At 65.5% G+C, this 45,732-nt stretch carries 46 protein-coding genes, 2 tRNA genes, 1 pseudogene and 1 riboswitch; of the genes and pseudogenes, 24 read left to right on the forward strand and 25 right to left on the reverse strand.

Features of this window, described 5'->3' with window-relative positions:
- Window positions 1-27 precede the first annotated feature (27 nt).
- Together G3574_RS19435 and G3574_RS19440 are read right to left on the reverse strand one after the other, a co-directional pair.
- Complete coding sequence (locus G3574_RS19435) at window positions 28-1,212, reverse strand: isovaleryl-CoA dehydrogenase (protein WP_163966941.1); 1,185 nt, start codon at window positions 1,210-1,212, stop codon at window positions 28-30.
- 97 nt (window positions 1,213-1,309) lie between these two features.
- Window positions 1,310-1,798, reverse strand: a complete 489-nt coding sequence (locus G3574_RS19440) for a MerR family transcriptional regulator (protein WP_163966945.1) — start codon at window positions 1,796-1,798, stop codon at window positions 1,310-1,312.
- A 141-nt stretch (window positions 1,799-1,939) separates the two neighbouring features.
- Here G3574_RS19440 and G3574_RS19445 point away from each other — a divergent pair, with 141 nt between their 5' ends.
- The 3 genes from G3574_RS19445 to G3574_RS19455 all read left to right on the forward strand — a co-directional run bounded on the left by G3574_RS19445 (window position 1,940) and on the right by G3574_RS19455 (window position 3,974).
- Window positions 1,940-3,010, forward strand: coding sequence for an MBL fold metallo-hydrolase (locus tag G3574_RS19445; RefSeq protein WP_163966947.1), 1,071 nt, complete (start codon window positions 1,940-1,942; stop codon window positions 3,008-3,010).
- A gap of 7 nt (window positions 3,011-3,017) precedes the next feature.
- Entirely contained in the window at window positions 3,018-3,338 is a 321-nt protein-coding gene (locus G3574_RS19450; RefSeq protein WP_163966950.1) for an antibiotic biosynthesis monooxygenase family protein, read from the forward strand.
- Window positions 3,339-3,569: 231 nt separating this feature from the next.
- Window positions 3,570-3,974: a hypothetical protein gene (locus G3574_RS19455; RefSeq protein WP_163966952.1), complete on the forward strand. Its 405-nt coding sequence runs from the start codon at window positions 3,570-3,572 to the stop codon at window positions 3,972-3,974.
- 50 nt (window positions 3,975-4,024) lie between these two features.
- On the opposite strand, the gene G3574_RS19460 is transcribed toward G3574_RS19455, so the two are convergent.
- The 6 genes from G3574_RS19460 to G3574_RS19485 form a co-directional block, all read right to left on the reverse strand.
- Window positions 4,025-4,873, reverse strand: coding sequence for a helical backbone metal receptor (locus G3574_RS19460; protein WP_163966956.1), 849 nt, complete (start codon window positions 4,871-4,873; stop codon window positions 4,025-4,027).
- Complete coding sequence (locus G3574_RS19465) at window positions 4,870-5,667, reverse strand: SDR family oxidoreductase (protein WP_163966958.1); 798 nt, start codon at window positions 5,665-5,667, stop codon at window positions 4,870-4,872. The genes G3574_RS19460 and G3574_RS19465 overlap by 4 nt, the downstream gene beginning before the upstream one ends.
- 123 nt (window positions 5,668-5,790) lie before the next feature.
- Entirely contained in the window at window positions 5,791-6,486 is a 696-nt protein-coding gene (locus tag G3574_RS19470; RefSeq protein WP_163966961.1) for a thiol:disulfide interchange protein DsbA/DsbL, read from the reverse strand.
- Window positions 6,487-6,500: 14 nt separating this feature from the next.
- Entirely contained in the window at window positions 6,501-7,172 is a 672-nt protein-coding gene (locus tag G3574_RS19475) for an SPOR domain-containing protein (RefSeq protein WP_163966964.1), read from the reverse strand.
- 6 nt (window positions 7,173-7,178) lie between these two features.
- The gene (argS, locus tag G3574_RS19480; protein ID WP_163966968.1) at window positions 7,179-8,906 is read right to left on the reverse strand and encodes an arginine--tRNA ligase; all 1,728 of its coding nucleotides are present in this window, start codon (window positions 8,904-8,906) and stop codon (window positions 7,179-7,181) included.
- A gap of 114 nt (window positions 8,907-9,020) precedes the next feature.
- Entirely contained in the window at window positions 9,021-9,422 is a 402-nt protein-coding gene (locus G3574_RS19485; RefSeq protein WP_163966970.1) for a gamma-glutamylcyclotransferase family protein, read from the reverse strand.
- Window positions 9,423-9,662: 240 nt separating this feature from the next.
- Here G3574_RS19485 and G3574_RS19490 point away from each other — a divergent pair, with 240 nt between their 5' ends.
- Window positions 9,663-11,312: a sensor histidine kinase gene (locus tag G3574_RS19490; protein ID WP_163966973.1), complete on the forward strand. Its 1,650-nt coding sequence runs from the start codon at window positions 9,663-9,665 to the stop codon at window positions 11,310-11,312.
- 1 nt (window position 11,313) lies between these two features.
- On the opposite strand, the gene G3574_RS19495 is transcribed toward G3574_RS19490, so the two are convergent.
- Both G3574_RS19495 and G3574_RS19500 read right to left on the reverse strand, forming a co-directional pair.
- Complete coding sequence (locus tag G3574_RS19495) at window positions 11,314-12,573, reverse strand: GGDEF domain-containing protein (protein ID WP_163966976.1); 1,260 nt, start codon at window positions 12,571-12,573, stop codon at window positions 11,314-11,316.
- 130 nt (window positions 12,574-12,703) lie between these two features.
- On the reverse strand, window positions 12,704-14,935 hold the full coding sequence (locus tag G3574_RS19500) for a S8 family peptidase (protein ID WP_163966980.1): 2,232 nt from the start codon (window positions 14,933-14,935) through the stop codon (window positions 12,704-12,706).
- Window positions 14,936-15,223: 288 nt separating this feature from the next.
- Between G3574_RS19500 and G3574_RS19505 the strand changes: the two genes are divergently transcribed.
- On the forward strand, window positions 15,224-17,902 hold the full coding sequence (locus G3574_RS19505) for a bifunctional acetate--CoA ligase family protein/GNAT family N-acetyltransferase (RefSeq protein ID WP_163966982.1): 2,679 nt from the start codon (window positions 15,224-15,226) through the stop codon (window positions 17,900-17,902).
- Between the two features lie 43 nt (window positions 17,903-17,945).
- Here G3574_RS19505 and G3574_RS19510 read toward each other — a convergent pair whose 3' ends face one another.
- The 3 genes from G3574_RS19510 to G3574_RS19520 all read right to left on the reverse strand — a co-directional run bounded on the left by G3574_RS19510 (window position 17,946) and on the right by G3574_RS19520 (window position 20,048).
- Window positions 17,946-18,590: an MBL fold metallo-hydrolase gene (locus G3574_RS19510; protein ID WP_163966984.1), complete on the reverse strand. Its 645-nt coding sequence runs from the start codon at window positions 18,588-18,590 to the stop codon at window positions 17,946-17,948.
- A gap of 123 nt (window positions 18,591-18,713) precedes the next feature.
- Window positions 18,714-19,049 carry a hypothetical protein gene (locus tag G3574_RS19515; RefSeq protein WP_163966986.1) on the reverse strand — a complete coding sequence of 112 codons (336 nt, stop codon included), beginning with the start codon at window positions 19,047-19,049 and terminating at the stop codon, window positions 18,714-18,716.
- A gap of 53 nt (window positions 19,050-19,102) precedes the next feature.
- Window positions 19,103-19,194: riboswitch (cyclic di-GMP riboswitch) on the reverse strand.
- A 101-nt stretch (window positions 19,195-19,295) separates the two neighbouring features.
- Entirely contained in the window at window positions 19,296-20,048 is a 753-nt protein-coding gene (locus G3574_RS19520; RefSeq protein WP_328804820.1) for a metallophosphoesterase family protein, read from the reverse strand.
- Between the two features lie 152 nt (window positions 20,049-20,200).
- On the opposite strand from G3574_RS19520, the gene G3574_RS19525 reads away from it, so the two are divergent.
- Complete coding sequence (locus tag G3574_RS19525) at window positions 20,201-21,028, forward strand: nucleotidyltransferase domain-containing protein (RefSeq protein WP_163966990.1); 828 nt, start codon at window positions 20,201-20,203, stop codon at window positions 21,026-21,028.
- 24 nt (window positions 21,029-21,052) lie between these two features.
- Here the strand turns inward: G3574_RS19525 and G3574_RS19530 are convergent, their stop codons facing one another.
- Both G3574_RS19530 and G3574_RS19535 read right to left on the reverse strand, forming a co-directional pair.
- Window positions 21,053-21,994 carry an MYG1 family protein gene (locus G3574_RS19530; protein WP_163966992.1) on the reverse strand — a complete coding sequence of 314 codons (942 nt, stop codon included), beginning with the start codon at window positions 21,992-21,994 and terminating at the stop codon, window positions 21,053-21,055.
- 79 nt (window positions 21,995-22,073) lie between these two features.
- A complete protein-coding gene (locus G3574_RS19535) occupies window positions 22,074-22,487 on the reverse strand; it encodes a hypothetical protein (RefSeq protein ID WP_163966993.1) in 414 nt (137 codons plus the stop codon).
- A 280-nt stretch (window positions 22,488-22,767) separates the two neighbouring features.
- On the opposite strand from G3574_RS19535, the gene G3574_RS19540 reads away from it, so the two are divergent.
- Complete coding sequence (locus G3574_RS19540) at window positions 22,768-25,611, forward strand: adenosylcobalamin-dependent ribonucleoside-diphosphate reductase (RefSeq protein ID WP_163966996.1); 2,844 nt, start codon at window positions 22,768-22,770, stop codon at window positions 25,609-25,611.
- Window positions 25,612-25,620: 9 nt separating this feature from the next.
- Here G3574_RS19540 and G3574_RS19545 read toward each other — a convergent pair whose 3' ends face one another.
- Entirely contained in the window at window positions 25,621-26,454 is an 834-nt protein-coding gene (locus G3574_RS19545; RefSeq protein ID WP_163966998.1) for an aldo/keto reductase, read from the reverse strand.
- Window positions 26,455-26,658: 204 nt separating this feature from the next.
- On the opposite strand from G3574_RS19545, the gene G3574_RS19550 reads away from it, so the two are divergent.
- The 3 genes from G3574_RS19550 to G3574_RS19560 are packed head-to-tail and all read left to right on the forward strand — an operon-like array spanning window position 26,659 to window position 29,733.
- Entirely contained in the window at window positions 26,659-27,729 is a 1,071-nt protein-coding gene (locus G3574_RS19550) for an HlyD family secretion protein (RefSeq protein WP_163967000.1), read from the forward strand.
- A gap of 7 nt (window positions 27,730-27,736) precedes the next feature.
- Window positions 27,737-28,186, forward strand: coding sequence for a universal stress protein (locus G3574_RS19555; protein WP_163967003.1), 450 nt, complete (start codon window positions 27,737-27,739; stop codon window positions 28,184-28,186).
- Between the two features lie 20 nt (window positions 28,187-28,206).
- The gene (locus tag G3574_RS19560) at window positions 28,207-29,733 is read left to right on the forward strand and encodes a DHA2 family efflux MFS transporter permease subunit (RefSeq protein WP_163967005.1); all 1,527 of its coding nucleotides are present in this window, start codon (window positions 28,207-28,209) and stop codon (window positions 29,731-29,733) included.
- A gap of 47 nt (window positions 29,734-29,780) precedes the next feature.
- On the opposite strand, the gene G3574_RS19565 is transcribed toward G3574_RS19560, so the two are convergent.
- Window positions 29,781-29,857 (reverse strand) — tRNA-Arg (locus tag G3574_RS19565).
- 105 nt (window positions 29,858-29,962) lie between these two features.
- Here G3574_RS19565 and G3574_RS19570 point away from each other — a divergent pair.
- Window positions 29,963-30,937, forward strand: a complete 975-nt coding sequence (locus G3574_RS19570) for a GlxA family transcriptional regulator (protein ID WP_163967006.1) — start codon at window positions 29,963-29,965, stop codon at window positions 30,935-30,937.
- Window positions 30,938-30,950: 13 nt separating this feature from the next.
- Here G3574_RS19570 and G3574_RS19575 read toward each other — a convergent pair whose 3' ends face one another.
- Together G3574_RS19575 and G3574_RS19580 are read right to left on the reverse strand one after the other, a co-directional pair.
- Entirely contained in the window at window positions 30,951-31,604 is a 654-nt protein-coding gene (locus G3574_RS19575; protein ID WP_163967008.1) for a lytic transglycosylase domain-containing protein, read from the reverse strand.
- Between the two features lie 138 nt (window positions 31,605-31,742).
- Window positions 31,743-31,967: a hypothetical protein gene (locus tag G3574_RS19580; RefSeq protein WP_163967009.1), complete on the reverse strand. Its 225-nt coding sequence runs from the start codon at window positions 31,965-31,967 to the stop codon at window positions 31,743-31,745.
- 187 nt (window positions 31,968-32,154) lie between these two features.
- On the opposite strand from G3574_RS19580, the gene G3574_RS19585 reads away from it, so the two are divergent.
- Complete coding sequence (locus G3574_RS19585) at window positions 32,155-32,397, forward strand: hypothetical protein (protein ID WP_163967011.1); 243 nt, start codon at window positions 32,155-32,157, stop codon at window positions 32,395-32,397.
- Here the strand turns inward: G3574_RS19585 and G3574_RS19590 are convergent, their stop codons facing one another.
- The 3 genes from G3574_RS19590 to G3574_RS19600 form a co-directional block, all read right to left on the reverse strand.
- The gene (locus G3574_RS19590) at window positions 32,398-33,321 is read right to left on the reverse strand and encodes an NAD(P)/FAD-dependent oxidoreductase (RefSeq protein ID WP_163967013.1); all 924 of its coding nucleotides are present in this window, start codon (window positions 33,319-33,321) and stop codon (window positions 32,398-32,400) included. It abuts the gene before it with no gap.
- A gap of 4 nt (window positions 33,322-33,325) precedes the next feature.
- Window positions 33,326-33,778: a hypothetical protein gene (locus G3574_RS19595; protein ID WP_205609851.1), complete on the reverse strand. Its 453-nt coding sequence runs from the start codon at window positions 33,776-33,778 to the stop codon at window positions 33,326-33,328.
- A gap of 388 nt (window positions 33,779-34,166) precedes the next feature.
- The gene (locus G3574_RS19600; RefSeq protein ID WP_163967032.1) at window positions 34,167-34,457 is read right to left on the reverse strand and encodes a hypothetical protein; all 291 of its coding nucleotides are present in this window, start codon (window positions 34,455-34,457) and stop codon (window positions 34,167-34,169) included.
- Here G3574_RS19600 and G3574_RS19605 point away from each other — a divergent pair.
- The 3 genes from G3574_RS19605 (at window position 34,456) to G3574_RS19615 (ending at window position 37,185) form a co-directional block, all read left to right on the forward strand.
- A complete protein-coding gene (locus tag G3574_RS19605) occupies window positions 34,456-34,869 on the forward strand; it encodes a hypothetical protein (RefSeq protein WP_163967034.1) in 414 nt (137 codons plus the stop codon). The two genes, G3574_RS19600 and G3574_RS19605, sit on opposite strands and share 2 nt — an antisense overlap.
- 158 nt (window positions 34,870-35,027) lie before the next feature.
- Complete coding sequence (gene dinB / locus G3574_RS19610; RefSeq protein WP_163967044.1) at window positions 35,028-36,185, forward strand: DNA polymerase IV; 1,158 nt, start codon at window positions 35,028-35,030, stop codon at window positions 36,183-36,185.
- A gap of 88 nt (window positions 36,186-36,273) precedes the next feature.
- Entirely contained in the window at window positions 36,274-37,185 is a 912-nt protein-coding gene (locus G3574_RS19615) for a recombination-associated protein RdgC (RefSeq protein ID WP_163967046.1), read from the forward strand.
- A 234-nt stretch (window positions 37,186-37,419) separates the two neighbouring features.
- Here G3574_RS19615 and G3574_RS19620 read toward each other — a convergent pair.
- Window positions 37,420-37,496, reverse strand: a tRNA-Asp gene (locus G3574_RS19620).
- A 130-nt stretch (window positions 37,497-37,626) separates the two neighbouring features.
- Entirely contained in the window at window positions 37,627-38,136 is a 510-nt protein-coding gene (locus G3574_RS19625) for a DUF6622 family protein (RefSeq protein ID WP_163967048.1), read from the reverse strand.
- Window positions 38,137-38,311: 175 nt separating this feature from the next.
- Between G3574_RS19625 and pip the strand changes: the two genes are divergently transcribed.
- The 3 genes from pip (at window position 38,312) to G3574_RS19640 (ending at window position 42,085) form a co-directional block, all read left to right on the forward strand.
- A complete protein-coding gene (gene pip / locus G3574_RS19630; protein ID WP_163967050.1) occupies window positions 38,312-39,253 on the forward strand; it encodes a prolyl aminopeptidase in 942 nt (313 codons plus the stop codon).
- Between the two features lie 57 nt (window positions 39,254-39,310).
- A complete protein-coding gene (locus tag G3574_RS19635) occupies window positions 39,311-41,371 on the forward strand; it encodes an NADPH-dependent 2,4-dienoyl-CoA reductase (RefSeq protein WP_163967052.1) in 2,061 nt (686 codons plus the stop codon).
- 192 nt (window positions 41,372-41,563) lie between these two features.
- Complete coding sequence (locus G3574_RS19640; protein ID WP_163967054.1) at window positions 41,564-42,085, forward strand: energy transducer TonB family protein; 522 nt, start codon at window positions 41,564-41,566, stop codon at window positions 42,083-42,085.
- A 47-nt stretch (window positions 42,086-42,132) separates the two neighbouring features.
- Here G3574_RS19640 and G3574_RS19645 read toward each other — a convergent pair whose 3' ends face one another.
- Window positions 42,133-42,504, reverse strand: a complete 372-nt coding sequence (locus tag G3574_RS19645; protein ID WP_163967056.1) for an MAPEG family protein — start codon at window positions 42,502-42,504, stop codon at window positions 42,133-42,135.
- Window positions 42,505-42,823: 319 nt separating this feature from the next.
- Here G3574_RS19645 and G3574_RS19650 point away from each other — a divergent pair, with 319 nt between their 5' ends.
- The 6 genes and pseudogenes from G3574_RS19650 to G3574_RS29000 all read left to right on the forward strand — a co-directional run.
- The gene (locus tag G3574_RS19650) at window positions 42,824-43,402 is read left to right on the forward strand and encodes a hypothetical protein (RefSeq protein ID WP_163967058.1); all 579 of its coding nucleotides are present in this window, start codon (window positions 42,824-42,826) and stop codon (window positions 43,400-43,402) included.
- 136 nt (window positions 43,403-43,538) lie between these two features.
- The gene (locus tag G3574_RS19655) at window positions 43,539-44,090 is read left to right on the forward strand and encodes a hypothetical protein (protein ID WP_163967061.1); all 552 of its coding nucleotides are present in this window, start codon (window positions 43,539-43,541) and stop codon (window positions 44,088-44,090) included.
- Window positions 44,091-44,339: 249 nt separating this feature from the next.
- Window positions 44,340-44,642, forward strand: a complete 303-nt coding sequence (locus G3574_RS19660) for a DUF883 family protein (RefSeq protein WP_163967063.1) — start codon at window positions 44,340-44,342, stop codon at window positions 44,640-44,642.
- A 29-nt stretch (window positions 44,643-44,671) separates the two neighbouring features.
- Window positions 44,672-45,061: a phage holin family protein gene (locus G3574_RS19665; RefSeq protein ID WP_163967065.1), complete on the forward strand. Its 390-nt coding sequence runs from the start codon at window positions 44,672-44,674 to the stop codon at window positions 45,059-45,061.
- Between the two features lie 95 nt (window positions 45,062-45,156).
- Entirely contained in the window at window positions 45,157-45,486 is a 330-nt protein-coding gene (locus G3574_RS19670; protein WP_163967067.1) for a hypothetical protein, read from the forward strand.
- 92 nt (window positions 45,487-45,578) lie between these two features.
- Window positions 45,579-45,732, forward strand: a pseudogene (locus G3574_RS29000) (OmpA family protein); the annotation flags it as partial.

Genomic DNA, 45,732 nt, shown 5'->3' on the forward strand with positions numbered 1-45,732 from the left:
GACGTCGCGGCGAATGGTTCGAAAACTTTACTTCGTTTCGGCGAACAGCTCGCGTCCGATCAGCATGCGGCGGATTTCGCTGGTGCCCGCGCCGATTTCGTAGAGCTTCGCATCGCGCCAGAGACGTCCCACCGGGTATTCGTTGATGTAGCCATTGCCGCCCAGCGCCTGGATGGCTTCGCCTGCCATCCAGGTCGCCTTTTCCGCGGAATACAGGATCGCGCCGGCGGCATCCTTGCGCAGCGCGCGCACCTGCTCGGGCGAGGTAGCGCGGTCGCAGGCCTGGCCGACCGCGTAAACGTAGGCCTTGCAGGCCATCATGGTCGAGTACATGTCCGCCAGCTTGCCTTGCATGAGCTGGAATTCGCCGATCGGCTGGCCGAACTGCTTGCGGTCGTGAACATAGGGCACCACCGCGTCCATGCAGGCCTGCATGATGCCCAGCGGACCGCCCGAGAGCACGGTGCGCTCGAAGTCCAGGCCCGACATCAGCACGTTCACGCCCTTGCCCAGGCCGCCCAGCACGTTCTCGGCCGGCACCTCGCAATCCTCGAACACCAGTTCGCCAGTGTGCGAACCGCGCATGCCGAGCTTGTCGAGCTTCTGCGCGATGGAGAAGCCCTTGAAGCCTTTCTCGATGAGGAAGGCGGTCATGCCGCGCGGGCCGGCCTCGATGTCGTTCTTGGCGTAGACCACCAGCGTGTCGGCATCGGGGCCGTTGGTGATCCACATCTTGGTGCCGTTGAGCACCCAGCGGTCGCCCTTCCAGTCGGCGCGCAGCTTCATGCTGACCACGTCGGACCCGGCATTCGGCTCGGACATGGCGAGCGCGCCGACGTGTTCGCCGGAAATGAGCTTGGGCAGGTACTTGCGTTTCTGTTCCTCTGTGCCGTTGCGCTTGATCTGGTTGACGCAGAGGTTGGAGTGCGCGCCGTAGGACAGGCCGACCGAGGCCGAGGCGCGCGAGATTTCTTCCATGGCAACGATGTGGGCGAGATAGCCCATGTCGGTGCCGCCGTATTCCTCGCTGACGGTGACGCCGAGGATGCCCAGGTCGCCCATCTTCTTCCACAGGTCCATGGGGAACTGGTCGGTGCGGTCGATTTCCGCGGCGCGCGGCGCGATCTCGGCGGCGGCAAACTGCTGCACGGCTTCGCGCAGCGCGGCGATGTCATCGCCATGGTCAAACGTCAGTCCGGGCAAGTGGAGCATGTCATCCTCGCATGATGGAATTATTGGTGGAATGATACTTCGCTTTGACGTTTACGTAAACGTAAAGCAGGCACGGTAAAAATACGGCATCCGGGGCTCAGGCGGCGCTGCGGACGCGGCGGGGCGCGCGCTTGCCGTCCGTGGCCTCGCCATCACTCCCGTCGTTGCCTTCGCCGCCCTCATTGCGGCCGCCGTTCTTGTCGGGCTTGCCGCCGGCGAGCAGCCTACGGCATTCGTCCTCGTGGGCGGCGATTTCCGCCAGGGTCACTTCCAGGTCTTCGCGCTGCCTTTCCAGCGCTTCCCGATGCTGGGCGAGCACGGTCTGGAAGCGCTTGAGCTGGGCCGCCGTGTCCTTGGGCGACTCGTACATGTCGACCAGCGCCTTGATTTCCTGCAGCGAGAGCCCGAGGCGCTTGCCGCGCAGGGTGAGCTTGAGGCGGGTGCGTTCGCGGCCGCTGTAGACCCGGGTGCGTCCGCCCGCGCCCTCGCGCTTGGGGCTGAGCAGGCCCTGGTCCTCGTAGAACCGGATCGCGCGCGGCGTGATGTCGAATTCCCTGGCCAGTTCGGTGATGGTGTAGGTCGGCATGGTGGCGTCGGCAACCTTCGGCGTTTGTGATTAGAATGGCTAACTGTAATTCCAGTTTACGTTAACGTAAAGTACCCGCCGCATTCCGGCCGCGCCGGCGCAACATTCCGCAGTTACCAGAAGGCATTTTCTACCGTCACCATGAACCCGCTCGAATCCCAACTGAACTACGCCTTCGGCGACTACCTCCCTCCACTCGGCCAGGTCCACGAGGTGGCTCCCGGCGTGAAGTGGCTGCGCATGGGGCTGCCCTTCGCCCTCGACCACATCAATCTCTGGCTGCTGGAAGACGAGCAGGATGGCCGCGGCGGCTGGACCATCGTGGATTGCGGCATCGCGTCCGACGCCACCCGCGCCGCCTGGGAACAGATCTTCGAACAGGCCCTGGAAGGCAAGCCGGTGCTGCGGGTGATGGTCACGCACTGCCATCCCGACCATGTCGGGCTCGCCGACTGGCTGTGCGCGCGCTGGAACGCGCCGCTCTGGATGACGACCGGCGAATACGGCTTCGCGCGCATGATGTCGGCCGCGCTGCCCGGCGTGGATGGCACCGCGTCCCTGCCGCATTTCCAGCGTCATGGCATGGTCGATGCCGACATGCTGGAGCAGCTGCGCAGCCGCAAGAGTTATTACTCCACGCTGGTGCCGGCGGTGCCGGCGTGTTACCGCCGCATGCAGGATGGCCAGCGGATCCGGGTAGGACGGCATGCGTGGCAGGTGATCACCGGCTTCGGCCACGCGCCGGAACATGCGGCGCTGTATTGCGACGACCTCCGGCTGCTGATTTCGGGAGACATGGTGCTGCCGCGGATTTCCACCAACGTATCGGTGTTCGCGGTCGAACCCGAAGCCAATCCGGTCCAGCTCTACCTCGATTCCCTTCAGAAATTCGTGCCGCTTCCCGCCGACACGCTGGTGCTTCCTTCGCACGGCAAGCCATTCCGCGGACTGCAGGTAAGGATCGTCCAGCTGACGGAACACCATCGAGAGCGCCTCGCCGAGGTGGTCGCGGCGTGCAGCGAACCGCAATCCGCGACGGATATCGTTCCCGTCATGTTTCGCCGCAAGCTCGACGCGCACCAGCTGACCTTCGCGCTCGGCGAAGCGCTGGCCCACCTGCACAAGCTCTGGTTCGACGGCGTGCTTGACCGCAGCGTCGGCGAGGACGGCATCATCCGCTTTCGCACCCGCCCCCTCTCCTCTCCCGCCTGATCCTGCCATGATCGCCTCCACGCCGCGCCCACCCTACTACGCCGTGATCTTCACTTCCCTGCGCACCGATGTCGACGCGGGGTATGGCGAGATGGCGGAGCGCATGATCGCGCTTGCACGCGAACAAGCGGGCTTCCTCGGCGTGGAATCCGCCCGCGACGGCCTGGGCATCACCGTTTCCTACTGGTCGTCGCTGGAAGCCATCCGCGCCTGGAAAGCCCATGCCGAGCATCTCGTCGCGCAGGAGCGTGGCCGCGCCGAATGGTACACGGCGTTCAAGACGCGCATCGCCCTGGTCGAACGCGACTACGGCTTCGGCGAACTCTAATTGCCATCGCATCCGTCTTGCGTATGCAGTTTTCTGTGCTATTCCTGATACATTGAACAGTTAGCTCTTGAGTGTCACTCAGCGTTGGCTCGTCATCCGACGGCCCATGCCTTGTCCGAAACTATAAAGCTCAGATAAGGTTAGTTAAATTTGCTTGACAGTTTAGGTCACGATCGGTTGTCATTCCTATATGACTGACTGTTAAAGCACGACATGGAATAGTTCCCGCTCATGAGTCCAACTATTGAACGAGAAAGCTTCAGCGAACGCCTGCAGCAATCACTGCGAAACGCCGACTATTCTCCCGAGAGTCCGACGCAGCTCGCCCGCGAGTTCAACATCCGCTTCGATGGACGCCCCATTACGGTGCATGCCGCCCGCAAGTGGCTCGTCGGCGAAGCCATCCCCACCCAGGAAAAATTGCGTACGCTGGCCCATTGGCTTGGCGTTCCCGCTGAATGGCTGCGCTTTGGCGGCGCGGATTCCGTCAATGGCGACAGCGCGGCCGGCCCGGCACGCTTCGAGTCCGCCGACGTCAAGCTGGTCGCCGACCTCCAGCGGCTCGACGAGCACCACCAGGCGATCGCCCGTGAATTCATCCGCATGCTGGTGAGGCTGAACCGCCAGAAGGAATAGGACCGACCTGCGCTGATTCCCGTCTCTCATGGCCGGGAATCGGTGACGACTCAATCCTGCCCGAGGTGCGGGTCCCGGTAAGCGATGCTTCCTCCCATCTTCCCCGCCTCCATCAACACCATCATCTCTCTCAGATAACGCAGCCCGCGAATCGCCCGGCTTCCGTACCACGACATCATTTCTCCATCCACCAGGTCAACCGGTTTTCCAATCTGCCGCTCCAGCGCATCGGCATGCTCTTCGGTGAAACGGTAAGGCTCGGTGGAGAGCAGCACCCGGTCGATTTCCGAGACGAGCCGGTCCGACCACTCGAAGCGCGGATAACGTGCGTCGGAAGTTGGCGTCCAGGCCCGCCATCCCGCCAGGGCCATCATGTTGGCGATATACGTGTCGTGCGACACGGTCATCCAGGGGTCTTTCCAGATGCAGTACAACATGGTGCCGGGCGCGCCTTTCGAAATTGCTTCCAGCGCCGCGTATTCGCGCTCGAAGGCCTCGCACAGGATCTCGGCCTGTTCCTCCGCGCCGAACACCCCTCCCAGCAAACGGTAGAGCGCCAGGTTGTCGCGCGGACCGAGCGGATGCGTCACCACCACATGCGGAATGAAGGCGGCCAGGGCGTCGACGTCGGGCTTGTTGTTCTCGTCGATGTTCACGACAAGGTGGGTCGGCGCCAGGCGGCGGATCTTCTCGATGTTGACATCCTTCGTCCCGCCCACCTTGGGGATGGACGCCACCGCTTCCGCCGGATGAATGCAGAAGCCGGTGCGGCCGACGAGGCGGGCCGCCAGCCCGAGGTCGCACAGCAATTCGGTGATCGAAGGCACGAGGCAGACGATGCGCGCTTCCTCCTGCACGACCGGAACGTGCTCGGTACCGATGGCATCGACCAGCCTCATGATCCGCGCGCCTTGTGCGGCGCCCTGGCAAAGGCAAAGTCGTACAGCCAGTTGGGAAGCAGGCGCAGCAGGCGAGCGACCACACCCATCTGCCAGGGAATGAAGCGCATGCTGGCGCCGCCGGTGATGACATCGACCGCGCGCCGTGCGAAGCGGTCCACCGGCATCAGGAAGGGCATGGGATAGCGGTTCGACCGGGTCATGGGAGTGTCGATGTAACCCGGCGCGATGGTGACGACCCGAATGCCGCTGCCGCGCATTTCCACGCGCAAGGATTCGCAATAGCTGATGACGGCCGCCTTGGAGGCGCTATAGGCTTCCGAGCCCGGCAAGCCGCGCATGCCGGCCACGCTCGCGATGCCGACCAGCCGGCAATCGGGATTACCCGCCGCGGCCTGTTCCTTCATGCGGGCGACGAAGGGCTGGAAGGTGGCTGCCGTGGCAATCAGGTTGGTTGCCACCACCCGCTCAAACACGGGCAGATCTTCCGCATGCTCGGTGAGCGTCCCGCGGGACACGCCGGCATTGGCGATCACGACGTCGACGCCGCCGTTCCGTTCCATGAAGTCCCGGGCCGCGGCGGCCAGCGCGCCGTGATCCGTCACATCCACGGCATAGATGCAGTGCCGCTCGGGATGAGGCAGGCCGGCCGCAAGCCGGGCCAGCATGTCGCCGCGACGCGCCACGAGACCCAGGACGGCACCCTGCTCCGCGTAGCGTCTGGCCAGCGCTTCGCCGATGCCGCTGGATGCGCCGGTAATGAACACCCGCTTGAAGGAAGGACTCTCGGTCATGGCATGCCTCGTTGAATGGCGTGAAGCATAACATCGCTTCCGGAACGAGGCGCATGGACAAACAGCCCGTCCTCTTGCGAGAGACGGGCTGTCATGATGGTCTGGCTGGCGATGCGGCGGGATTTACTTGCCCTTGGCCGGCGCGGCCTCACCCTTCATTTCCTTGGCGGCCTTGGCGACGAGCCAGTCCATCACCTGGAAGGTTCCCTGTGCGAGCGCGGATTCCGGCACGTTGCCCATGCTGGCGGAAACAATGGACGGCGAGGTCATGTAGCGTCCTTCGACGGCCAGCAGGGGAACGCCATCGATGTTGTAGGCATTCTGCAGCTGCTTGGCGCGCTGCGCCTTGGTCTGGACGGTGAATGAATTGTAGGTCTCGAGGAATTTCTGCTTGTCCACGCCCTGTTTGGTCAGGAAGTCGACGATCTGCGACTCGCTGTCCAGCGGCTGGCGCTGGGCATGAATCGTGTTGAAGATCTTGCGATGCAGTTCTTCGCCCTTGCCCATCGCTTCCAGCGCATAGAACATCTTTTGCTGGGGCACCATGGAATCGCGGAAGGCGACCGGCACGCGGCGGAAGTTGATCTTGTCGCCCTGCTTCTTGACCCAGGCTTCGAGTTCGGGATCGAGCGCGAAGCAGTGCGGGCAGGAATACCAGAAGAATTCCGTGACTTCGACCTTCTTGCCGGAATCGGTCTGTTGCGGCTTGTCGAGGGTACGGTAATCGACGCCGTTCTGAGGATTGGCGGGTGCTGCGCCTGCGACCAGGGCAACGAAACCGAGGCTGAGTGCAGCCAGGACATGTTTCAGAAAACGCATGGGGTTCCTTTGTTTCATTTTGCGACGCGCACCACTGCCGCGTCGATGCTGTTGTCGGACAATTTGCCGCGTACCTTGTTCATGGCATCCATCTGGCCGAACGGGCCGACGCGTACCCTGTAGAGCAGGCCGCTATCGGACTGACGCTCGGAAACCTTGGCTTCCACGCCGATCAGAGCCAGCTTGGCGCGCATGCCCTCGGCATCGCCCTGATCGCGGAAGGCGCCGGCCTGCAGATAGTAATTCCATTTTTCGTCGTCTGCTTTGGCCGGATCCTTTTGCGCTTCCTTGGTATCGCCGATCTTCACCTCGGCGGCCTTGGGTTCGGCCTTCTTCAGCTTGTCGGCGCTGCCGGGTTCGGCGGTGGCCGGGATGCGCGCCTCTTCCTTGGGATCGGCCTTCTTCTCCGGCTGGGGCGCAGCGGTATTGACCGGCGGTTCGGCTTCCTTGCCCCGGCCGAGATCCTTGGCGGCATCCTTCGCCGCGGCCTTGTTGCCGTACAAGGGCTTGTTCGGATCGCTGATCTGGTTCGGGGTGGGATCGAGCCTGGTCTGCTTGCCCGACTTGTCGGTGAAAGGCATGGGCGTCTTGGTGATCATCATGGCAACCGCCAGCGCGATGCCCAGACCAATGACCAGACCGATGATGATGCCGATGACTGTACCGCCTTGCTGCCTTGTCTTCATGTTTTCCTACATACGAACGGGCGCGGAAACGCCGATCAGCGCCAAACCATTGCGCAATACCTGGCGCGTTGCCGACATCAACGCCAGCCGCGCCATTTTCGTGGACGCATCGTCGACCAGCACCCGCTCGGCGTTGTAATAGCTGTGCAGTTCGCCGGCCAGATCGCGCAGGTAGAACGCTACCTGATGCGGGCCGAGTTCGTCGAGCGCTTTCTGCAACATTTCCGGATACTCCGCCAGGCGCGCGAGCAGCGCCGCCTCGCGCGGCGAAGTCAGGGGCGACAGGTCGACATCCTTGAGCGTTGTTTCGACGCCACCCCATTGCGCGAACACCGAGCAGATGCGCGCATGGGCGTACTGCACGTAGTAGACCGGGTTTTCGTCCGACTGCGACAAGGCCAGGTCGACGTCGAAGGTGAATTCGGTGTCGGCCTTCCGCGAAATGAGGAAGAAGCGCACCGCGTCGCGGCCGCGCGTCAGGTCGCGCTGGCCATTCTCGTCGACGGCGTCGCCGGCGGACCATTCGATCAGGTCGCGCACCGTGACGTAGGAGCCGGCGCGCTTGGAGATCTTCACTTCCTCGCCATTGCGCATGACGGTGACCATCTTGTGCAGCACGTAGTCGGGATAGCCCTGGGGAATGCCGAGGCCGACCGCCTGCAGGCCGGCGCGCACCCGCGCGATGGTGCCGTGGTGGTCGCTGCCCTGCACGTTGATGACCTTGCCGAAGCCGCGCTGCCACTTGGTGATGTGATAGGCGACGTCAGGCACGAAGTAGGTGTAGGTGCCGTCGGACTTGCGCATCACGCGGTCCTTGTCGTCGCCGTATTCGGTGGTGCGCAGCCAGAGCGCGCCATCCTGCTCGTAGGTCTTGCCGGCCTTGACCAGGGCCTCGACCGCGGCATCGACCTTGCCGTCGGTGTAGAGCGAGGATTCGAGATAGTAGTTGTCGAAGCGGACGCCGAAGGCTTGCAGGTCGAGATCCTGCTCATGGCGCAGGTAGGTCACGGCGAAGCGGCGGATGGAATCGAGATCGTTGGCGTCGCCGCTGGCGCTGACCGGCGAGCCGTCGCTCGCGGACACGGTCTTTCCCGCGAGGAAATCGGCGGCGATGTCGGCGATGTAGTCGCCGTTGTAGGCGGCTTCGGGCCATTCGGCATCGCCCGGCTTGAAGCCGCGGGCGCGCGCCTGCACCGATAGCGCGAGGTTGCCGATCTGGACGCCGGCATCGTTGTAGTAGAACTCGCGGGTGACGTCGTAGCCCTGCGCCTGCAGCAGCGAAGACAGGGCATCGCCGAGCGCGCCCTGCCGGCCGTGGCCAACGTGCAGCGGCCCGGTCGGGTTGGCCGACACGAATTCCACCATCACCTTCCTGCCCTTGCCGACCTCGCCTCGGCCGAAGGCGTCGCCCTGTTCGGCGATCGCATGCACGACCGCCTGCTTGGCGGCGGCGGTGACGCGCAGGTTGATGAAGCCCGGTCCGGCGATCTCCGCCGTCTCGATCAGCTGGCCCTTGTTGGCGAGCAGCGCGGCGACGAGCTGCTGCGCGAGTTCGCGCGGATTCTTCTTGAGCGGCTTGGCCAGCTGCATGGCGATGTTGCAGGCGATGTCGCCGTGCGAGGGATCGCGCGGGCGTTCCAGGACGACCTGCGGCTGCAGTCCGGTGTCGGCCACGATGGGCGCGAGGGCCGCCTGGAACAGGTCGGCGATCTGTTGTTTTTGTGTTGCGAGCATGGATTGACGAAGCGGCAACCGGAAGGCTGCCCTTGCTTGAATGTGATGCCGCATTATACCGGCTCGACCGGCCGGATACGTTTTTCACCGGCATCCCGCGGCGGGCCGGCGGCGTCAGCTTCCCAGCTTGTCGACGCAGTAGGTGCCGAGGAAGCGCGCCATCTCGAAGCGCTCGGGCACCCACGGATCCGCGCTCAGCCTGTCCGGCATCAGGTACAGGTAGGTCTGGGCCTCGACGGGACGGCCGCCGGCCGCAACCTGCACCGCCACCCGCCGGTATTCCACGCCCTCGAAGGCATCGAGGGCCGCCACATCGGCATCGGACACGCCGCGGTAAAGCATTCCGGCCACTTCGCTGCCGGGCGAGGCGATCATGCCGGGGTAGGTCTCGCCCAGGATGGCATGGCGGACATGGCCGGACAGCACTGCCGGTTCGGCCTCGTAACTGCCGCGCACCACCCGTTCCCAGACGGGCGAAAACATCAGTGATCCGTAGGTGAAGACATGCATGCTCATGGGTTCTCCAGGCGGGAGAAGGCAATTCCCCGCCGTGCAAGGGTTGAAGGATGGCGGCAGGCGCGCCTGGCGGCGCGAAAACGGGCCAGTACGCCAGCCAATGTAGCGCGCCGGGGCATCGTTGGCTTAACGCCACGGCCTCAATGCTGCGACGCAACAGACTTGATATTAATCAAAGATTTACAACTCTGCATGACGGTAGTATGGTTTTCTTGACCATAGGTTTGCGTGAAAAAGTCCATGTCCTTGCCTGCCAGCCAAAGACGCTTTTCCGCTTCACTCGCCGCCATGCTGATCCTCGGCGCAGGACTGGCATTGAGCAGCGTCGCCGCGCTGCGCCTGCATGCCGCGGAGCAGGACAGGGCAGACCTGGACTTCCGTCAGGAGACGGAAAAATACGCACAGGCGCTCGCGGAAAACGTCAGGGACGTGGAAGTGGCCCTCACCACCCTTGGCCGTTTCCTCGGCATCGCCCCCGGCATGGACGCCAGGGCGTTCAACTCCCTGGCCCGTCCCATGCTCGCCGAACTGCCCGGAACGGAAATGATGACCTATGCGGCACCGGGATCTGCCGGAGGCAGCCGTACGCTGTCCACCGAAGACGTACCGCCAGCGGTGCAACCCTTGCTGCAGGAGACGGCGCAGCGGGCGATGCTGCGCGGACAACCGGCCACCGCATACATGCGCGCCGGCGCCGAAGGCGAAGCAGGCGCCGGAGTGATGATCATTGCCGCGCCCCTGCCGCAGGGTCCGCCGGGCGGCTACACCGCTGCCACGCTGCGCATCGATGCGCTGGCGCGGCGGACCATCAGGAGTTCCCGCCTGGGCGATGCCGCCAAGGTCGCGATCATCGACGTCCGGCCCGGACAGCCGGAAACCCTGCTGTTTGCCAGCGACAAGCCTGCAGGCACCGGCGGCGACGGCAAGGACGGCATTCTCGCAAGAGGCAAGGGTGTCGTTTCCTGGCCGGTCGCGATGGCCGACGGCATCTGGCGCGTCGACATGGCGAAGACGGCGTCCGGCACGCCCTTCCTGACCGCCTTCCTGGTTCTCGTTGCCGGCTCCTCGCTCTCCGTGTTGTGCGCGGTCTACGTGTTGCGGCTGGGAGACTGGAGCCGGTCGCTGGCGCGGGCGAACCTGATGCTGGAAAGCGACGTGCAGGCGCGCGTGCTTTCCGAAGCCGCGCTCAAGCAATCGCAGCGCGAACTGCGTGACCTGGCCAACTACCAGGAGCGTGTCAAGGAAGACGAACGCAAGCGCATCGCACGCGAAATCCACGACGATCTCGGCCAGAACCTGATGGTGCTGCGCCTAGACGTGTCGGGCCTGCTGCAGCCCGGCGCGGAAGATCCCCAGGTCAACGAACGCCTGCACCTCGTGCTGAAGCAGATCGACATCACCATCCGCTCGGTGCGGAGCATCATCAACAACCTGCGCCCCAGCGTGCTGGATCTCGGCCTGCTGGCCGCGATCGAATGGCAGGTCAAGGAGATGAATGCCCGGCATGGCGTGCAGTTCATGCTTCAGGCGGAACGGGAGGACATCGGCGACATGCTCAACGATGAACAGGCGACCTCGACCTTCCGCATCGTGCAGGAGGCCATGTCGAACGTGGTGAGGCATGCGAACGCGCGCCATGCCTGGATCAGGCTGAGCGCCGGCGGCGGCGGGCTGCGGATCGTGATCGAGGACGATGGCACCGGCCGCTACCCGGGGGACCAGCGAAAACCGCGTTCCTTCGGCCTCATCGGCATCAAGGAGCGGGTGGCGGCGATGGGCGGCGACGTCGAGATCAGCGGCATGCACGGCCAGGGCACCATCCTGATCCTAACCTTGCCGCGCGCGGAAAACCTGGAACGCAAGCCGTCGTCGCCGGCGCTCAATACCTGAATCAGGCAGCGACGATGCCGTTGACCCGGTTGCGGCCCTCGGCCTTGGCGCGGTAGAGCGCGCCGTCTGCGGCGGCCAGCAGGTCGGCCTCGCGCATGCCGGCGGTGGGCACCATCGCGGCCACGCCGAAACTGGCCGTGACCACGGCGGCGACCGGCGAATGGGCATGCGGGATCTGCAGCTGCAGCACCGCGATGCGCATCCTCTCGGCGATCTTCCCGGCTTCCTCCAGCGCGGTTTCCGGCAGCAGCACGACGAATTCCTCGCCGCCGAAGCGGGCCACCAGGTCCGAGGAACGGCGCGGCACCGACGACAGCGCCTCGGCCACCTTGCGCAGGCAGGTGTCGCCGGCAGGATGCCCGTAGTTGTCGTTGAACGGCTTGAAGCAATCCACGTCGACGATCACCAGCGCCAGGGGAGCGAGGTCGCGGCGCGCACGGCCCCATTCCAGGGCGAAGCGGCGGTCGAACTCGCGCCGGTTGTAGAGCTGGGTCAGGGTATCCTGCACCGACAGGCGTTCGAGCTTGGCGACCGCCTCGCTGAGCTGGGCATTGCGCTCTTCCTCGCGGCAATGCGCGAGATAGGCCCGCCGGCGGTCCTGGTCCATGCGCACGCAGGCGAACAGGCTGATCGATACCGCCGCGAAGAAAAACATCCAGTTGCTCAGGGCAATCGGCGCGCTCATGCCGCGCATGGCGTGCAGGGAAAAAGCGTACAGCACGCCGAGGATCACCGACGTGGCAACCGCGCTGCGCAGGCGCTGATTGAGGATGATGTTGCCGAACAGGACGACGAGCGTGATGCCGGTCTGGTAGTGCACCGCGTTCGGATGACTGCTCAGGGCGGCAATGACGGGCAGGCTGGCGCCTGTGATGATGGTACAGAGTGCAAGCGCCAGTTCGCGCGCCCCGGCCGACTTGAAGTGGCGGTAAAAGACCGTGCTGACGAGCATCACGGGAACGACGATGATGAAGCGGATTGCCCATGCCATCAGGTAAACGTCGGGCACCATCACCTGGTCGCTCAGCGCGAAGGCGCCGTAGATGATGATCGCGGCGATGCCTGTCCGTTCGATCCGGCGCCTGCGCAGGCGCTCCACTTCGCGCTGGAAGTCGTCCTCCATGGGCGTGGAAAATTTTCCGGACTGCCGCCAGAACTGTTTCTCCTGGCTGGCACCGGAAGGCGGCGCGGAAAGCGTGACGGATTCGTTCAACATGACGGAAATGACTTGCTGATTGGCAACCAGCTTATCCCTTGCCATGGTCAGTGTCCAGCACTGCGCGCGGTGCGGGCACCCGGCTTCCGCGGCGGGAACGAAAAACCACAAGGCGCCGGCCATGGACGTGCGCGGGGACATGCCGATGCGGCGACGCACCACCGCGCCGGGCGGCTCAGAACGGCGCCAGGTAGCGCAAGGCGAGCAGCTTTTCCGCGGCGGCATCCGCCAGGTGGTTGGGTTCGTGGCGAAGCATCAGCGTCATGCCGACCGATGCGGCGGCCCGCAGCGGAACGAGGTAATTCAATTCGCCGCGCAGCTCGCGGCCGGACGGCACCATCGAGAAGCGCATCTTTTCCCGCGTCGGCGATCCCTGGTCGTCGAGCCCGGTGTAGGCGTCCATCGTCATCATGCCGGCGTAGGTGCGCATCGGCTGGGAAACCGAAAGGCTCAGGCGGTCATGCGGACGGAAGCGTCCGGCGGCGATCAGCGCGAGGGAAAAGGCATTCGTCCGGGTCGTGCCGACGCCGGTGATCAGGCCGGCATCGCTGGCAACACCGGGCGTGGCGGCATACGACGCCTGCCCTGCCAGCGCGATTCCGCTCGCGATGCGCACCGCGCCGGAAAGCTGCAGGGCCTGGGTGTACGCGCTGTTGGCAAGGACCAGCGGCCCGCTTGCATAGGATCCGAGGTAACCGCTCGCCTCCTGGATGCGCGCGAACGACAGCGCCAGCGCCGCATGGCCATCGTCGCGCGACAATTCGACCAGGGACGAACGCGCCCGCAATTGCCGTCCCGTGCCGGGCGGCATCCAGATGTCCGGCGCGTCAAGCGTCCGGTCGGCGCCGGTCGACAGGACGCCGAACTTGATGCCGAAGTCGTCGGCCCGGCGCGCAAAACCGGCATGCGCGGCGCCCGGCACGAGCGCGAAATACGGATGCGCCAGCGCGGTCACGCTGCCCAGCGCCAGCCCCTGCTGCGGCAGCAGTCCGCCCGCGCCGAAATAGTTTCCGGCGGTGCTGCCCATGCCGAACGCGAACGACCTGTCCGGTCGCTGTGCCACGTATGACAAGGCCGCGATGCCGCCGCGTCCTTCCTCGTGGCCGAAGAGGCTGCCCGCCCTGGCAGGCGCACGCGCGTAGGCGACAGCCAGCTCGCCCCCGCCCGGCAGGACATGTTCGGCGACGTCGATGCGGCGGTCCATGCCGCCGAACACCTGCTCGAGCGACAGGCCGGCCGGCGGCAGCACCGAGCGGCCCAGGTCGACCTGGTAGTCGCGCTGGAAGCCGTCCAGGCCGACCACCCGCAGCTGGCCGGTGGTGGCGAGGCCCAGCAACCTGGTCGTTGCCGACGACACCTGGGTGGTGCCGGACAACACGCTGATGGTGCGGCCGTTGAGCGTGGTCGTGGTGAGCGTGCCGATCGGCTGCAGGGCTTTCTCGATGTTGAGCAGGCCACGGCCATAGATCGGATCGATGCCGGGGACGCCGAGGTCGGTCGCGGTCACGAACAGGATGTTGGCGATCTGGGCCGCGCTCAAGGCCGGCCATTGCTGCTTGAGCAGCGCCGCCGCGCCGGACACCACCGGGGCCGCCATGGACGTGCCGCTCATTGTGGCGTATTGCCCATTCATCCAGGTGGAGAGCACATTCACGCCGGGCGCAACCAGGAACCAGCCGGCAGTGTCGCCGGCGCGGTTGGAAAAGGAGGCGATGCGGTTCGACGCATCCACGGCGCCGACGGCAATGATCTGGTTGCCGGCCCAGGACTCGCGGGCGAAGCGGGCGGGCCAGCCGGGATTGGCCGCGCCCGAATTCCCCGCCGCGGCAACGATCAGCATGCCGGCCTGGGCCGCTTCCTTCATGGCCGCCGGCGAATAGGCGTTTTCCGCTCCCAGGCTAACGTTGACGATAGGCGCCTTGCCGATGGCGAAGCGCAGGCCGCGGTCCAGCGCCTGCGACGATCCGCGTCCGTCGTCGCCCAGCACCTTGACCGGCAGGATGCTGGCGCCAAAGGCCACGCCCATGGTGCCCATGCCGTTGTGCTGCGCGGCCACGATGCCGGCGACATGCGTGCCATGCCCGACATGGTCGGTCACGTCGCTGCCGCCATCGAGAGCATTGAAGCCGGGCAGGATCTTTCCGGGATCCGAGAATTCCCGATGCGCGGGCGTGATGCCGGCATCCAGCACGCCAACCGTCACGCCGGCGCCGGACAGCTTGTGCGCGTAGGCGTATCCGGCGTTGATCTTACCGAGCACCGCGGCGGAATTCAGGTAATCGATGTCCGTTACCCCGCCCGCGAGAACCTGGGTGACCGTGGTCTGCGCCTGCGCGCCCGGCAGCACATGCGCGCCGGCGAATGCCAGGACCAGCATGGTGCGACGGGAAATGGCAGGTGGAAGCATGAGTGGTGCGGCGAAAGAAGGATGAACGTGAAGCCGGTACGCCATGCCCTATTGCATGACGTTTCCATTTTGCATTCCATGCTTCCCCGTGGAAATGCATTCGCGCTTTCCTCGGCGTTTTCAGTCGCCGCTGCACAACACCATGACGATTCTTCAATGCAAGCGTGGCAACCTTCCTTGTGCTTTCGCTATCCAAGTGACGCGCTTGCGGCGAAATTTGATTTAACGCACGGAAATTCGCGGCGGGCTTGCATACCATCCGGCTGCTTCCCCATCCTGATTGCCATCATGCAAAAGCACTACCTTCATCCTCTCTTCATGCCCAGCCAGATCGCGGTGTTCGCCGGCAATCCGGACCAGCCGGAAGAACAGTCGCACCTCGCGCGCCTGGTTTGCGAGCAGCTCAGGCAAGGCAAGTTCGGCGGGCACATCGCCTACCTCGACATCGGCATGCGCGGCACCTTGAGCGACCTCGCGCACTCGCGCGTGGACCTGGCGATCATCGCGCTGAAAAACGATGAACTGGTGCCCGCGCTGGAAATCGCTGGCCGCATGCAAAGCAAGGCGGCGCTGATCGTGTCGAGCGGCGTGGATGGCAATCTTGCCAAGGAGCTGCATACGATCGCGCGCCGGCATGGCATGTATCTGCTCGGTCCGAACAGCATGGGTTTCCAGCGGCCGCGCCAGCTGCTCAATGCCGGCGCCCTCGGGCCGCTCGCGCAGGCGGGCTCGCTGGCGCTGGTGTCGCAATCCGGCGCGCTGACCACCTCCATCCTCGACTGGGCCGGCAAGAATGGCGTCGGCTTTTCCAGCGTGATCTCGCTCGGGCCGAATACGGCGGTCGACATCGCGCAGGCGCTCGACTTCCTCGCCGACGACCGCCAGACGCAAAGCATCGTGGTCTACCTCGAAGGCATCCGCAACGCGCGCCGCTTCATGAGTTCCTTGCGCGCCGCCGCCAATGCCAAGCCGGTGATCATCCTCAAGGCGGGGCGCAAGCCCGCCGGCTCGACCGCGGCGCTGACCCACTCCGGCGCCATCGTCGGCAGCGACGACGTGTTCGACGCCGCCTTGCAGCGGGCCGGCGCGGTGCGGGTACGATCCTTCGTCCAGCTGTTCTCGGCCGCGAAATGCCTGTCGGCGCGTTACCTGCCGGTCGGGAAACGCCTCGCCGTGGTGACCAACGGCGGCGGGCCCGGCGTGCTGGCCGCGGACTGGGCCAACGAGCTGGGACTCACCCTGGCGATCCTGCCGAAGGAAGCCGCCGAGCAACTCAAGCCGAGCCTGGCGCCGCTGGCGAACATCGACGGCCTGATCGACCTGTCGGAAGATGCGGACGCGGCGCAGTACCGCGCCGCCATCGAGGCCTGCGTTGCCAGCCGGGTGGTCGACGGCGTGCTGGTGATCCTCTCGCCCAAGCCCGGGCTCGACAGCGAAGCGATCGCCCGCACGCTGGCCGAACTGCAGCCCGCGATGAGCAAGCCCCTGATCACCTGCTGGATGGGCGACGAACGGGTGGTGGAGGGCCGCCGCATCCTCAATACCGCGTCGATTCCCTCCTTCCGCACGCCGGAAGCCGCGGTCGATGCCTTCAACAACATCTCTTCCTTCCACCAGAACCAGCAATTGCTGCACCAGACGCCGCCGCCGCTCTCGCCGCTGGCCAAGCCCGACCTGGAAGGCGCGCGCATCCTGGTCGAGAGCGTGCTGGCGGAACGGCGCAAGGTGCTGACCGAGATGGAGTCGAAGGCCCTGCTGTCGTCCTTCCACATCCCGGTCACGAAGACCATCCTGGCACGTTCGCCGAACGAGGCGATCCTGGTGGCCAACCAGCTTGGCTATCCGGTGGCGCTGAAGATCGATTCGCCGGACATCACGCACAAGAGCGACGTGCAGGGCGTGGCGCTGAACCTGCAGAACGCCTCGGCGGTGCGCGATACCTGGCAGGACATGATGGCGACCGTCAAGCGGCTGCGTCCGGATGCGCGCATCAACGGCGTGACGATCCAGAACATGTCCGGCAAGCCCCAGGGCCGCGAGCTCTACATCGGCGTCTCGACCGACGAGCCTTTCGGTCCGGTGATTTCCTTCGGCGCGGGCGGCACCATGATCGAGCTGATCGCCGACCGGGCGATCGAACTGCCGCCGCTGAACCAGTTCCTCGCGCAGCGCCTGATCGAGCGTGCGCGCGCCGCGGATACGCTCGGCGTCTGGCGCGGCGCGCCGCCGGCCAGGCGGGAAGCGCTGGAGCACGTCCTGCTGCGGGTATCGGAAATGGTGTGCGCCCTGCCCCACCTGCGCGAGATGGACATCAACCCGGTCATCGTCGATGGCAACGGCGCGCTGGTGGTGGATGCGCGTATCGTGATCGATCATCCGCCCGGCGGCGCGAGCGACTACAACCACCTCGCGATCCTGCCTTACCCCAGCGACGCGGAACAGGAATTCCCGCTGCGCGACAACGACTCCTACCTGATCCGTCCCATCCATCCGGACGACGCCAGCATGCTGCAGGACTTCGTGCGCAACATGTCGCCGGAGAGCCGGTATTTCCGTTTCGTCTCGACGATGCGGGAACTGTCGGAAAGGATGCTGTCCCGCTTCACGCTGATCGACTACGACCGCGAGATGGCGCTGGTGGCGGTGCACCGCCGGCGCGAACCGCAGGAAGACGGCGGCTTCGCGGAGAAGGAGCGGATCATCGGCGTGTCGCGCTATGTCACCAACCCCGACATGAGCACCTGCGAGTTCTCGCTCGCGGTCTCCGACGATTTCAAGGGCCAGGGCATCGGCTCGCGCATGATGATGTCCATCATGGACGTCGCGCGGACGAAAGGCCTGTCACAGATCGAGGGACTGGTCCTGTCGAACAACGTGACCATGCTCAAGCTGATGAAGGGCCTGGGATTCGACACCAAGCGCTACGACGAAGACCCCGACTTCCGCCTTTGCGTAAAGGTGCTTTAGCGTATTGCCCGCGCCGCGGGCGGCAAGGATGGGATGGCTGGCCTCAGCCGAAGCGCTTGTCCGCGACGAAAGGGTTGGTCTTTCTTTCGTCGCCGAACGTGGAGGTCGGGCCATGCCCGGGAACGAAGGCCACGTCGTCCCCGAGCGGCCACAGCTTGCCGCGGATGGCGTTGACCAGCGCGTCATGGTCGCCGCGGGGAAAATCCGTGCGGCCGATCGATCCCTGGAACAGCACGTCGCCGACGAGCGCCAGCCTCACGCCGCGATGGAAGAACACCACGTGTCCCGGCGTGTGGCCGGGGCAATGCAGCACCTCGAGTTCCTGCTTGCCGAAACCGACGATGTCGCCATCGTTCAGCCAGCGGTCGGGCACGAAGGGCTCGGCGGGCGGAAAGCCCATGCGCCGCGTGGCTTCCGGCAGTTGATCGATCCAGAACGCGTCGTCGGCATGCGGTCCTTCGATCGGCACGCTGAATTCCTTGCGCATGTCATCCGCGGCCGAGCAGTGATCGAGATGGCCATGCGTCAGGAAAACCTTCTCCAGGGTCACGCCAAGCTGCTGCAGGGCCGAGCGCAACCGCGGCAGGTCGCCGCCGGGATCCACAACGGCCGCGCGCATGGTGTCTTCGCACACCAGGATGCTGCAATTCTGCTGGTAGGGGGTAACGGGAACGATGGCGCACTTCATGTGACGATGCAGGGAAGAAAGCGGGAAAGCGTTCGAGCTTACCACATGGTCCGCCGCAAGCCGCGGAGCGGATTCATGCAGCGGAAGAGACGGCAAACGCCGGCTTCCGGCTTGCCCACTCCCTCATCGTTGCCCGAAATAACGGCCGCCCGACGCCTGGTGCTGGCGTTCCGCAATGGACCAGAGCTTCTGGCTGGCGCGGTTGCGGTCGTCGAAGGCACGCCGTCTTCGCTCGGTCAGTTCCGCCTCGGCATCCATGGTCTTGACGGCGCTCGACAGTTGTTCGCGAAAACGGGAGCGGAACGCTTCCGACTTGAAGCAATGGTTGGAATCCTTGCTGACGACCAGGGTCATGCCGTCCTCGGCGCTGACGAATCCGCACTCGGCCCAGGCGGAGGGCGGCAGGAAAAGAAAGATGAGAAAGACGAGAAGGGTACAGTGGGCGATGGTCTTGTTCATGGTCAGTCCTCGAAACGCAAGGCGAACCATCGCCGAAGCATGACTTTGCTTCAGAAGGCGGCCCCGCTGCCATGGAAATCCGAAGGATTCCTTTAGGCCGGAAGCTTTGCGTCCCAGACTTTCGACTGGTTTGCCCTGCTAGTTATATCGAACAATATAGCACCTTCCGGAAACTTTAGTTGACCGCCATCAATTCCATCATTTCCGGTCGAGCACGCGCCTCTGCCCGAACCCGCTACGTCAGAATTACACGGCCACTTCTTCGGTTTTTGGAATTTCTATAATCCGGAACGGCGGCCTGTCGGGGTAGGTCCTCTGCAGCAAGGGCTTGGCGACGTTGTAGACCGGAACGCCATTCACCGTCTTCCCTTCGGGGAAGCCACGGTGCGCATGGCCATGGAACACGGCATCGACGGGATACCGGATCAGCGGATCTTCCAGCCGGCTGCAGCCGAGGAAGGGAAAGATTTCCTGGGGTTCGCCGGCCACCGTCGCGGCGATCGGCGAGTAATGCATGATCACGATGCGCTTCGGCGTGCGCAGCTTGGCCAGCGCCGATTCGAGCTTCAGGGCTTCCTGGATCGACTCGTTGACGAAAGACTTGATGGCATGCTCGCCCCAGGGCCCGAGCGCGCCGCGGCCGAAGCCGCCGGCGAAGCCCTTCACGCCCGCGATTCCCACGCCGTGGATCTCGCAGGCCTCGCCATCCAGCACGCGCACGCCGGCCTCGCACAGGATGCGCGAGACTTCCTGCGGCTGCTCGGATTCGAAGTCATGGTTGCCGAGCACGGCAACGATGGGAATGCGGGCAGCGCTGAGTTCCTCGGCCAGGATTTCCGTCTCTTCAGACAGGCCGTAGTCGGTCAGGTCGCCGCACAGCAGCAAGGCATCGGCCGATTCCGCCGCCTGGGAAAAGAAGGACCTGAGGCTGCCCTTGGAGTCTTTCTTGCAATGAAGGTCGCCGACCGCAGCGAACCGTATCTTGTCGTTGGAAACCACTCTGTCCTCCTGGAATGCGTGTCTTCGGGTTGGTCGGACGCGCCGACCTGATGAAGATAATGACAATCGATCCGTGGCATAAGTTTTGCTGATTCCCTTCGTCATTCATCACGTCGCCCGACGATTCTTCCGGGCACTCTGGAGCCGACGACATGCTTGAGCCGATTGCAACAGCGTTGAATGTTGGAACCGCGGAGCGCGACCCCGCCGTGTTTTACCGCCACGTGCTGCACATCCTGAATGGTTCGCGCATCCCTTACCTGGTCGGGGGCGCCTGGGCATTCAACCAGCACACGACCATCAACCGTTCCACCAAGGACCTCGACCTGTTCATCCGCCGACGGGACTTCGATGCCATCGCCGACCTCATGCGCGAATCGGGCTATGACGCCGAGCTGACCTTTCCGCACTGGCTCGGAAAGATCCATTGCGGCGGCATCTACATCGACCTGATCTTCAGTTCCGGCAACGCGATCGCGGAAGTCGACGACGCATGGTTCGAGCACGCCCGGGAGGCGGAAGTGCTTGGCATGCCGGTGCGGATTTCGCCGGTCGAGGAAATGATCTGGTCCAAGGCATTCATCATGGAACGGGAACGCTACGACGGTGCCGACGTGCTGCACCTGCTGCGCGAATGCGGTCCGCGGCTCGACTGGGGGCGGCTGTTCCGGCGCTTCGAATCGCACTGGCGGGTATTGCTTTCGCACCTGGTGCTGTTTGGGTTCGCCTATCCGGGCGACCGCCATATCGTGCCGGTGGCGGTCATGGATGAACTCGTCGAGCGGCTGCGCAAGGAAACCCACAGCGACGCGCCCGCGCAGGGCGTCTGCCTCGGCACCCTGCTCTCGCGCGAACAGTTCCTGAGCGACGTGGAAAGGCAGGGCCTGCGCGATGGCCGGGTGAAGCCGCTGGGGAACATGACGCCGGAAGACACGCAGTCATGGACCGAGGCCATCAAGGACGACCACGAGCCGCAGTAATCACGAGCAGCCAGTCGCCGGGCGCTAGTCGAGCGCCTGGCGCGCCATCCTCAGCGCGCCCTCGAAGGAGACGGCCGCGGCGATGAACAGGTTGTTGTGGCAGAACACCGCGTCCTCCACGCCGGTGACCGCCGCGAGGTCCGCGCCCTGCAGGCCGGCCCAGGAAGCGGGCAGGTCCTTGCGCGCCTCGAAGCTTTCCGACGACTTGGGGATGGTGTGCAGCAGGTGGCGCTGCTCGGCGGGACTGTAGCTGAGCACAAACACCACCTTCGGCATCTCGTTGCGCACCACGGCCGCCCACGGCAGGGCCGCGTTCTTCAGGAACAGCAGGCGGCCCTTTTCCAGCCGCTCGGAGGCGCGTACTTCGTCGAGGGCCAGCATGCTGCCGACACGGTAACGCACCTGGTTGACCAGCACGTCGGCGATGACGTCCATCGCGCGGCGGAAGCGCTGCATGCGCATGGCTTCCATGGCCTCGGCGCCGGCGTCCGGCGCCAGTCCCTTTTCGTCCAGCCAGGTCGGGTTGAAGCCGGAGATCACCGCCGACAGGCCGTAGCCGCCGGGCGCGTTGCGGGCCGCGCCGGTGTCGGCCATGTCGAGGTACTGGACCAGGTCGTTGTCGATGGCATAGGCCATCTCCTGGGCTTCCTTGTCGCCGAGCGCGTGGCCGCACAGCGTGCGCGCGATGTGCCGCACGCAGCGTGCGCCATGCTCGCGCCAGACCAGCCCGGCGCTGGCATAGACCACGCCGGACGGCCGCGCGCCGGAAAAGCCTTTCTGATGGTGGTCGAAGCGTCCGCTTGCCGGGTCCCAGATGCCGCCCACGTCCACCGCGAAATCGGCCTGGCGGATGCGTTCCGGGTCGCGTGTGCGCACCAGCTCGCAACCGGGATGAAGAAGGTCGAGCACGACGACGGCCCAGACGTCGTCGGCGTGGAATTTTCCGGAATGCGTGGCAATGATCATGCGGCGTGGATGGCGGAACGATGAAGTAGATGGCAGCGCCGCATTATTCCACACGTTCCGCCGATGCTGCGAAGAGCGCTCAGACCGATGGCGGCACCGCGCGGTTGATGGACTTCCTCAGCGCTTCCTTTTCCTCGCCGTCCGGTTGCAGCATGGCATCGCCCATGGCCTCCGCCGGATTGGCGCCGACGCCGGAAGCATTGATCTCCGGCGGCATCTGTCCGACGCGGCGCGCATCGTCGGACTGCATGTCGGTGCTGACCTCCTCGGCAACCCGGAAGCGTCCTTCGTCGCCGTCCGACAGGTTGTAGTCGGACTGGGTGCCCTGGTCCTGCCTGGCGGCATCCTGGAGGCCGCTCGCATCTTCCGAACCGGAATCCGCCGAGGTGACCGGCGAGCTGGGATCCTCGGTGCCGTCCCAGCCTTCCGAACCCGCGCCGTAGCTTGACGTTTTCTGCGGCTTGCCGGGATGTGACTGCTGCGGTGTTGCCATGGTCGATCTCCTTGTGTAAAGCCGCGGAGCCATTCTCCGCCATGCGATGTCTCATTCCATTGAGAGCGCGGGACGGCCGACAAGTTGCGCGCGGCGGCAGGAACGCGCCGGCACGCCGGGAATGAATGGCCTGCCGGCAATGCTTGACCTGGGTTAAGGAAAACCGGCCTCGCCGCTGGCTAGAATGAGCTCCGACCTTCGCCGCCGGATGCCGTTCCCCTGCATCCTGGCTTTCCCAGTTTCCTTGTCCCTGATTTCGCCTTTTTCCGCCGGGTGCCTTATGCATAAACTTGACAGTGCCGCGACCACGCTCTCCGAACCGCAAGACATTTCGACCGAGGTCCTGATCGAAAAATACGCCAAGGGCGGCGAAACGTCCGCGGCGCAGGTCTTCGCGCGGGTCGCCCAGGCGCTGGCGGAAGTCGAGCCGGCAAAGTCGCGCAAGAAGCACCAGGAAGAATTCCTGTGGGCCATGGAACATGGCTTCATCCCGGCGGGACGGGTGGCCAGCGCGGCCGGCACGGGCTTGCAGACCACGCTCATCAATTGCTTCGTGCAGCCGGTCGGGGATTCCATCACCGAGAACGTTGACGGCAAGCCCGGCATCTATACCGCGCTGGCGCAGGCCGCCGAAACCATGCGGCGCGGCGGCGGCGTCGGCTACAATTTTTCCGCCATCCGTCCCAAGGGCGCGCGCGTGAAGGGCACCGGCAGCAGCGCCTCGGGCCCGATCTCCTACATGAAGGTGTTCGACCGCTCCTGCGAAACCGTGGAATCCGCCGGCGCGCGGCGGGGCGCGCAGATGGCGGTGCTCAACGTCGATCATCCCGACATCTTCGACTTCATCACCATCAAGCAGGAGCGCGGCCAGCTCAACAACTTCAATGTCTCGGTCGGCGTGACCGACGACTTCATGCGCGCGGTGGAAGCGGACGCGGAATTCGAACTGGCCCACGTCAGCGAGCCCAATGCCACGCTGAGGGCCGCCGGTGCCTACCAGCGCGGCGACGGCAAGTGGGTCTACCGCAAGGTCAAGGCGCGCGAGGTCTGGGACCTCGTCATGAAAAGCACCTACAACGCGGCCGAGCCGGGCGTGCTCTACCTGGACCGCATCAACAGCGAGAACAACCTCGCCTATTGCGAAGTGATCGATGCCACCAACCCGTGCGGCGAACAGCCCCTGCCGGACTACGGCTGCTGCTGCCTCGGCAGCATCAACCTCGGCGCCTGCGTGGAAGCGCCCTTCAGCGCCGAGGCGCGCTTCGACTTCGCGCTGCTGGCGCGGGTCACGCGCATTGCCGTGCGCATGCTCGACAACGTGCTCACCGCAACCCGATGGCCGCTCCCGGAGCAGGCCCGCGAGGCGGAGGCCAAGCGGCGGCTCGGCCTGGGCTTCACCGGACTGGGCGATGCGCTCATCATGCTCGGCGTGCGCTACAACGCCGCCGACGGCCGCGCGCTGGCCACCGAGATTTCACGCACCATGCGCGACGCGGCTTATGAAAGCTCCGTCGCCCTGGCGCGCGAACGCGGCGCCTTCCCGCTGTTCGACGCCGGCAAATATCTCGTTTCCGGATTCGCCTCGCGCCTGCCGCAAGCCCTGCGCGAACAGATCCGCGAGCACGGCATCCGCAATTCCCACCTGACCTCGATCGCCCCGACCGGCACGATCTCCCTGGCCTTTGCCGACAATGCCTCGAACGGCATCGAGCCGGCCTTCTCCTGGTTCTACAACCGCACCAAGCGCATGCCCGACGGCAGCAAGAAGGACTACACCGTCGAAGACCACGCCTACCGCGTCTACCGGGCGCTCGGCCACGACACGCAGAAGCTGCCGGAAGCCTTCGTATCGGCGCTGGAAATCTCCGCGACCGATCACATGCTGATGGTGGCGGCGGTCGCCCCCTTCATCGACGCCGCGATCTCCAAGACGGTGAACGTGCCGGAAAACTATCCCTACGCGGATTTCCAGGACCTGTACATGCAAGCCTGGCGCCAGGGATTGAAGGGCATCACCACCTACCGTCCCAACAGCGTGCTCGGCGCGGTGCTGTCGATTCCCGCGGCCGACAGCGCGCCGACTCCCATGACCCTGCCGGAACAGGACAAGCGGCTGGTGCTCAAGGAGATCGCGACCGCGCCGGTGCTGGCGTCGCTGCGCTGGCCCTCGCGGCCCAAGCTGCCCGCCGGCGCGTCGGCCTGGATCAGCGAAATGATCGAAACCCCGCAGGGCGATTTCGCGGTGGCGGTCAGCGACCAGGGCGGCGTGCCCTTCGAAGTCTGGGTTCTCGGCGGACAGCCGCCGCGCGGCCTCGATGCGATCGCCAAGACCCTGTCGACCGACATGCGCGCGAACGACCGCGGCTGGCTGCGCAAGCGCCTCGCGATGCTGGGCAATGCCTACGGCGACCCGGTAGAGATGCCGATGCCGCCGCATGGCCGGCCGGTGCCGGTGCCGAGCGCGACCGCGGCGTTCGCCAAGCTCGTCGAGTGGCGCTACCGCCAGCTTGGGGCTCTCGAGCCGCATGAGGGCGACAAGTCGCCGGTGCTGGACGCGCTGTTCGCGCCGCACGAACCCAAGACCGGCTCGGACGGCACGCTGGCCTGGGTGGCGGACGTGTTCAACCCCTCCACCGATGACGACTTCGTGCTGATGCTCAAGGAACTGCAGATGCCCGATGGCACCCGCCGGCCCTACAGCATGTGGTTGACCGGCGGCCATCCGCACACGCTTGACGGCCTGTGCAAGCTGCTGAGCCACGACATGCGCGTGGTCGATCCGGCCTGGATCGGCATGAAGCTGCGCAAGCTGCTGAACTACGCCGAGCCGCGCGGCGACTTCCTGGCGCGCGTGCCGGGCAGCGAGAAGCAGGCAAGCTATCCGTCGACCGTCGCCTACATCGCGCGGCTGGTGATCCACCGTTATGCCATGCTGGGCATCATGACCGAGGAAGGCATGGCGATCAAGGCGATGGGCGTGGTGATGGATGAGCCGGCGCGGCCGGCGAAGGGCGCGCCGAGCATGCACGGCAAGTTGTGCCGGGAGTGCGGCAATGCCAGCGTGATCAGGAAGGACGGCTGCGACTTCTGCACCTCGTGCGGCGCGATCGGGATGTGCGGCTGAGTCTGTCCTTCAGATCATTTCCAGGGGCTGCCTGCGCGTCGGCGCAGGCCAGGCGCGGTCGAGTTCGGCGAAGTCTTCCGCGGACAATTGCAGGGAAAGCGCGCCGTGGTTCTCGCGCACGTGCTCCGCGCTGCCCGCCTTCGGGATCGCGATCACGCCGCCCTGCCGCCATGTCCAGGCCAGCGCGACCTGCGCCGGGGTTGCCCCATGCCGTTCCGCGACCTTGCGCAGCGCCGGCTGGCGCAGCAGGCGTCCCTGCTCGATGGGTGAATAGGCCATCACCGGGATGCCCCTGTCCCGGCACCAGGGCAGCAGGTCGAACTCGATGCCGCGCCGGGTGAGGTTGTACAGCACCTGGTTGGTGGAAACCTCTCCGCCTGCCTCGAGCGACACGAGTTCCGCCATGTCGCCGGGATCGAAATTGCTGACGCCCCAGTGCCGGATCTTGCCGTCGCGCTGCAGTTGCGCGAAGGCCTCAAGCGTTTCCTCCAGCGGATAGTTGCCGCGCCAATGCAGGAGGTATAGGTCGAGCCGGTCGGTGCGGAGGCGGCGCAGGCTGTCTTCGCACGCCTTCACCGTGCCGCGTCGGGACGCATTCGACGGCAAGACCTTGCTGACCAGAAAAGCCTCGTCGCGCCTGCCGGCAAGGGCTTCACCCACCAGGTTTTCGCTGTTGCCGTCGCCGTACATCTCGGCGGTGTCGAGGAGCGTCATGCCGAGGTCCATCCCGGCTTGCAGCGCGGCGATTTCCTGTGCGCGCCGGTCTCGCCGGTCGCCAATGTTCCAGGTGCCCTGGCCGAGTGCCGGCACCGTTTCTCCGGAAGGTAATGTCACGGTCTGCATGCTTGCTCCTCATTCCTCGTGTCAATGCGGCTGTCGCCGTGCGGTTCAACGATTGTAGATACGGCCATCAAGCCTATTGTTTCCTGCGATGTTAATTCATGAGCGACCTCATCCAAGCGTGCGTCGCCTGACATAACGTGCATGAAGGATGAAACAAATCGGGCCGGCCTCTTGTCTCAAAGTTGACGACAAAGAAACGAAACCATGGCAGCCGTACTTCCAGACCAGCCGGCGCGCCCCGAGAACGCGCGCCAGCGCCCCTTTTCCCGCAAGCCGGTGCGCTGGCTGCTGCTCGCCCTCATCATCGCCATCGCCGCCTTCTTCGGCTTCCGCTACTGGGCCGACAGTCGGGCTTATGCCTCGACGGAAAACGCCTACGTCAACACCGACCGCGCGGAAATCGCGGCGCTCGTGTCGGGCCCGGTCCTGAAGATCCATGCCGCCGAAAACCAGGTCGTGAAGGCAGGACAACCCCTTTTCGACATCGACCCGCGATCGTACGAGGTTGCCCTCGAAAAGGCCCGCGCCCAGCTGCAGCTCGCCACGCAGTCCGTGTCGCAGCAGAACGCGGCGATCGCCGCCGCCGAGGCCCAGGTGGCGCAGCGCGAGGCGGAACTGCGCAATGCGCAAGCGAACTTCCAGCGTACCGAGCGCCTCAAGAAACAGGGCTTCCTGTCGGAACAGGGAGGCGAAGCCGCTGCTACCCAGGTCGCCACCGCGACGGCCACGCTGCACGCGGCGCAAGCCAACCTCGAACAGGCCCGCAGCGCCCTGGGCCAGACCGGCAGCGACAATGCCAACGTGCAGGTGGCGCAGGCGGCGATCGAACAGGCCGAACTCGATCTCAAGCGCACCCACGTCGCCGCGCCGGCAGACGGCGTGGTTACCAACATGAACCTGCGCCCCGGTGAAATCGTCCAGCCCGGGGTGCCGCTGTTCGTGGTCGTCAACAACGACCATTACTGGGTGGACGCCAACTTCAAGGAAACCGAGACCCAGCAGATCCGCCCGGGCGAGCAGGCCAGCGTCGAGGTGGACATGTATCCCGGCAAGACCTTCCATGGCGTGGTGGAAAGCCTGAGCAGCGGCAGCGGCACGGCGTTTTCCCTGCTGCCGCCTCAGAACGCGACGGGCAACTGGGTGAAGGTGACGCAGCGTGTCCCGGTGCGGGTGCGCATCACCGACCCGGACCCGCGCTATCCGTTGCGGGTCGGCACCACCGCGAGCGTGAAGGTGAGCCTGCGCAGCGGTGAATCCGCCACCTCGGGCCGGTGAGTCCATCATGTACCGTTCCATCCTCCTGTGCTACGACGGCTCGGTCGAGGGCCGCAATGCGCTGCGCGAAGGCGCCGAAGTGGCGCAGGCCATGCAGGCGCAGACCACCTTGCTGGCAATTTTGAGGCCCGGTCTGCATCCGGTGGTTCCGGAGGGCTATACCGAATCCTGGTTCACGCACCAGGATGCAGCCGCCCGCGCCGTGCTGGAAGAAGGCGTGGGGTGGCTGCGGGAACGCGGCATCGCCGCCGAGGGCCGCATCGCAGTCGGCAATGCCGTCGAGGAAATCGTTGCCGCCGCCCACGCCCTGGCGCCCGACCTGATCGTGGTGGCGCACCAGCAGCGCAGCCGTCTGGCGCGCTGGTGGAGCGACGGCGAGGACGCCACCCTGCTCGACCGCTTGACCTGCAGCGTGCTGGTGGCGGTGATTCCGCCCGCGCAACGCGGCATTCCCTGAATCCGCCGAGCAGGACGCCGATGCCCGCCGCCCAACGCAGCTCCCGCCTCTTCATCACCCTGGCCGTGATGTCGGCCACACTCATCCAGGTCCTCGACACCACCATCGTCAACGTCGCCCTGCCGCACATGCAGGGCGAGCTTGGCGCCACTTCCGATCAGATCAGCTGGGTTCTGACCAGCTACCTCGTCTCGTCGGCCATTTTCATGCCGCTGACCGGATACTTCTCTGACGTGCTGGGGCGCAAACGATATCTTCTGGTCTGCATCGCCGGCTTCGTGGCGGCGTCGGCGCTGTGCGGCGTGGCGATGAACGTCGGGCAGATCGTCGCCTTCCGCCTGCTGCAGGGCGTCTTCGGCGCGGCCCTGGTGCCGCTGTCGCAGGCCATCATGGGCGACGCCTATCCGCCCGACGAGCGCGGCAAGGCCATGGCGATCTGGGGCCTGGGCGTGATGGTCGGCCCGGTGCTGGGGCCGACGCTGGGCGGCTGGCTAACCGAGATCGCGAGCTGGCGCTGGACCTTCTACATCAACGTGCCGGTGGGCGCGCTGTCGTGGTTCCTGGCGTCGCAGTTCGTGCCGGAGACCGAGCGCCGCGAACGCCGCATGGACTGGACCGGCCTGTCCTTGCTCGCGGTCGGCATCGCCGGCCTGCAATACGCGCTGGACCGCGGCAACCAGCAGGATTGGTTCGCCGGCAAGGACATCGTTGCCGCGACGGTGCTCGGCGCGGGCGGTACGCTGGCGTTCGCCTGGTACAGCCTGCGCTACCCGGGACGGGCGCTGTTCGACATCCGCATCTTCAAGGATCGCAACTTCGGCATGGCTTGCCTGGTGATGGCCGCGCTCGGCCTGGGCATGTACGGCGGCATGGTGATCCAGCCCATCCTGCTCGAAGGCCTGCTCGGCTATCCGATCGTCACCACCGGCCTGGTGATGGCGCCGCGCGGCATCGCCACGGCGGTCAGCATGATGGTCGTCGGCCGCATGGTGGGCCGCACCGACCCGCGCTACCTGGTCGCGACCGGCATGATGCTGAGCGCCGCCGGCTCGTGGGCGATGACGCGCTATTCGCTGGACATCAACACCTTCTGGATCATCTGGCCGGCGATGCTGCAGGGACTCGGCTTAGGCCTTATCTTCGTGCCGCTGTCAACGGTGGCCTATGCCACGCTGGACCGCGCGCGCATGGCGGAAGCCGCCGGCCTCTACAGCCTGGTGCGCACCATGGGCTCGGCGGTGGGCATTTCCGTCATCACCACCCTGCTCTCGCGCCAGAGCCAGGTGGTATGGAACGAACTTGGCGGCCACGTGCAGCGCTACAACCCGGCGCTCACCGAGTACCTGCGTTCGCTGCACTTGTCGCCGACCGATCCCAAGGCGATCGCGCTCATCGCCGCCCAGGTTGCCCAGCAGGCGGAAGTGACCGCGATGCTCGACGTCTTCAAGCTGATCACCTGGAGCTTCGTGCTGATGCTGCCTTTGGTGCTGGTGCTTCGGCGAAACCGGCGCCCGGTGGACGGCATGGCCGCGACGCCGCAGGAATGAGGGCGGCGGACGAAAGTGGAAGAAAAGGAAAGCGATGAGAAGAAAAGTGGCGCGGCTGGCAGGAATCGAACCCACGACCCCTTGGTTCGTAGCCAAGTACTCTATCCAGCTGAGCTACAGCCGCGCGAGGGCCGCAATTATAGCGCCTCGGGCGAGGTGTGACAATCGGGCATTCGCAAGGATTTTTCCGGCCTGACCGTTCCGGCCATGTTCATGCCAAAATGGACACATGAAAACCATCCTCGTCGCGGCCTTCGACGGCCTCATGGACTCCAGCCTGGCAATCACCCTGGACACGCTGAAGGCCGGCGCGGCTTTCCTCGCGCATTCCCGCGCCGGCGGCAAGGTGCAGATCCTGACGGTGGGCCAGGGCAAGACCATCCGAACCGCGTCGGGGCTGAGCCTGACGCCCGACCTGCGCCTGCGGGACTTGCCGGAAAAGATGCCGCGGCCGGACTGGGTCGTCGTCACGGCGGGCGGCCTGCTCAACGAGGAAGCCATCGAGGAACGCTTTTCCAGGCCCGATGCCATGGCGCTGGCGGCATGGCTTGCGGGACTCGACACCGCCCATACCCGCGTCGCGGTCTCGTGTTCCTCGGTGTTCCTGCTGGCGCGCGCCGGCCTGCTGGAAGGCCGCTCGGCGACGATGACGTGGTGGCTGGCGCATCTCTTCCGCCGGCTCCATCCCGGGGTGAAGCTCGATGAAACGCGCATGCTGGTCAGCGACGGGCCTTACCTGACGGCGGGCTCGGCCTTTTCGCAGCTCGACCTGTCGCTGGCCGTGGTGGCGGACACGATGGGCGTGAAGGTGGCGCACCTCGTGTCGCGCTACCTGCTGATCGACCAGCGGCCATCGCAGGCGCGGTACATGATGCCGACCCATGCCAAGGATGTCGATCCCACGGTGGTCGCCGCCGAACGCTGGATCGACGCCCACCTGTCGGAGCCGCTCACCGTGGCGCGGCTGGCCTCGGCGCTTGCGGTATCGCCCAAGACCCTGGCGCGGCGCGTGGAGGCGGCCAGCGGCATCTCGCCCGTCAAGCTGATCCAGCGCCGCCGCCTGATGCGCGCGGCGCACCTGGTGGAAACCACGCCGCTGTCCATCGACCGCATCGCGGAAGAGGTCGGCTACCAGGATGGCACGGCGCTGCGCAAGCTGATGAAGCGCGAATTCGGCGCCACGCCCACGGCCCTGCGCAAATGACGGCCAGAGATCGTCATTGCAGCTGCGACCTGTATCGGTCGTAGCGTTCCATGACCATGGGCACGTAGCGCATGGTCTCGGCATAGGCGGGAATGCGGTGGCCGTTGCGGATGACGGCGTTTTCGCCGGCGTTGTAGGCGGCGACCGCGAGGCGGATGTCTCCCTTGAACAGGGTGACGAGATCGCGCAGGTAGCGCGCGCCGACGTCGACGTTCTGCTCGGCCGAGTACAGGTCGACGTCGCCGTAGCGCGCCGCGGTGGCCGGCATGACTTGCATGAGGCCGATGGCGCCCTTGGGCGAGCGCGCGTTGGCATTGAATCCCGACTCGACCTCGATGATGGCTTGCAGCAGTCCGGCATGCAGGCCGTGCGCGGAGGCCGCGCGCCGCACCAGCGGCTCGAGCGCCTTGCGCCGCGCCGCGAGTTGCGGCAGGCTGACCGGCCCGCCGCCGGAGCGCGGCCACAGGCGCGTGCCGTCGAACACCGCGAACACATGCGAGCTGCGGTTGATGGGGCGGTCGGAAAAGGTCGGCACGTTGCCGGAGGCGTCGTAGGAACGGTAGATCTTGGTTTCCTGCGCCGGCGCGGCCGTGCTTGCGGCCAGCAGGAAGGCGGCGGCAATGAGCTGCCTTGGCGCCGCGTTCCGGCAGCGGATTCTGCGTGTCATGGTTTCTCCCTGCCGGATACGATAAGCCAGCGGGTTGCCTTTGAGCAAGCCGCTGGCCAGGGAGGAAGGAAAAGAGTGGCGGGAACGCGACGGGAAGCGGCCGGCATGGCGACCGCTTCCCGGCTTGCCGCGGGCCGGTTAGGAGTCGGCAGCCAGCTGCTCGGCGGGCTTGGCCGGCGAGGTGATCGGCACCGCCACCGGCGTGCGGCTGAGGCGGCGCTCGAGGCTTTCCGCCATCCGCTGCAGGACGCGCAGGCGCGACCTGCCGGTGTAGTCTTCCACCAGGCGCGCCGTTGTCGTCTGTTCAAGGATAGCGATCTGCAACCGCACCCGTTTCAGTCTCCATTCGTAATACCACTTCATGTGTCTACCCGCTCATCAAGGTGTTGAAAAGTTCTGCTGGTCGTAGACGTTTCCGATCGGACTTTGTTCCCAGCGAGAAACAATTTATTGCACATGCGCGGCGACGCGATGGAGAAACAGACCCGGGTGCCCCGGCATGCCTTTCGCTTCACGTTCGACCTGATCAACCAGTCAACGAGGAGCAGGCATGGAAGGCATCAAGGCAAGCATCGTCGGCGAGGGCGTGGAGAGCTCCGTCGAGTTTTCCCTCGAAGAAGTCATCGCCCATCACCAGGGAAAACCCTGGGCCGACATGAGCGAGCAAGAGCACGAGGAAGAACTGAAGGACTACGCGCTCATGCTGTATTCGCGCAACACCGGACTGCAGGGCGACCTGCGGGTATCGCTGAGCGGCGGCAGCTTTTCCCGCGTCGACCGGCGCTCGGTCTGATCAGCCCGGCGCGCTTTCGTCGCGCCAGGCATTGAGCCGGTTGTGGATGGCGGTGGCGGCGATCGCGGCATGGCCGAGCGCCACCGCGATCTGGTTCAGCCCCGCGACCACGTCGCCCGCCGCATACAACCCGTCGATCGAGGTTTGCTGGTGGTCGTCGACCACCAGTTCGCCGCCGTCGCTGCAGCGCGCGCCGAGGCGTTGCGCCAGCCCGGAATTGACCAGCGTGCCCAGCGCCATGTAGAAGACATCCGCGCTTTCCCGCGTCCCGTCGTGCAGGATGGCATGCATCATCCTGGCACGCGCATCGAACTCGACCGCCTTCACCGGCGCGGTCACCTGGCGCACGCCGTGTTCGCGCAGGCGCATGGCCTGGCCGGCATCGACCGTCAGCGGCGCGTCAATGGAAAGCAGGCTGACGTCGTCCGAGAAATGGCGGATGAAGAGGGCTTCGCCGACGCCGCTGTCGCCGCGGCCGATGACGGCCACCTTGCGCCCGATCGCCTCGTAGCCGTCGCACACCGGGCAATATCGCACGCAGCCCTGCGCGATGGCTTCCCGCACTTCCGGAAACGGCGGCGCGACGTCGATCACGCCGGTTGCCAGCAGCACGGTGCGCGCCGTCACCTCTCCGGCGTCGGTTTGCGCGAGGAAGCCGCCGCCCTCCATCGGATCGAGCTGCTGCACCACGCCGCGCGCGACCTCGACGCCATAGTTGCTGCATTGCGCGACAAGGCGGGCACGCAGCTCCGGACCTGGAATGCCATCCGCGAAGGCCGGGCAGTTATGCGAGGTGGGAATCCATTCCAGCCTGCTTTCGTTGGCATCGACGAGCGCGATGCGGCGCCGGTAGCGCGCCAGGTAGGTGGCCGCGCTCAGGCCGGCCGCGCCGGCGCCGATAATGAGGCAATCCAGTGGCTCCATGCGTTCAGCGCCCCTTGGACGGACGGTCCCGGCCGGGATGCTGGTCGGTACGGATCTCGCGCACCGGGCCGTCGGGATGTTCCAGTTCGTCGAGGTCGAGTTCGTCGAGATCGCTGATGCGGTCGATGCGGTCGACATCGATGTCGCTGCCCGCCTCGAAGTCGGCGTCGCGTCCCGCCGTGGCGCGCTCGCCGGAACCCATCGAGTCGGTGTCGCTGTCGAGGCCGGCGTCGCCGATGTCCGGTCCGGCGCTCATGTCGCGCGGCGCGCTGTCGGGATCGTCGGTGGTGCCCTTGTCGAGGCCGATGTCATTCTCGTCCGCCGAACGCAGTCCGCCCTGGACGTCGCTGCCGGAATCGGAAATGTCGCTCGGGCCAAGCGCGCTGGTGCCGTGGCCCGTGCCCAGGCGCCGGTCGGGCGTGGGCATGTTGTCGGGATCGAGTGTGCTTGTTGCCATGATGAACTCCTGGTGGGAATGCCCGGAAGCGGGCGGTTCACCAAGGGTGCAATAAGCATGCCGCTTCGTCATGCCATATGGGTCATCGTGACCTTGCCGGGGAGTTTGCTGGGCACCGCCGCAGGGCGCGCCGGAGCCATCCGCCCGGCACGGCGGGGACACGCTGTAAATTGTCCATTGCCGATGCAAAAGCTGCCATCCGTGCAAGCCGGCCTGCGAAACGATTTGTTACGCATGCGCCTGTCTTGCGGGAAAGGCTTCATGAACTTTCCGATTCCATGGCTTGTCAGTTCATCAACGAGGCACGTCATGCGCCAGCATCATCCTGCTTGCGCGCAATGCCATCTTTCCTTTTCACTCAAACAGGAGTCATCATGTCCAGACTGCTTCAGAAACTGTTGATCGCTTCGGCCGCGGTTGCCCTGGCGAACGTCGCCCAGGCGCAATCCACCACTTCCAGCGACACCACGTCGTCGCCCAGCTCGACGTCGACCATGACGACGACGCCGAGCGCGGCAACGCCGGTAGCACCGGCAACCACAGATACCACCAGCGGCGCATCGGGTACCTCGGGAACCTCAAGCACCACCGCGACCGGCGTGAGCGGCGCCGCCGCAGGCACCTCGACCGGCGCCTCCACCATGCCGTCGACCAGCGGCACCACGGGTAGCAGCGGCATGAGCACCTCGTCCGGCACCACGGGCGCCACCACCGGCACGACCGGATCCACCGGCATGACCGGCGCTACCGGCTCCACCGCCACCATGCCGTCGACCACCTCCGCCACCGGCACCAGCGCCACCGGTTCGGCCACGCCCGCCGCGGTCGTGACCACGCCGGCAACCGGCGCCGTGACCCAGCCGTCGGCAAGCAACCCGGGCGCACCGTCTAACGACCCGTACGTGCGCCGCCGCATGGAGCGCAAGGACGCCAAGGCTGAATACAAGGCTGCGAAGAAGGAAGCCAAGAGCGAGTACAAGGATGCCAAGAAGGCAGCCAACCAGGAATTCAAGTCATCCGGCGCGGTCGGCAGCATCGAGCGCAACAACGACGCCGCCACCGCCGCTCCGCCGACGTCGTCGGGCCGCTGATCCAGGCTGACTGACCATTCCCTTCAATCGGCCAGTCCGGGCAACCGGGCTGGCCGGTTTTGCTTTGTGCGCCGCATTCGCCGGTTTTACGTGCCGCATGCGGGGCGGCGGCGGCAATCCCGCTACAATGTCCAGCAATCCCATCGTTGCCGGCAGCAGTGAATACGCCCCCTGTCAGAAAGATCATCCATTGCGATTGCGACTGCTTCTACGCGGCGGTCGAGATGCGCGACGATCCTTCGCTGCGCGGCCGTCCGCTGGCGGTGGGAGGTCGACCCGACCAGCGCGGCGTGGTCGCCACCTGCAACTATGAAGCGCGCAAGTATGGCTTGCGCTCCGCGATGGCGATGTCGCAGGCCATCCAGCGCTGCCCCGGCCTGATCGTGCTGCCGCCGGCCATGGAAAAATACCGCGCCGCCTCCAGGCAGATCCTTGCCATCTACCGCGACTATACCGAGCTCGTCGAACCGCTTTCGCTCGACGAGGCGTACCTCGATGTCACCGAATCCGGCCACTTCAAGGGCAGCGGCACGCTGATCGCGCAGGACATCCGCGCCCGTATCGCCGCCACCGTGGGCATCACCGCTTCCGCCGGCGTGGCGCCGAACAAATTCCTTGCCAAGATCGCAAGCGACTGGAACAAGCCGGACGGCCAGTACGTCATCCGGCCGCAGGAGGTGGACGAGTTCGTCGCGCGCCTGCCGGTCGACAAGCTGTTCGGCGTGGGCAAGGTCACGGCCGCCAAGCTCAACCGCCTGGGCGCGCATACCTGCGCCGACCTGCGTGCATGGAGCATCGTCGACCTGCAGCGGCATTTCGGGAAGTTCGGCGGCAGGCTTTACGGCCTTTCCCGCGGCATCGACGGGCGCGAGGTCAGCCCCAGCCAGGAAAGGAAATCGGTGAGCGTCGAGGAAACCTATGTCACCGACCTGCGCGACATCGATGCCTGCCAGCGCGAGCTGACGCCGCTGATCGGCTTGCTGGCGCAGCGTGTGCGCCGGGTTGACGCCGAGCGCTTCATCCACAAGCTCTACGTGAAGATCCGCTTCGATGATTTCCGGCGCACGACGGCGGAATGCGTGGCATCGGCCATCGACGAAGCGCAATGCCGCAAGCTGCTGGAAACCGGCTTCCAGCGCGGCAACCGGCCGGTGCGGCTGCTCGGCGTCGGCGTGCGGCTCAACGAGGACGAAGACCTTTCCCAGCTTGGCCTGTTCGTTGACGAGGCCGTCGTCGCGACGGAAGAAAAGGGGGAAGGCGATGCGGAAAAACTCGCTAACGATGCAGGGTTTTCGCATGATGCGCAAGTGACGTAAACGCAACTGACTCGCCTGTTTTCGGCGTGTAGAATGGCGCCTCTTTTCACCATCAAGGAACCGTTCCGGCTTCCTGACACTTCCTGCCATGTGGTTCAAGAATCTCCAGATCTACCGCCTCACCGCACCATGGACCCTGACGTCCGAACAACTTGAACGCGACCTGACGAAGCAGGCGTTCGCGCCCTGCTCCACCGGCGACATGCAAAGCCAGGGATGGGTTTCGCCGCGCGGCAACGGCATGCTGGTGCATGTCGTGAACCGCCAGATCCTGCTGCAGCTCGCGACCGAGAAGAAGCTGCTGCCCGCCAGCGTGATCAACCAGGTCAGCAAGGCGCGCGCCGCCGAACTCGAAGAGCAGCAAGGCTTCAAGCCCGGCAAGAAGCAGATGAAGGAAATCAAGGAACAGGTCACCGACGAGCTGCTGCCGCGCGCGTTTTCAATCCAGCGCAGCACGCGCGTCTGGATCGATCCGGTCAACGGCTGGATGGTGGTCGATGCCGCCAGCGCGTCCAAGGCCGACGAGGTGTTCAAGATCTTGTTGAAGTCGCTGGAGACGCTGCCCTTCGGCGTGCTGCGCACGGAACGCGCGCCGCTGTCGGCGATGACCGACTGGCTGGCCGCGGACGAAGCGCCCGGCGGATTCACCGTCGACCAGGACACCGAACTGCGCGCCACCGGCGAAGGCAAGGCGACGGTGCGCTACGTGCGCCACACCATCGAGGCCGACGACGTGCGCCGCCACATCGCCGCCGGCAAGCAATGCACCCGCCTCGCCATGACCTGGGCGGATCGCGTGTCCTTCGTGCTGACCGAGTCGATGACCGTCAAGCGCGTGGCGCCGCTGGACGTGCTCAAGGAAAAGGAAGACTCGGTGATGCAGAACGAGGACGAGCGCTTCGATACGGATTTCGCGCTGATGTCCGGGGAACTGGGCAAGATGATCGGCGACCTGGTGGAAGCGCTGGGCGGCGAGGAGCAGCAGAAGAAGGCGGCTTGAGTTTCCTGGTCCGGTCTCCCCATCCGGCCCTGTTTCTACCTCCATCGTTTCCTGTTACCTCTGTCATCCCCGCGCAGGCGGGGATCCCATTGTGCGCCACGCTGGACGACCGAAATGGGATTCCAGCCTGCGCGGGAATGACAAAAGGTAGCGGGAATGGCAGAAGGTATTGGGAATGACAAAGCCATTCCCTACGGACGAAAAAAAACGAGCCTTTCGGCTCGTTTTTCAATTTGGCGGAGTGGACGGGACTCGAACCCGCGACCCCCGGCGTGACAGGCCGGTATTCTAACCGACTGAACTACCACTCCTGAAACCTGCATCATGCCGGTTGCCCGGCACGCGACGTTGTCACCACGTCTGAAGGGCTCGAACTATACAAGACTTTCCGCGATTTGGCTAGTCCCCGCGAAAACTTCCGGTTCCGCGGCCGGCTTGGCGTCAGGCTGGCAACGCTGCAGCGCCGGCGCGGTAGGCCGCCACGATGCGCAGCAGCTTGCCGATGAAGATGCCGTTGAACACGCCGTACAAAGCGCAGACGCCTGCCACGAACCCGGCTTGCTGGCGCAGGTCGGGATGCATGACCAGCATCACCGCCACCACGTACTTGACCAGGAAGATGCCAAGCATCAGCACCATCGGCGTCCAGCTGCCGCGTACAGCGATCATGCCGCGCTCGGGATGGGCCCGCAGCGTGCCGGGATCGACCATCAGCCAGGTCAGCATGGTGCCGCCGGCAAGGAAGGCCAGCCACACCGGCCCGGCCGCCAGGCTGTCGCCGAATCCGGAGACGATGCCCTGGATGGAGAGCAGGAGCATGATGACGGGAATGATGAACGCCTTCTTCAGGCTGGTCTCGCGGTCAATGCTGGCCAGGACGCCGCGGTACACCAGGAAAGCGAGCAAGGCCCAGACCCAGACGGGGGTGTTGACGACGATCTGCTGCAGCATGATGTTCTCCGGTAGGGGTTGTCGATGGAGCCATTCTGCCGGCCGGCCAGCCGGCCCTCGAGCGGATTGCGACGAATCCCGCGAAACCCGGCGCGAATCGCCGTCCGCATGGAGCGAACGGCAAGACGCTTCGCTACAATGCGGGTTGTCATTTTCCACATAGCCGAGGCAAGCCATGTTTCCGCCGATCGAACCCTACCGCACCGGCATGCTGCCGGTGGACGACATCCACACCCTGTATTGGGAGGAAAGCGGCAATCCGAGCGGCCAGCCTGTGCTGTTCCTGCATGGCGGACCGGGATCGGGCGCATCCCCGCGCCACCGGCAATTCTTCGATCCGGCGCATTACCGCATCGTGATCTTCGACCAGCGCGGGGCCGGACGCTCCACGCCGCTCGGCGAATATCGCAACAACACCACCCAGTTGCTCATCGAAGACATCGAACGCCTCCGCACCCTGCTCGGCATCGAGCAATGGCTGGTGTTCGGCGGCTCCTGGGGATCGACGCTGTCGCTGGCGTATGGCGAAGCGCATCCGGAACGCTGCCTCGGCTTCGTGCTGCGCGGCATCTTCCTCTGTACCCGGGAAGAAACCGACTGGTTTCTCAACGGGGTGCGCTGGTTCTATCCGGAAGTGCATGCGCAGTTCGTGTCGATGCTTCCTCCGGAGGAGCGCGGCAACGTCCTCGAGGCCTATTGCAAGCTGCTGTTCTCCGACGACCCGGAGGTTTTCCTGCCGGCGGCGCGCGCCTGGGGACGCTATGAAGGCAGCTGCCTCTACCTGCGTCCCGACCCGGTGGCGATCGAGGATTTCGGATCGGACGCGATTGCGCTCGGCGTCGGCCGCCTCGAAGCCCATTACTTCCGCCACGGCGGCTTCTTCGACCATGACCAGCTGATCCGCGACATCGGCCGCATCCGCCATTTGCCGGCGGTCATCGTGCAGGGCCGCTACGACGCGGTCTGCCCGCCCGCAACCGCCTTCCGCCTGCATGCGGCATGGCCCGAGTCGCGCCTGCAGGTCATCGACGATGCCGGCCATGCCGCCTACGAACCCGGCATCGCCGCGGCGCTGGTGGACGCGACCGAGCGCTTCAAGCTGACCGGCGCATTTTAGTGGCAGGCCACTAACGCACTGGAGTAGACTCCCCGGAAAAACCTCTGGGGGGCAGACATGGCTGGCACATCCGCATTTCCGCATCTATTCTCGCCGCTCGACCTCGGCTTCACCCGCCTGAAGAACCGGGTCATCATGGGCTCCATGCACACCGGCCTGGAGGACCGCTTCTTCAACTACCCGAAGCTGGCGGCTTATTTCCGGGAACGCGCCCGCGGCGGCGTGGGCCTGATGGTCACCGGCGGCATTTCACCCAACCGCGAAGGCTGGCTGCTTCCCTTCGGCGGCACGCTCAACAATGCGCTCGACACCTTCAACCATCGCATCGTGACGGACGCGGTGCATGCCGAGGGCGGCAAGATCGTGATGCAGATCCTGCATGCGGGCCGCTACGGCTACCAGCCCTTCGTGGTGTCGGCCTCGGCCGTCAAGTCGCCGATATCGAAGTTCAAGCCGAAGGCGCTCGACGAGCGTGGCATCGAGCAGACCATCCAGGCCTATGCCCGTTGCGCCAGGCTCGCGCGCCAGGCAGGGTACGACGGCGTGGAAATCATGGGCAGCGAAGGCTACCTGATCAACCAGTTCCTGTGCGCCCGCACCAACCAGCGCACCGACCGCTGGGGCGGCGACATCGAGAACCGCATGCGCCTGCCGGTCGAGATCGTGCGCCGCGTGCGGGAAGCGGCCGGCGACGACTTCATCATCATGTACCGCCACTCCCTGCTCGACCTGGTCGAAGGCGGCAACAGCTGGGACGACGTGGTGGCCGTGGCGAAGGCGCTCGAAGGCGCGGGCGTCAACATCCTGAACACCGGCATCGGCTGGCACGAGGCGCGCGTACCCACCATCGTCACCTCGGTGCCGCGTGCGGCCTTCCGCAGCCTGTCCGCGCGGCTGCGCCAGGAAGTGAGCATCCCGGTGGCCGCCTCGAACCGCATCAACATGCCGGGCGACGCGGAAGACATCCTCGCCAGCGGCGACGCCGACATGGTATCGATGGCGCGGCCCTTCCTGGCCGATCCGGAATTCGTCAACAAGGCGGCGCAAGGCCGGGTCGATGAAATCAATACCTGCATTGCCTGCAACCAGGCGTGCCTCGACCATACCTTCGCCAACAAGCGCGCAAGCTGCCTGGTCAATCCGCGCGCCGGCCATGAAACGGAACTGGTGTACGCGCCGGCGAAGGCGGCGCGCCGCGTGGCCGTGGTCGGCGCCGGCCCGGCGGGTTTGTCGGCCGCCACCGTGGCAGCGCAGCGCGGGCACCGCGTCACGCTGTTCGAGGCCAGCGGCCGGATCGGCGGCCAGTTCAACTATGCGATGCGCATCCCCGGAAAGGAAGAATTCGCCGAAACCCTGCGCTACTTCCGCCGCCTGCTCGAAGTGACCGGGGTGACGGTCCGCCTCGATCACCGCGTCAGCCGCGAGGAATTGCTGGCCGAGGGCTTCGACGACGTCATCGTCGCCACCGGCATCGTGCCGCGCATGCCGCGCATCGATGGCATCGACCATCCGCGCGTGCTGTCCTATCTCGACGTGCTGAAGAACGACGCGCCCGTCGGACGCAGCGTGGCCGTCATCGGCGCGGGCGGCATCGGCTTCGATGTCAGCGAATTCCTGCTGCACGATCCGGCGATTCCACTGCCGGTCCCGGTCGGGCACTGGGCCGGCGAATGGGGCGTCGACATGGAGGGCGGATCGCCAGGCGGCCTCTGTCCGCCCGTTCCGGAAAAGCCGGTGCGTCAAATCTATCTCCTGCAGCGCAAGTCGAGCAAGCCAGGGGCCACGCTGGGCAAGACCAGCGGCTGGGTGCATCGCGCGACCCTGCAGCGCAAGGGCGTCAAGATGCTGGCAGGCGTGGATTACCAAAAGATTGACGAGGCCGGCCTGCACATCGTAGTCGATGGCCAGCCCCAAGTCTTGAAGGTGGACAACATCATCGTCTGCGCCGGCCAGGATTCACTGCGGGACCTGATGCCGGATTCCGGTAAGGCGCCGGACTCGAAGGACAACCAAGGAACGGGACCGCGCTACCACCTGATCGGCGGCGCAGCGCTGGCGGCCGAACTGGATGCCAAGCGTGCGATCCGCGAAGGCGCGGAGCTCGCGGCGCGTCTTTAAGACAAGTCAGGAAGTCCTGGTCACTTTTGCGCCTGGATAACTTGTAACGCATGGTAAAGTTGCTTCATCGCAGCTTCGCGCCTGCATTACGTTAGGCAGCATGGCGGGCACGAGCGAAGCGAGCGCGCCGGCAACTGGCATGGGCGCTTTCCGGCGCCTTCTTGTGACTGCGTTTTCCGATCAGGCCCCACCATGACTTCTCAACGTATGCTCGTCCTGCTGGCTGTCGCAGCCGCTGCAGCACTCGCCGGCTGCGGCAGCCGTGTCCCGCTTTCGTCATCCCCGGCTCCGGGCCAGGCGCGTGACGCGGGCGACGCCTATGCTTCCCCCTCCTCCCCTGCTGCCAGCCAGCGCAGTTACTCGAACGCATCATCGTATGAAGCCTACAAGCGCGACCTCGCGATGCAGATTTCGGAGACGAATTCCGCGCGCGTCTTTGCCGGCAGGCCGCAAGCCTTGCTGCGCTCGGTGATCGTGGTGAAGTATGTCGTGGACCGCCACGGCAACCTGGTGCGCAGCGAGATCCTGCGCAGCAACCGCGACAGCGAGACCGAGTCGACGGCGCTGGCGGCCCTGCGTAAATCCGCGCCCTTCCCCAAGCCCGCCACGCATCTGCTGAAGAACGGGCGAATCGAGATTTCCGAGACCTGGCTGTTCAACAACGACGGACGCTTCCAGCTGCGCACCATCGCCCAGCCTCAGGCCGACAGCTGATCCCGCCGGGCCGACCCGCAGGAAACTGACCGCGCCAGCCGGAAAAGTCAGGCTCGCGCGGCAACCACATACAATCCCACCACGCAGACGAAACCGCCCAGCCACAATGCGGAGCGCAGGCTGGGCCGGTTGCCGATGTAAGCCGCGCCGTGTCCGATGCGAAAGGCGATGAAAGCAAGCGCCAGCGCGTCCACGGTGTGCTGGGCGGCATGCGCGTAGTGCGCGACCAGTACGGCGGCGGCGAAGGGCGCGAACGCTTCCCAGGCATTGGCCTGCGCCCAGTCGGCGCGCCGCTGCCAGCCGCCCTCGATTGCCTCGCGCGGCCGGGCATTGTCATAGGGCCGTCCAACCTTGGACAGCGCCGCCAGCACGTTGGGCAGCAAGCCCGCCGCGAATATGCACCACAGGGCGATGGTCATCGTCTTTTCCTCTCTGTCCGCTTTGTCGTCTTTGCGCGGCCGGGCTTGCGTTATCTCCAGTCCCATCCTGCAATTGTTTTTTTGTTACAAATTGCGGGAATCTTAACAAGACTTTGGCTGACTAACACGTACTTGTCAGATCGCCATTGCCGTGTGGCGGCATATTGCCATGGCGGCCGGTCTGATGGTGCCAGATCGTTACATTCCCCGGTTTCCGGCGCAACCTGGTCCGGTTTCCTGGCGGACTGCAGGCATGTCCCCACCAGGACCAACCAGGCAGCCGCATCGATAATGCCTTAAAAAACAAAAGGAGTAGCTCATGACTTTGAAGTCCACTTTCCAATCATTGTCGTTCGTGCTGATCGCCTCGGTTTCGTCGATCGCGCTCGCCCAGAGCTCCAGCACCTCGGCGACGACCGATCCGACCAAATCGTCCAGCCCGGCGGCCCAGAGCAAGACGGGCTCCACCGGCGCGGGCACGGGCAGCGACGCCGGCATGGCCGGCGGCACCGGCACTTCGGCATCCACGCCGAACAGCGGCACGTCTTCCGGCGCATCGGGTGCGACCGGCGCCACCTCGTCCGGCACGGGTGCGACCGGCGCGACCGGCTCCACCGGATCGACGACCAGCGGCGCGACGGGCACCGGCTCCTCGTCCAGCACCAGCACCGCACCGTCGGCCACCACGTCTTCCGGCGCAGGCGGTGACACCGCTTCCGGCACCGACACGCCGAAGAAGAAGAAGGTCAGGAAGCATCGCAAGGCCAAGAAGGCTCCGGCCGCCTCTTCCGGCACGTCGGGTTCGAGCAGCGACATGTCCGGTTCGACCGGCAGCACCGGCGGCAACGCCAGCCCGGCCGGCACGAACTCCAACTCGACCGGCAACACCGGCAAGTAAGGAGCGTGATCGCTTCGGCAAGAAAGCGGCTTCGGCCGCTTTTTTGTTGCCGGCGGCCGGGACGCGGCACGTCCGCGCGGTGGCAGGGCATGAACGATTCTGTTCTAATGAGGGGGTCGCATCAGCTTCTCCATTCATGAAACCTTCCTCGCGCAACACCTCGCCGTCCTCCTCCTCCCTCGATGCGTGCGATCGCCCGCCTACTCTCTACCGCTATTCGAAGCGCGAATGGCTGGAACGTGCGCTCGCGCTCGGGGAGTTCCGCCTGCGCCCGGCGAGCCAGGACCTGTCCGCCAGTGGCCAGATCCTGCCCTTCGGCCAGCGTGCGTCCAAGGGGGCCGGCAACTACCTGACCCTGAGCCTGGCAAATGCCTGGGACGAGCAGTTGTTCGATGCGTTTCCCGGCGCGGACTGCTGCCTGGTCGTGCACGATACCGAGGAATTCGGCGAACGCATGCATCGCGCCGTGCAGCGCCTGCTACCGAGCTGGGCGGGCATCGACGCCGCGATTTCCTATGGCAAGCCGAGTCCGCTCGGCTCCGCCTTCTCCAAGGACGTGCTGCAGGCTCGCGAGCGCGAATGGCTGTTCGCGTGGCGTCCCACCCAGCCGGGATTGGCCGCCCTGCCGCTGATGGTACGCATCGGCAGTCTCGAGGGCATCGCGGAATTGCGCGGCCGGGCATCCTGACACCGGGGGCGTTTGCGGACGGCCGGTCCCGCGGACGATGATGTCCGTCAAGAAAGGCGCGCCATGTCCGTGTCGCGCGTTGCCGCCTGCACCCGAAAGCTTTACATTTCAACCATTACCTGAGATAAATCGGCATCACCGCGCCGCGCGACGCCGTGCGCGCGCATGCCACGACAGGCAGCAAACAGGGATGAATGCGTCCGCCTTCCAAGTACAGGCACGGGCGCGAGAATCGACAAGGAGATATTCATGCTGACAAACAACATCAAGACGGTTCGGAACGACATGCGGACGCTGGTGCGCGACGCGCAGGAATTGTTCCGCGAAGCCTCCACCCTCTCCGGCGACAAGGCAGAGGAACTGCGCAGCAAGGGCCTCGTGCTGCTCGACTCCGCGATGGAGAAAGCCCAGGAAGTGCAAGGCATGGCCTTGGAGCGCGGCAAGGCGGCAGCCCAGACCACCGACGACTACGTGCGTGCCAACCCGTGGCAGGCGGTCGGCATGGCGGCCGGCGTCGGCCTGCTGGTCGGCATGCTGATGTCGCGCCGCTGAGCCGGCGACGCAAGGTCACCACCATTTCCATGCAGCCGGAAAACCAAGGCCAAGAAGCCAGGCCGGGCCTGGTCCATGGCGTGAGCGGACTGGCTCGCAACGCCTTCGCCCTCTTCGTCAGTCGCGTCGAGCTGGCTGCGCTGGAGATGGGCGAGGTCCGCGACAACCTGGCGCGCCTGGTCATCGTCGGCGTGCTGGGCACGATCGCCTTGTGCTTCGCACTGGCTTGCTGGACCGCGCTGGTCGTCGCGCTGTGCTGGGATGCGATGGGCTGGAAGATCCTGCTGCTGGTCGCGGTGGTCTACACCGTCCTGGCCGCGCTGATCCTGTTGCGCGCGCGTTCCCTGCTGTCGCCTGACAGCCTGTCGTTGCCGGCGACGCTGGCAGAACTCCGGGGCGACCGCGATGCCCTCATGTGAGATCGTGCCCTCATGATCCCCACCCCGACATGAATACCGCCAACCGAAAGCGCCAATTGATTGCCGAAGGCCGCGTCTACCGGGCGGAAGCGCTGATGGCCAAGGAAAGCGTCCGCGCCGGGTTGCAACCTGATTCCCTCGTACGCAACATCGTGGGACAAGCCGCCATGACTGCACTTGGCGCCTTCCGTGGAGGCAAGGCTGGCCGGACGCCGGGATTCGATGCGGCCACATTGCTGCCCCTGGCCATGCGATTTCTGCCTCTGCTTGCTGGCAAGCGGACGCGCCTGACGCCATGGCTTCGCGGCGCTGTCGCGGCGGGAGCGGTGGCCGCCGCTGCGACATGGCTGCTGCGGCGACGACAGGAAAGCGAGCCTGAAAATGCTGACGGCGCGGCAGATGCCGCCAACGACCTTTCTGGCTGACAAGCATTCCTGATGCGCAAAGGCAATTTCAATTGCCGAACTTGCATTCTTCTTTCGGGTCCAAACAGCAATCTGGCAACAAGGACCCATCCATGAAAAAGACACTTCCCATTTCTTCCCTGGTGGCGGTGCTGGCCTTGAGTGCCTGCGCCGACATGAACTCGGTGCAGCGCGGCACGGCAACCGGCGCGGGCGTCGGCGCCGGACTCGGCGCGGTGATCGGCGCGGCGACGGGCGATGGCGGCG

The organism is Noviherbaspirillum galbum, from assembly GCF_010974945.1.
In the GTDB taxonomy this organism is placed as follows: Bacteria; Pseudomonadota; Gammaproteobacteria; order Burkholderiales; family Burkholderiaceae_D; genus Noviherbaspirillum; species Noviherbaspirillum galbum.

Bases quoted from the DNA above. Each gene is read 5' to 3' on its own strand.
- G3574_RS19615 (WP_163967046.1), top strand. From the start codon at position 36,274: ATGTGGTTCAAGAATCTCCAGATCTACCGCCTCACCGCACCATGGACC.
- G3574_RS19485 (WP_163966970.1), bottom strand. From the start codon at position 9,422: ATGAGCATGCATGTCTTCACCTACGGATCACTGATGTTTTCGCCCGTC.
- G3574_RS19580 (WP_163967009.1), bottom strand. From the start codon at position 31,967: ATGAAGTGGTATTACGAATGGAGACTGAAACGGGTGCGGTTGCAGATC.
- G3574_RS19645 (WP_163967056.1), bottom strand. From the start codon at position 42,504: ATGACCATCGCCCTGTGGTGCATATTCGCGGCGGGCTTGCTGCCCAAC.
- G3574_RS19455 (WP_163966952.1), top strand. From the start codon at position 3,570: ATGAGTCCAACTATTGAACGAGAAAGCTTCAGCGAACGCCTGCAGCAA.
- G3574_RS19500 (WP_163966980.1), bottom strand. From the start codon at position 14,935: ATGCTTCCACCTGCCATTTCCCGTCGCACCATGCTGGTCCTGGCATTC.
- G3574_RS19510 (WP_163966984.1), bottom strand. From the start codon at position 18,590: ATGAAGTGCGCCATCGTTCCCGTTACCCCCTACCAGCAGAATTGCAGC.
- G3574_RS19660 (WP_163967063.1), top strand. From the start codon at position 44,340: ATGCTGACAAACAACATCAAGACGGTTCGGAACGACATGCGGACGCTG.
- G3574_RS19490 (WP_163966973.1), top strand. From the start codon at position 9,663: ATGTCCTTGCCTGCCAGCCAAAGACGCTTTTCCGCTTCACTCGCCGCC.
- G3574_RS19530 (WP_163966992.1), bottom strand. From the start codon at position 21,994: ATGATCATTGCCACGCATTCCGGAAAATTCCACGCCGACGACGTCTGG.
- G3574_RS19450 (WP_163966950.1), top strand. From the start codon at position 3,018: ATGATCGCCTCCACGCCGCGCCCACCCTACTACGCCGTGATCTTCACT.
- G3574_RS19635 (WP_163967052.1), top strand. From the start codon at position 39,311: ATGGCTGGCACATCCGCATTTCCGCATCTATTCTCGCCGCTCGACCTC.
- G3574_RS19495 (WP_163966976.1), bottom strand. From the start codon at position 12,573: ATGGCAAGGGATAAGCTGGTTGCCAATCAGCAAGTCATTTCCGTCATG.
- G3574_RS19570 (WP_163967006.1), top strand. From the start codon at position 29,963: ATGAAAACCATCCTCGTCGCGGCCTTCGACGGCCTCATGGACTCCAGC.
- G3574_RS19665 (WP_163967065.1), top strand. From the start codon at position 44,672: ATGCAGCCGGAAAACCAAGGCCAAGAAGCCAGGCCGGGCCTGGTCCAT.
- G3574_RS19435 (WP_163966941.1), bottom strand. From the start codon at position 1,212: ATGCTCCACTTGCCCGGACTGACGTTTGACCATGGCGATGACATCGCC.
- G3574_RS19440 (WP_163966945.1), bottom strand. From the start codon at position 1,798: ATGCCGACCTACACCATCACCGAACTGGCCAGGGAATTCGACATCACG.
- G3574_RS19590 (WP_163967013.1), bottom strand. From the start codon at position 33,321: ATGGAGCCACTGGATTGCCTCATTATCGGCGCCGGCGCGGCCGGCCTG.
- G3574_RS19515 (WP_163966986.1), bottom strand. From the start codon at position 19,049: ATGAACAAGACCATCGCCCACTGTACCCTTCTCGTCTTTCTCATCTTT.
- G3574_RS19545 (WP_163966998.1), bottom strand. From the start codon at position 26,454: ATGCAGACCGTGACATTACCTTCCGGAGAAACGGTGCCGGCACTCGGC.
- G3574_RS19470 (WP_163966961.1), bottom strand. From the start codon at position 6,486: ATGCGTTTTCTGAAACATGTCCTGGCTGCACTCAGCCTCGGTTTCGTT.
- G3574_RS19505 (WP_163966982.1), top strand. From the start codon at position 15,224: ATGCAAAAGCACTACCTTCATCCTCTCTTCATGCCCAGCCAGATCGCG.
- G3574_RS19525 (WP_163966990.1), top strand. From the start codon at position 20,201: ATGCTTGAGCCGATTGCAACAGCGTTGAATGTTGGAACCGCGGAGCGC.
- G3574_RS19550 (WP_163967000.1), top strand. From the start codon at position 26,659: ATGGCAGCCGTACTTCCAGACCAGCCGGCGCGCCCCGAGAACGCGCGC.
- argS (WP_163966968.1), bottom strand. From the start codon at position 8,906: ATGCTCGCAACACAAAAACAACAGATCGCCGACCTGTTCCAGGCGGCC.
- G3574_RS19475 (WP_163966964.1), bottom strand. From the start codon at position 7,172: ATGAAGACAAGGCAGCAAGGCGGTACAGTCATCGGCATCATCATCGGT.
- G3574_RS19650 (WP_163967058.1), top strand. From the start codon at position 42,824: ATGACTTTGAAGTCCACTTTCCAATCATTGTCGTTCGTGCTGATCGCC.
- G3574_RS19640 (WP_163967054.1), top strand. From the start codon at position 41,564: ATGACTTCTCAACGTATGCTCGTCCTGCTGGCTGTCGCAGCCGCTGCA.
- G3574_RS19535 (WP_163966993.1), bottom strand. From the start codon at position 22,487: ATGGCAACACCGCAGCAGTCACATCCCGGCAAGCCGCAGAAAACGTCA.
- G3574_RS19560 (WP_163967005.1), top strand. From the start codon at position 28,207: ATGCCCGCCGCCCAACGCAGCTCCCGCCTCTTCATCACCCTGGCCGTG.
- G3574_RS19465 (WP_163966958.1), bottom strand. From the start codon at position 5,667: ATGACCGAGAGTCCTTCCTTCAAGCGGGTGTTCATTACCGGCGCATCC.
- pip (WP_163967050.1), top strand. From the start codon at position 38,312: ATGTTTCCGCCGATCGAACCCTACCGCACCGGCATGCTGCCGGTGGAC.
- G3574_RS19540 (WP_163966996.1), top strand. From the start codon at position 22,768: ATGCATAAACTTGACAGTGCCGCGACCACGCTCTCCGAACCGCAAGAC.
- G3574_RS19600 (WP_163967032.1), bottom strand. From the start codon at position 34,457: ATGCCGCTGCTACCCGTGGTGCCGCTGGTCGACGGCATGGTGGAGGCG.
- G3574_RS19655 (WP_163967061.1), top strand. From the start codon at position 43,539: ATGAAACCTTCCTCGCGCAACACCTCGCCGTCCTCCTCCTCCCTCGAT.
- G3574_RS19625 (WP_163967048.1), bottom strand. From the start codon at position 38,136: ATGCTGCAGCAGATCGTCGTCAACACCCCCGTCTGGGTCTGGGCCTTG.
- G3574_RS19605 (WP_163967034.1), top strand. From the start codon at position 34,456: ATGAGCACCTCGTCCGGCACCACGGGCGCCACCACCGGCACGACCGGA.
- G3574_RS19555 (WP_163967003.1), top strand. From the start codon at position 27,737: ATGTACCGTTCCATCCTCCTGTGCTACGACGGCTCGGTCGAGGGCCGC.
- G3574_RS19595 (WP_205609851.1), bottom strand. From the start codon at position 33,778: ATGGCAACAAGCACACTCGATCCCGACAACATGCCCACGCCCGACCGG.
- G3574_RS19575 (WP_163967008.1), bottom strand. From the start codon at position 31,604: ATGACACGCAGAATCCGCTGCCGGAACGCGGCGCCAAGGCAGCTCATT.
- G3574_RS19670 (WP_163967067.1), top strand. From the start codon at position 45,157: ATGGCCAAGGAAAGCGTCCGCGCCGGGTTGCAACCTGATTCCCTCGTA.
- G3574_RS19460 (WP_163966956.1), bottom strand. From the start codon at position 4,873: ATGAGGCTGGTCGATGCCATCGGTACCGAGCACGTTCCGGTCGTGCAG.
- G3574_RS19585 (WP_163967011.1), top strand. From the start codon at position 32,155: ATGGAAGGCATCAAGGCAAGCATCGTCGGCGAGGGCGTGGAGAGCTCC.
- G3574_RS19445 (WP_163966947.1), top strand. From the start codon at position 1,940: ATGAACCCGCTCGAATCCCAACTGAACTACGCCTTCGGCGACTACCTC.